Here is a 56,374-nt window from a genome sequence, read left to right as displayed (position 1 = left end):
ACAAACCCTGGTGGTCGGCGACCAGAGCTTCAATGCCCGTGCCGTGATGGAAGCAGCCGGTGTGCTCGAAGACCTGCCGTATACCCTCGAATGGAAGCAATTTACCGCCGGTTCGCCGGTGGCCGAGGCGCTGAATGTGGGCAGCCTGGACATCGGCTTGCTGGGCGATGCGCCGCCGTTGTTCCTCGGGGCATTGGGCGCGCCGATCAAGGTGATCGCGGTCAGCCGGCAGAACCTCGATGGCGTGGCCATCCTGGCACGCAAGGACTCGAACATTCACAGCCTCGAAGACTTGCGCGGCAAGCGCGCAGCGATCTGGAAGGGCTCGTGGAGCCAGCAGTTGCTGTTCAGCGCGCTGGACAAGGCTGCCGTGCCGCGTGATGCCCTGGAGCTGCGCTACCTCAGTGCCCTGGACGCCTCGCATGCCCTGGATGGTGGCTCGGTGGACGTAATCGCCACCTGGGAGCCTTATGTCACCCAACAGGAGCGCCAAGGGGCGCGGGTGCTGGCCACGGCCGAAGGGCTGATCCCGGCACAGAGCTTCGTGGTGGCCAACGCCAAGGCGGTAGAGGCCAAGCGGGCGCAGATCAGCGATTTTCTCCAGCGCCTGAAAAAGGCCCGTGACTGGACCTTGAGCGACCCGGCGCATACCGAAGCCTATGCCGATGCCTGGGCCAAGCGCACCCGCGCCGACCGCGATATTGCCCGTGCCTGGTTTGCCCGCGCGCGCACCGATGTGGCACCGCTGAACCCGCAGGTGATCGTGGATGCGCAGAAAACCGTGAACTTCTTTGCCGGGCTGGGGCTGATCAAGGGATACCCGGCGGCGAGCCTGTTCGATACCTCGTTCGCGCCAGCGTTCGAGCATTGATTTCACCTGTGCTTGCGAGGAATGACCATGACCACCCGCAAAATCAAACTCGGCGCCCTGACCATGGGCTGTGGCGGCCCCGGCCGGCACAACCTGTGGCTGGACCCGGAGCTACCGGCCGATGCCAGCGTCAATATCGACTGGTACATCGATATCGCCCGCCAGGCCGAGGCGGCGTTGTTCGACCTGATGTTCATCGTCGACAGCCAGTACATCACCCCCGGCTCACCGTCCCACTACCTCAACCGCCTGGAGCCGCTGACCCTGCTCTCGGCACTGGCGGTGACCACCCGCAATATCGGCCTGGTCGGCACCCTGACCACTTCCTACAACGAACCCTTCAACGTCGCCCGCCGCCTGGCCTCGCTGGACCTGATCAGCAAAGGCCGCGCCGGCTGGAACGTGGTGACCAGCGGTGACGCCGGCACTGCTGGCAACTATGGCCGAGACGAGCATTACGACTACGACACCCGTTACGCCCGGGCTCAGGAGCATGTAGCGGTGGTGCAGGGCCTGTGGCGGTCCTATGAGGACGGCGCGTTCCCGCGCAACCGCGCAACCGGGCAGTTTCTCGATCCTGGCCGTATGCACGCGCTGAACCACAAGGGCGAGCACTTCTCGGTCGTTGGGCCTTTGAATATCCAGCGTTCACCCCAAGGCCAGCCGGTGATCTTCCAGGCCGGCGACTCGCAGCAAGGCCGCGAGCTGGGGGCCGCCACGGCGGATGTCATCTTCACCCATGCCGCCAGCATCGAGCAGGGGCAGGCGTTTTACCGCGATGTGAAAGGCCGTGCGGCGCGGTTAGGCCGCGACCCGGAGCAATTGCTGGTTTTGCCCGGCGCCGAGGTCTACGTGGGCGACACCGACGAACACGCCCGCGAGATCGAGCGTCATTACCACCAGCAGGATCACAGCTTCGAACTGGCCCTCAAGGAGTTCGGGCGCAATTTTGGTTGGCATGACTTCAGCCAGTACGACCTTGACGCACCCTTCCCACAAGAAAGCCTGGAACAGGCGCGCAGCAGCTTTTTCACCAACGCCAAGCGCATCGCCGACCAGGCACGGGAGCAGGGCTTTAGCCTGCGACAGGCGGTGGAGTACGGGCGTAAGCTGCGCCCGGGCGCTTTCGTCGGCTCGGCTGAAACAGTTGCGGCAAAGATGGCCGAATGGTTCGAGGCGCGGGCGCTGGATGGCTTCAACATCTACATCGGCCACCCAGGGCAGTTCCGCCGGCTTACCCAGGAAGTAGTGCCCTTGCTGCAAGAACGCGGGGTATACCGCACTGCTTATGAAGGCACCACACTGCGCGAAAGCCTAGGCCTGGCGCTTCAGTGAATGCTCGAGGCCAGCTCGAAGATCGGCATGTACATGAGGATCACGATCAGGCCGATCAGCAAGCCGATGAAGGTCATCAGCAGGGGTTCGAACAGTTTGACGAACCATTCCACCCAGCGGCCGATTTCCTGGTCATGGAAGTCGGCGCAGCGTTCCAGCATCTCGCCCAGGTTGCCCGACTGCTCGCCGGCCCGCAGCAGGCGCAGCGATACCGGTGTAACCAGGTGCCCGGCCTCCAGTGCATCGGACAGGGGCAGCCCTTCGCCCACCCGCTGGCTGGCTTGCGCCAGGCCCTGCGCTGCTGCGCTGCCGAGCAGGCCGCGGGCCATCCCCATGGCGGTGAGGATGGGAATACCGCCTTGCAGCAGTATGCCCAGCGAGCGATAGAAGCGCGCCAGCTCGTACATCATCAGACGCTGGTGCAGTGCTGGCAGGCGCCGTAACTGGCAGGAGGCCCAATGCCGTACACGCGGATGACGCCGCAACAGCCAAAGCGCCGTGACCCCGCCGACGGTGCCCAGCGCCAGGGGCAATTGCTGGGCATGCAGGAACAGGCCGATCTGCATCAGCACCCGTGATAGCCAGGGCAGCTCGGTGCCCATGCCTTCGAATACCTGGCTGAAGCGCGGCACCACGTAGCCGAGCAGGAACAGCACCACGCCGCCTCCCACCAGCAACAGCAACAACGGGTAGACCGAGGCACCGACCAGTTTCTGCCGCACAAGGTCCAGGCGTTGGCGGTAGCTGATGTAGCGGGCGAGGGCGTCACCCAGCGCGCCGGTGCGCTCGCTGGACTGCACCAGCGCTACATACAGCGGCGGGAATACACGGGGTTGCTGGCCCAGGGCCTGGGACAGCGAGCGGCCTTCGTACAACTGGCGTACCAGTTCGGCCAGCACCTTGCGCGTTGCAGGCGAAGGGGCCTTTTCTGCCAGGCTTTCCAGTGCGTCGATCAGCGGCAGGCCGGCATTGAGCAGGGTCGACAATTCCTGGCTGAACAGCACCAGGTCAAACGCCGCTTCGCGGCGCCAGGCCATACCACGCAAGGAGCCGCCGCTGCCGCGCAGGCTGAGCACGCGCAGGCCCTGGTCTTCGGCCTGGCGGCGAGCCTGCTCGGCGTCTTCGGCGTCGATCTGCAACTGCACCACGCCCTGCCTGCCCAGGGCCTTGAGGCTGTAGCGCATGGTTGTTCTCCTCACTGCCAACTGGTGATTTCGGCGTTTTCCCCATCGCCACCCGGCTGGCCGTCCTTGCCCATCGACAGCAGGTCGTACTCACCGCCGTTCTCGCCGGGTTGCCGGTAGATGTAGGGGCGGCCCCACGGGTCTTGCGGCACAGCCTTCTGCAGGTAGGGGCCGGTCCAGCGCGTCTCGCCACTGGGGGCAACCACCAGTGCCTGCAAGCCTTGCTCACTGTTGGGGTAGTGGCCGACCTCCAGGCGGTACAGGTCCAGGGCTTTGCTCAGCCCCTCGATCTGCGCTCGCGCCACTTTGGCTTCGGAGCGGCCCAGTTGGCTGAAGTATTTGGGCGCGACAATGCCGGCCAGCAGGCCGAGCACCACCAGTACCACCAGGAGTTCAAGCAGGGTGAAGCCACGTTGCGGGTTGGTTCTGCGCTGCATGGTGAAGCCCTCCACTGCATGGGGACACGTGTTGGCAGGCACCATGCAACAGCCGTGCACGTCTGCCTCGGGGCCTTGCGCCATGCGGCACAGGAAGCGGCACAGTGCTTGCGTCGTGGTCATCGTCCACGGGTTTTCCGGGGCATTTTCCCCACATTGGGGGCCACGACGAAGAGGCGACCGACATGCGTGGACTCATCCTCGGTTTGATCTGGCTGGCGGCAGGTGCTGCCCAGGCCGATATGTACATCTCAATCGATGCCAAGGGTGGCTATGTACTGACCAACGTCCATCGACCAGGGCGCCACTATGAGAAGGTAATCGCCGAGCCGTTGGCCCAGGGCGGGCCGGCCAATGCGCAGATGATCACGGGTCGCCCTTACGCCGAGGTGGTGGCGACGGCGGCGCGCATTCACAATGTGCCGCCGGCGCTGCTGCATGCACTGATCAAGGCCGAGTCCGGGTACAACCCCAAGGCCCGATCGCGGGCGGGGGCGGTGGGGTTGATGCAATTGATGCCGGATACCGCCCGAGAAATGGGTGTGGAAGACCGCCTGGACCCGGAAGACAACGTGCAGGGCGGGGCACGCTACATCAAGCAGATGCTCACGCTGTTCGACAACGACATCACTTTGGCCGTGGCGGCCTACAACGCCGGACCGGATGCCGTATTGCGAAGGGGGGCCGTGCCGCCGTTCGCCGAGACACGGCGTTATGTGCCCACAGTACTGCGGGAATACCGCAAGTTGCAGGGGTTGGCAGCTGATTCGCCTTTGTAGTTAGCCTGCACAGTACGCACCTCCCAACTACCCTTCGGCAGATGCTATTAATTTAATACCATAGTTTCCCCAAGTCTGGGCTATAACCTTCTGAAGGTGCCCAGCAGTGGAGTCCACCATGGACCTCGCCCCTCGTTCCGACGCTCTTGACGTGCCCGCCGGTAGCGAACTGGCTGCCCCGCACAAGCCGTTCAATTTGCTGCGCTGGTACGCCTGGGTCAGCCTGGCCATCATCCTGTCGGTGGCCGCTGGGCTGGGGCTGATTTCAAGCCGTTTCATCATCGACGAGAGCGTCGAGCGCGATGCATTGCTAACCGCGCAGTTCATCACCTCCATCGCCGATGCCGAAGTGCGCCATGTGTCTATCCCCAATGTGCGCACCATGGGCGAACTGCTCGACCCGCGCACCGACCGCAGCAACTTGCCCGATGTCGACCCGGATGCCCGGCGCAAAGCGCGCGGTGAATTCCTTGACCATATCGCCCACCTGCCCGATATGCTGCTGGCCAATATCTACGCCCCGGACCGCACGGTGATCTGGTCCAGCAACCCGGCCCTTATCGGCAAGCTGATCGACGCCGACGACGACCTGGAGCGGGCATTCGAGTACAAGATGCGGGTCTCGGCCAGCTATCACAACTTCGAGCAGGCCCGCGCCGAGCAAAAGTTCATTACCCCCCCCGAGCAGCTGTTCATCGAAAACTACATACCGCTGTTCGATGCCGATGGCGAACAGGTCACGGCAATGGTCGAGATATACAAAGAGCCCCATGACCTGATCGTGCGCATCGAGCATGGCTTGATCCTGATCTGGTTGGCGATCACCGTCGGCGCCGCGCTGGTCTATGTTGGCCTGTACGGCATCATGCACCGCGCCGCAAAGTTGCTGGCGGTGCAGCAGAAACGGCTGATCAGCAGCGAAACCTACGTGGCACTGGGCGAAGTGTCTTCGGCGGTGGCCCACAGCCTGCGCAACCCGTTGGCCAGTATCCGCTCAAGTGCCGAACTGGCCCAGGCGTTCGATGAAGGCCCGGCGCAACGCCAGGTCAACGACATCATCAACCAGGTCGATCGTATGTCGCAGTGGATTCGCCAGATGCTGCAGTCACTGCGCCCGTTGAACGACGAGGCGGTGGCGGTGGATTTGCCCCAGGCATTGCAGGAAAGCCTGCAAACCTACGCCGTGCCGCTGGCACGCGATGGGGTCAGCCTGGACGTGCAACCGTTACCGGCAGTGCAGGTGTTGGGGCACCCGGCGCTACTGCGTCAGGTATTCAGCAGCCTGATTGCCAATGCCCTGGAGTCGATGGAGCAGGGCGGGCGGCTGCGTATCGAGGTGGTGCGCCAGAACCGGCGCTGCCTGACCCTGCGCTTGTCCGACAATGGCAAGGGCATGAACGAAGCGCAGCAGCGTATGGCCTTCCGGCCGTTTTTCACCACCAAGCAGGGTGGGCTGGGGGTGGGGCTGGTACTGGTGAAACGCATCATGGAACGTTTCGGCGGAACGGTTCGACTCAGCAGCAGCGAAGGTCATGGCACCCGGGTTTCGTTAAGTTTTCGCTTGGCTAATACGCTCTGAATTACATTAAGAATTTCTGGTAATTCATTGATTTATAAAAGAATACGCTTTTTGGGTGGAAATTACCCAAATGTGGGGAGAGTTTTCTCCATTTTGGTTAATAAATCGAATGTAAATTATTGAAATATAAGTAAAAGATTATTTCTTATTTCGCTGGCCAAGTTTTTGCTACGTGATCTGTGGAGCGCAACACGCGACAAATGGCAGCTGCGGCTGCCCAGGTGGATTGCAAATCGGTGACTACGGTCATTGGCCTTGATGCAATTCTGAACGGACGCCCTGCGCGGGAACCACGCGATGCAGATGCTGGAAAACGAAGCGCCCGACAAGGCCAATGCGACCGCCAGCGGTCTGGCCGTTCCTTTGCGTGAATTCAACCTGCTGCGCTGGTTTTCGGTCATCAGCCTGCTCATCATTGCCTCGGTGGCGGGTGGGCTGGGCTACGTTTCGACGCGCTTCGTGGTGCGCGACAGCGTGCAACGCGATGCCATGCTGACCGCGCAGTTCATTCAGGCCATGGCACAAGCCGAGGTGCGCCATTCGCAGCTACCGCCGGGTACCACCATGGGCGAGTTGCTGGACCCGCGCCTGGACTTGCAGCACCTGCAATTCACCCCGGCGCTGGCCGAAGCGACCCGGGTCGAGTTCCTTGACCATGTCGAGCACCTGCCGGACACCTTGCTGGCCAATGTCTATGCCCGCGACCGCACCATTGTCTGGTCCACCAATGTCGAGCTGATCGGCAAGCGGATAGAAGCCGATGGCGACCTCGACCGTGCATTCCGCTCGCGCAAGGCCGTGTCGGCCAGCTACCACAAGGCCGAGGATGATCGCGAAGAGCAGAAGTTTCAGCGTGAACCGCGCTACCTGTTCATCGAGAACTACATCCCGCTGTTCGACAGCCAGGGCGAGCAGGTGCTGGCCATGGTGGAAATCTACAAGGAGCCGCAGGACCTGATTCGGCGCATCCAGCGCGGCTATGTGCTGATCTGGGCGTCGACCCTGGTGGGCGGGGCGCTGATCTATTTCGGGCTGTTCTGGATCGTGCGCCGAGCGGCGCAGATGCTGCACCTGCAGCAAGACCGGCTGGTGGCCAGCGAAACCTACGTGGCGTTGGGCGAGATGTCCTCGGCGGTGGCCCACAGCTTGCGCAACCCGCTGGCCAATATCCGTTCCAGCGCCGAGCTGGCCCAGGAAATCGCCAACCCCGCAGCGCAGAAGAACATCACCGACATCATCAGCCAGGTGGACCGCATGTCGCGCTGGGTGCGTGACCTGCTGGTGTCGTTGCGCCCGGTCAGCGACGAGGCCGAGGCTGTGGACCTCGTAGCGGCCATCGAGGATACCCATCTGGCATTCGTCCAGCAGATCGCGCGCAATGGTGTGCGGTTCCATTTCGAAGGGCCTGACGCGCAGTGGGTGGCCAGCCAGCCGCTACAGCTCACGCAGATTCTCAATAGCCTGTTCTCCAATGCCCTGGAGGCCATGCCAGCGGGTGGCATGCTGACTGCGCAGGTCAATGTGCAGGAGGGCCAGCGTGCCGAGTTCGTGCTCACCGACACTGGCAAGGGCATGAGCCAACAACAGGAACGGATGGTGTTCAAGCCGTTCTTCACCACCAAGCAGGGTGGCCTCGGTGTAGGCCTGGCCCTGGTCAAGCGCATCATGGAACGTTTTGGCGGCTCGGTCAGCCTGAGCAGCCGCGAAGAGGAAGGAACCCGCGTCAGCCTTACATTCAATATCGCAGCGGGAGGGGACCATGGAGCACAGCATCCTGGTAGTCGAGGATGATGAAATCCTCGCCGACAACATTCGCACCTACCTCAGCCTCAAGGGCTACGAGGTTACCGTTTGCCACAGCGCGGAGCTGGCGCTGGAGCAGATCAAGCGGGCCCAGCCCGATGCGGTGCTGACCGACAACTCGCTGCCGGGCATGAGCGGGCATGACCTGCTGCGTACCCTGGTGGCACAGGTGGCGGACTTGAAAGTGATCATGATGACCGGCTACGGCAATGTCGAAGATGCCGTGCAGGCGATGAAGGAGGGCGCGTTCCATTACCTGACCAAGCCTGTGGTACTGGCCGAGCTCAAGCTGACCCTGGACAAGGCCCTGGCCGCCGAGCGCATGGAGCGCACGCTGTCGTTCTACCAGGAACGCGAGGCGCAGAAGTCCGGGCTGCAGGCGCTGATTGGCGAGTCGCCGGTGATGCTCACGCTCAAGCACACCCTGCGCCAGGTGCTCGATGCCGAACGGCGCATGGCCAGCGACGACCTGCCACCAGTGCTGGTCGAAGGCGAGACCGGCACCGGCAAGGAGCTGGTGGCCCGTGCCCTGCATTTTGACGGCTCGCGCAGCAAAGGGCCGTTCATCGAGTTCAATTGCGCCTCGATCCCTGCCAACCTGCTGGAGGCTGAACTGTTCGGCCACGAGAAGGGCGCGTTCACCGATGCCAAGGAGCGCCGGGTGGGCCTGGTAGAGGCTGCCGATGGCGGCACCTTGTTCCTTGACGAGATCGGCGAGATGGACCTGGTGCTGCAGGCCAAGCTGCTCAAGTTGCTGGAAGATCGAAGCATCCGACGGATTGGTGCAGTGAAGGAGCGCAAGGTCGACCTGCGGGTGATCAGCGCTACCAACTGTAACCTGGAGCAGATGGTGCAGCAGGGCAAGTTTCGCCGCGACCTGTTCTTCCGTCTGCGTATCATCGCCCTGAAGGTGCCGCGCCTGTATGCCCGTGGGCAGGACATTCTGTTACTGGCAAGGCATTTTCTGGCCCACCATGGCCGGCGGTATGGCAAGCCGAACCTGCGTTTTTCTGCCGAAGCAGAAAGCTTGATGCTTGGTTACAGCTGGCCCGGTAATGTGCGCGAATTGCGCAACATGCTGGAGCAGACCGTGTTGCTGGCGCCGAACGAGGTGGTGCAGGCGCATCAGCTGAACCTGTGCATGACGTTGATTGACGAGCCATTGGTGCAGCAGCCAGCGCCGGTGATGTTCGAAATGCCGCGACACGAGCCGGAGCCCGGTACCAGCCTGCCGGACATGGAACGTGACCTGGTGTGCAAGACCCTGGACCGCACTGACTGGAATGTGACCAAGTCAGCACGAATGCTTGGGCTGTCGCGGGACATGCTGCGTTACCGGATCGAGAAACTGGGATTGACCCGGCCTGACAAGCGTCAGTGGTAATCATGGCCATGCGAGGCACTGGTGAGAGCGGCCTTGTGCGGCGAAAGGGCCGCGCAAGGCCCAGATTTCAACCGGCCCGCGTCATCAGGGGTTACCTGTGCTCGTGCCGCTATTGCCCTGATGACCGGTCCCCTCCGAACCACTCCCATCCATACCCGGGAGGTCGCGGTTGTCGTTCTGCTTCGCCGGCGGGCTTTGCGGGTCGTTACCCTGAATGCGCGGGTCGGTATCCCGTGGCATGGGTTTCTCGATCGGGTTGAGGGTGCTGTCCACGCCCGGCCGTGGCGCCGGGTTGTGCGGGTCGTCGGGGTAAGTCGGGCCAGTGCCGGCGGCCAGGGCCAATGGCGAGGCGAGCAGGGCAATCAGCAGGATGCTTGAACGGGGCATGGCAGGCTCCTTTGCTTCGGGTGGGTCTCATGTTTTCCTTCGGCCCTACCCAAAGCATCCTAGTGCCATGGCCCCGATCAACGGTTACACCACCAGCGACAGCAACATGATGAAGATGATGCCGACGATGGACAGGATCGTCTCCATCATGCTCCAGGTCTTGAAGGTTTCTGCCACGGTCATGTTGAAGTATTGCTTCACCAGCCAGAAGCCGGCGTCGTTCACATGCGACAAAATCAGCGAGCCAGCACCGGTAGCCAGTACCAACAGCTCACGGTTCACCCCAGGTACCAGGTCGATCACCGGTGCGACGATACCTGCACCGGTGATGGTGGCGACGGTAGCGGAGCCTGTGGCGATGCGGATCACCGCGGCTACCAGCCAAGCCAGCATGATCGGTGAAATTTCTGCCTGCACGGCCATTTGCCCGATTACATTGCCCACGCCGGTGTCCACCAGCATCTGCTTGAACCCACCGCCAGCGCCTACGATCAGTACGATGGCGGCGGTCGGTGCCAGGCTCTGGTCGAGCATTTTCATGATCTGCTGGCGGTTGAAGCCGCGGGCTGAGCCGAAGGTATAGAAGGCCAGCAGCAGGGCGGCGAGCAGGGCGGTGATCGGGTGGCCGATCAGGTCCATCCACTGGCGCACGATGTGCTCGGCGGGTAGCACCACGTCGGCAAAGGTTTTCAGCAACATCAGCGCCACCGGCAGCAGTACGGTGATCAGGGTGATGCTGAAGCTTGGCAGGTTGCCCTGGTCGGACTCCTTGGCGATCTGGTCCATCAGCTCCTGCGACGGGTTACCCGGTATGTAGCGGGAAATGAAGTTACCGAACAGCGGACCGGCGATGATCGCGGTGGGCAACGCAACGATCAGGCCATAGAAGATGGTTTTGCCGATATCGGCGTGGAAAATGCCGATCGCCAGCAATGGGCCTGGGTGCGGCGGCACCAGGCCGTGCACAACCGACAGGCCGGCCAGTAGCGGAATGCCGATTTTCACCAGCGACACCCCGGAGCGCCTGGCGACGATGAACACCAGTGGGATCAGCAGCACGAAGCCGATTTCGAAGAACAGCGGGATGCCCACCAGGAACGCGGCGAACATCATCGCCCAATGCACGTTCTTCTTGCCGAAGGCGCGGATGAGGGTTTGCGCGATCTGGTCGGCGCCCCCGGAGTCGGCCATCAGCTTGCCGAGCATGGTGCCCAGGGCGAGCACGATACCGACAAAGCCGAGCACGCCGCCAAAGCCGTCCTGGAACGATTTCATGACCTTGGCCACGGGCATGCCGGAGGTCAAGCCAAGGAAGCCGGCCGCGAGGGTGAGGGCGACGAAGGGGTGGACCTTGAAGTGGGTGATCAGCAGGATCAGCCCGACGATGGTAACCAGCGCGTCGAGCAGCAGGAAGGTATCAGTAGCCAGTCCGAACATGGTGTGAAGGCCTCGGTCTTATCGTTGTTTTGGGCGTAGCTTTTTGGATCTTTTCCCGCATTCACGGGGCAGGGTAGCGCTGTCTTGGGTGAGACGGAAAAACCGCCAGGGTCAGGCGGTCTGCGCCAGGCCCGGCTCACCGCAGCGCTTTAGCCAGCGGTCCACCGCTTCGGCCAATGCTTCGATGGGTTGGGTGGCGTCCAGTGCCAGCGTCAGTGGCTCGCCGCGTGGCGACTCCAGGGCAGCGAACTGGCTGTCGATGAGGCTGGCCGGCATGAAGTGCCCGGGGCGGGCCAGCACGCGTTTTTCGGCCTCGGCAGGCGTCAGTTCGAGGAACACGAACACCAGCCCAGGCATGGCATCGCGCAGGGTGTCGCGGTAGCGGCGCTTGAGTGCCGAGCACGTCAGGATCGGGCGCTCACCCGCCTGGGTGGTGGTTTGCAGCTCTTCGCCAAGGCGCACCAGCCATCCGGCACGATCGCTGTCGTCCAGCGGGATGCCAGCGCTCATCTTGCGGATGTTTTCGGCAGGGTGGAAAGCGTCGCCTTCTATCAGGCGGCCGCCGCTTCTGGCAGCGATGGCGGCGCCGATGCAGCTCTTGCCGCAACCGGCCACGCCCATCACCACAATGGCGGACAGGGGAGAATTCATCAGTACCTCCTGCGGGGTGAGATAGCGCTGTCTCGCTGTTGACGAGCAGCCACCTCCCCGGTGTTATTGGTCTTGTCCTTACGCAGTATGGACGCCTGGCGGCACACGCGTGGTGGCTGCTACCAAAGATTACATTGCCTGCGTCCTGAGACAGCGCTACCTTAGTGGCCGTTCCCTATCCTTGCAAGTAGTAAAATTACAACATCCATGTCCCGCATCGGCTCCCGCACTACAGGTCGTCCCACCCTGGCTGAAGTTGCCAGGCTTTCCGGGGTTTCCCCGATTACCGCTTCGCGCGCGTTGCGCGGGGTCAGCACGGTTGCGCCAGAACTGGTGGAAAAGGTCGTCGCCGCAGCAGCGAACCTCGGCTATGTGGCCAACCCGGCGGCCCGGGCGCTGGCCTCGGCGCGCAGCCAGTCGGTGGTGGTGTTGATCCCGTCACTGTCAAACCAGCTGTTCATCGACACCCTGGAGGCCATCCACGAGGTCATGCGCCCGCGTGGGCTCGAGGTGCTGATCGGCAACTATCACTACGACCTTGCCGAAGAAGAGAACCTGATCCGCAATTACTTGGCGTACCAGCCCTGCGGCATGCTGCTGACCGGTTTCGAGCGTAGCGATGCCGCACGGCAGATGCTGGCTGCCAGCGGCGTGCCGTGCGTGCACATGATGGAGCTTAACGGTGAGCCAGGCGCGTTGTCGGTCGGTTTCTCGCAGCAGCAGGCCGGGCGCGCTGCGGCCCGGCACTTGATCGAGCGTGGGTGCAAGCGCCTGGGATTCATTGCTGCGCAGCTCGACCCTCGGGTGATGCAGCGTGCCGACGGCTTCCGCCAAGCGTTGGCCGAAGCCGGCCTGCAGGCCGCCGAGCTGGAAGTGTTGGCGCCGGAGCCTTCATCGATTGCCTTGGGCAGCGCGCTGTTCAGTCAGCTGATGCAACAGGCGCCGGATGTCGACGGTATCTTCTTCTGTAATGACGACTTGGCCCAGGGCGCGGTGCTACAGGCCTTGCGCCAAGGGGTGGAGGTGCCACGCCAGGTGGCGATGGTGGGGTTCAACGACCTGCCAGCTTCGGCGCACATGGTGCCGCGGCTGACCTCGATTCGCACACCACGGGCTGCCGTTGGTCGGGGCGCGGCGCAGGCGCTGTTGGCGTTGCTCGATGGCAAGCGGGTGACGCATGCACAGCAGGACCTGGGCTTCGAGCTGATGGTGCGGGAAAGCTCCTGATTCAAGAGCTGGCAAGGCGGCTCCGACGGGAACCCGCCAGCCTCTGAATCAACTGCCAAGTCATGAGAATGTAGTAATCACAAAGTGATAGCACTGTGCTTGCACGGCGCTAACGGCGATCTATGCTCAGGACACCGCGCAAAAAGGAGCCCGGCGTCATGTTCGATTTCCATCGCAAATCTGATTTGGTAGAAATCCAGCGCAGCCAACAGGCATTGGCCAATGCACAAGCCAAACTGGCGGCAATCAGCCGGTCGATGGCGATGATCGAGTTCGCCCCCGATGGCACCATCCTTGATGCCAACGAGCGTTTCTGTCAGGCCATGGGCTACAGCGTCGATGAACTGCGGGGCAAGCACCACCGGCTGTTCTGTGAGCCGGACTACGCCAAAAGCGCCGAGTACCAGCAACTGTGGCGCGAACTCGGGCAGGGCAAAGCCATCAGCGGTACTTTTGAGCGCATCGACAAGGCCGGCCGCGAGGTCTGGCTGGAAGCCAGCTACATGCCGGTACTGGATGAGCAGCGCCAAGTCACCAGCGTGATCAAGGTGGCATCCGACATCAGCCAGCGGGTGGTGCTGGAGCACGAAAGCGAAAGCCTGCTCAAGGCCATCAGCCGTTCCATGGCAGTGATCGAGTTCACCCCGCAAGGCCGGGTGATCAAGGCCAACCAGAACTTCCTCGACACCATGGGCTACCGCCTCGATGAAGTGGTTGGCCGCCACCATGGGCTGTTCTGCCTGGCGCATGAACGTGAGTCGGCCGAGTACCGTGGGTTCTGGGCTTCGCTGAACCGTGGCGAGTACCACTCGCACCGCTTCGAGCGCGTCAACAAGCAAGGCCAGACCGTGTACCTCGAAGCGTCCTACAACCCGATCTTCGACAGCAAGGGCCGCCTGTACAAAGTGGTCAAGTTCGCCAGCGACATCACCCACCAGGTCTGCACCCAGCAAAGCGCTGCAGACGCTGCCCATGCCAGTTCGGTGCAGACCGACGCCTGCGCGCGCAAGGGTACCGAAGTGGTGCAGCAGACGGTGCAGGTGATCGAGCAGATTTCCCAGGAACTGAACGACGCCGCGCGCAGCATCGATGCGGTGAGCAAGCAGTCGGATGTGATCGGGCAGATCGTGCTGACCATTCGCGGCATTGCCGATCAGACCAACCTGTTGGCCCTTAATGCAGCGATCGAGGCAGCCCGTGCCGGCGAGCACGGGCGCGGCTTTGCCGTGGTGGCGGACGAGGTGCGAAGCCTGGCCGCGCGAACCAGCAAGGCCACCCTGGAAATTGTCGATGTGGTTCGGCAGAACCACGACCTGTCGCTATTGGCCGTGGCCAGCATGCAGTCGAGCCTGAACCGCACCTGTCACGGCGTGGCATTGGCCAATGAGGCCGGTACGGTAATCATGGAAATTCAGCAAGGCTCGCGGCACGTCGTGGATGCCATCAGCCAGATCAGCTCGACGCTGCAATTGCATTGAGCGCATCGCGCATCTCGTCAAGCAATGCCTGCAGGCTGGTTTGCAGTTGCGCGCGCTGTTCGACAGTCGGTAAGCCCTGTGCGTGGGCGCGTTCGATGGCTTCGCAGTCGTTGACTACGGCGCGCACCCTGATCATCTTGGCGCCGCCCTTGATGCGATGGGCCAGGGTGTGCACAGCCTCATCAGGTGCGTCGTCAGCCAGTGCGCTCAAGGCGGCCAGGTCTTCTCCCACGCTGATCGACAGTTGTTCGAGCAAATGCCGCGTCAACTGTTCGTCGCCCTGGGTCAGGTGGCGCAATTCGGCCAGGTCGAACCCGGTGTGGCGTGGTGTCGGCGACTGCTGTTGAGGGTGGACTTGTGGGAGATGGTTCTTGAGTGCACGCAGGCCAATCGGTTTGAACAGGCATTCGTCCATGCCGCTGGCCAGGCAGCGGGCACGCTCCTCGGCCTGGGCGTTGGCGGTCACGCCAATAATCCGGCTTGCAGGCAGGTCGCGTTCACCCTCCAGGGCGCGAATGCGCCGGGTGAGTTCGTGGCCGTCCATGACCGGCATGCTGCAATCGGTAATCACCAGGTCGAAGCGCGCGGCCTGCCAGTGTGCCAGGGCGATTTCGCCATTCTCCGCCAAGGTCACGCGATGGCCCAAGGTATTCAGTTGTCGCTCCAGCAACAACAAGTTGGCAGGGTAGTCGTCGACCACCAGAATATTCAGCGGGCCACTGCTGCTCTCTTGTGCCGGCAGGTCTCGTTCGGCCTGTGTCGGTGCAGTGCAGGTGGGCAGTTGCAGGTTGACTTGGACCCGGGTACCGACGCCCTCGACGCTCTGCAGGGTCAAGGCGCCGCCCATCAATTCGACCAGGGTACGGCTGATGACCAACCCCAGGCCTGCACCCTGGCGGGTTCTTGGGCCCTCGGCCTGAACGAAGGCATTGAACAGCCGGGCCTGGTCGGCGGGGCTGATGCCGATGCCTGTGTCGCGCACATTCAGTGTGATGGCCAGCATGCCGTGGTCGGCAACGTTGGGCAACAGCAGGCTCGCCTGCACTTCACCACGGTTGGTGAACTTGATGGCGTTGCTGATAAGGTTGGACAGAATCTGCTTGAGCCGCAGCGGATCAGCCAGCACCCAGACCGGTTCTGCGGGCATTTCGCCGTGCAGATGCAGGCTTTTGGCCCGTGCATTGCCTTCGAACACCCGCAGCGTGGAGCGCACCAGCTCCACGAGGTCGGTGGGCACTGGCTGCAGGCTGATATGCCCGGATTCGATACGGGAAATGTCGAGGATATCGCCAATCAGCTCGAGCAGGCCAATGGCCGAATCGTGTGCGGTTTGCAAGGTCTGGGTGTCACACCGGCCGCCGCGGCTGTCCACCAACGCCATTTCCAGCAGACCGATCACGGCATTCATCGGGGTACGGATTTCATGGCTCATGGTGGCCAGGAAGGTGCTTTTGGTCTGGCTGGCCTGTTCGGCGTCATCCTTGGCCTGGCGCAGCTGTTCAAGCAGCCCGCGGCTCAGTGCCAGCTGTGCCTGCAGCGCGTGCTGAGCATCGGTACGCTGGTTGATCAGCTTGCGCAGGTAGCTGTTCCAGAACACCACCCCGGCCAGCAGCAGGGCCGACAGTACCAGCACCTGCAAGGCCAGGGTGCGGTAGTCGCGCCATGGGCTGTCACTGACCAGGGTGCTGGTGCGCCAGCGGTTGATCAGTTGGTCAAGCTCTTCGGGCGGAATGCTCAGCAGTGCCTTGTCGAGGATGGCTTGAAGCTGGGGCTGGTCGGCGGCGACGGCGAATGCGGCAATGGCCGGTTGGTCGTCGAGCACGCTGGCGATGCGCAAGCGGCCCTTGAACACGTGGCTGATGTAGTAGGCCGCATTGATTTGGTTGCTCAGTGCCGCGTCGGCGTTGCCATTGACCACCGCCTCCATCAGGCCGAGCGGGTTGTCCACTTCGATCAGGCTGGCCTGCGGGTAGCGTTGCTGCAACATGGCCCGCTGCGGTGAGCCGCGCACCAGGGCAATGCGCTGGCCGTTCGAGGCCATGGCCTGTACAGGCGATGCCTGGTCGCTGCGGGTGACCAGCACCCGTGGGCTGACCAGGTAGGGGCGGGTAAAGCGCAGTTGCTTCACGCGCTCCGCGCCATAGCCGAGGGCACCGATCATCAGTGCATCGCCTCGCTTCAGGCGTTCAACCATGGCGTAGGCCGACGTGCTTTCGATGGGGTTGAAGTGCAGCCCTGTACGCAACCCGATCTGCTTGAGTAGGTCGAGAGTAATGCCGCTGGGGTGATGCTGGGCGTCGTTGAAAGTCAGTGGCGCCAGCGAAGTATTGATCAACACGTTAACGGTGGGGTGCTCGGCGATCCAGGCTTGTTCTTCGGCACTGAGGGCGCTCAGGTGACGCTGCAGTAGCAGGCTGGTGTTGCCGCTGCTCCAGCGGCGCAGAATGTTCAGGCGCTCGCTTTCGCTGATGCGCGCCAGCGCCTTGTCGACCAGTTGCAGCAAGCGCGAGTGGTCGTTGGCCACGGCGAAGGCGAAGACCTCGGGGGGTACATGGGAAAAATGGTCGACTTTCAACGCGCCCTGAAAGCTTTTCCCGATACTGAAATCGGTGCTGAGGGCATCGCCCAGGTAGGCGTCTGCCTCACCCAGCTCGACCGCCGCAAGCCCAGCCAGCGTGGAACGGTACAGGCTCAACTGTGCCTTGGGGTAGAGGCTGCGAACGCTGCTGGCTGGCAAGTAGTGATCGACCATGGCCAGGCGCATGCCGGCGAGGTCGGGCGTGCTTTTCAAGCTGCGCCCTTCTCGGGTGACGATCACCGGCAGGTCGTCAGCGTAGGGGGTACTGAGGCTGAGCTGAGCATCTGCCGCCTCGAAGCCGTTGGAGCTGCCGAGCAGGTCGATGCGGCCATCACGCAAGGCGGTGATTGCCTCGTGGCGGCTGTCGAAGCGACGTACTTCGATGGCTATGCCAAGCTGTTCGCCGATGATGCCGGCGTAGTCGGCGCTCAGGCCCTCATAGTCTTGTTGGCTGACATTGATTTCAAACGGCGGGTAGTCGGGGCGCGAAGTGCCCAGTACCAGGCGTTGACGTTGTTGTAGCCAGTGGCGGTCGTCGGCGGACAGCGTTAGCGGGGCGGCGGCGCTGACCGAGCGGGCCAGCAGTTGGCGGGGTTCGCTGCTGGCCAGCAGCGCACTAGCGTTGGCCAGGCCGATGGCCAAAAGGGCGCTCGCCAGCAGCTGCTTCATGGTAGTCGGGTGCTCAAAGGACGCTGTTACGCTTGGCCAGGTCGACCATTTCAACCAGTGATTCAGTCTTGAGCTTTTCCATGATTCGGCCCCGGTAGGTGCTGATGGTCTTGGCGCTGAGGTTCATGCAGGTGCCGATATTCTTGTTGTTTTCACCGCGCGCCAGGCGCCGCAATACTTCCATTTCGCGGTTGGAGAGGCTGGCCAGGCGTACTGGCTCGCTTTCCAGCGAATTGCTGTTGACCGACATCTGTGGAAAGGTTGAATAGCCCTTGACCAGGGCCTTGAGGGCAAACAGCAGCGCTTCGTGGTCCTCTTCCTTGGTGACGAAGGCGCCGATCCCGGCATCCAGGCAGCGGCGCACATACAGGTCGGTGGCCTGGCCAGTCAGCACCATGATCTTCGGCGCCGGCTCCAGACACTGCAGGCGCTTGATGACTTCCATGCCGTCCAGGCCAGGCAGGCCGATATCGAGAATGACCACGTCCGGGCGCAGCCTGCGAGCCTCCTGAGCCACTTCACTGCCATCGCCAACTTCGCCGACTACATGGAAGCGCTCGCGTTCGAGCAGTAGGCGCAGCGACAGCCGGACGATGGGGTGGTCGTCGACGATCAGCACGGTTGTCATGTGGAAAACTCCTGTAGGGATGTGGTCCGCTTCCTGGATCACTCAGGAATACGTCTGCAAGTGGGGTTGTCGGAAGCGCTGCACGATACGACCATTCCCGAAGTTTGGTAATGCCGAGTATAGAAGTGTTGAGATTTCCCGTGCCTGCTGTTGAAAAACCCTACAAAAAACAAGAAAGACATCACTGCTGACAAGGCAGTGATGTCGGTTATTTGCGGTGGTTCAGGCGCAGGCAGCGTGCGATTTGTTTACGCGCAGGGTGGAAGCGGGGTTGTTGGTCAATGCCTGGCCGACCCGCGTCGGGCGGGCCACCAGCTGACCGGTGCAATTTGGGCAACGGCCTTGGAAGCGGGTTTCGGCACAGCTACGGCAGAATGTGCATTCGAAAGAGCAGATCATAACGTCGGGGTTGTCACCCCTCAGGTCGGTATCGCAGCACTCGCAGTTGGGGCGTAATTCCAGCATGGGCATGGCTCCTGTTCGCAGGCGGGAACCGGCAGTCTGCTATGCCCGAGGCAAGGCTGGCAATGTTCAGTCGCCAGGGCGATACAGGTGGGCGTGCCCGGCACGGTACAAGGCCGATTCGGCGAATGGCGTATCCCCCAGAACGTGGCCTACCAGGATCAGCGCCGTGCGCCGAAAGCCCTTGCTTGCCACGCGTTCGACGATATCGCCGAGGTTGCCGCGTACCCAGTCCTGGTCTGGCCAGGTGGCGCGATGCACCACCGCTACCGGGCAGTGTGCGCCGTAGTGCGGCAGCAGTTCATCGACAATGCGCGAAAGGTGTTTGACCCCCAGGTGAATCGCCAGCGTGCTGCCGTGGCGCGCCAGGTCGCCCAGTTGCTCGCCAGGCGGCATGGGCGAGCTGTCGCCATAGCGGGTGAGGATCACGGTCTGTGCCACTTGAGGCAAAGTCAGTTCGCAGCCGAGCAGGGCAGCGCTGGCCGCCGTGGCAGTCACTCCCGGGATGATCTGGTAATCGATGCCCAGTGCTTGCAGGTGGCGGATCTGCTCGCCGATGGCGCCGTACAAGCTGGGGTCGCCGCTATGTACGCGGGCTACATCCAGCCCCCGTTCGTGTGCGCTTTGCATGGCCGCGATAATCTGCTCCAGATGCAGTTCGGCGCTGTTGATCACGGCCTCGGCCTGATGGCCTTCGAGCACGGCAGCGGGCACCAGTGAGCCGGCATAAATGATCACCGGGCATTGGCGAATCAGCCGTTGGCCCTTGACCGTGATCAGTTCTGGGTCGCCAGGGCCGGCGCCGATGAAGTAGACGGTCATGGAAAGTCCTTGCAAGAAATAGGGTATGAAACGTCAGCCGGCCAGGGCGAGGGTCGCCGGGCCTAGTACCTTGCGTGGCAGCAGCAACCTAGCCGTGCCCAGTTGTTGGCTGGCCAGGGCCAGTGCCGCACTCTCGGCCACGCCCCAACAGCCGCTGTGGGCATAGGCTGTGGCTGAGCGGTGGCTGAGCAACGGCTCATAGGCTTGGAGTTGCGCGCTATGGTACAGCACCAAGGGCAAGGCCAGGCGTGCGGCCAGTTGCTGCAGGCCGGCTTCGTCGGCCTTGAGGTTGATGCTGGCAATGCCGCGCAGGTCGGAAAGCGCCAGGCCCTGGCTAGCCAGGGCTTGGTGCAGCAGGGTTTGCAGGGTATCCGCCGGGCAACCCCGGCGGCAGCCCAAGCCAGCGTAGAAAGCCGGCATCAGGCCTCGCTGGAGCGGCGGAACAGCCACGCACTGAGCAGGCCCAAGGCCACCCAGAAGGCAGCGTTGGTCAGCCAGGAGGCCATCTTGAACTGCGTCTCCAGTGCTTCGGGGGCCAGGCTTTCATGGACTTCAGGCTGTGGCGCACCGATCACATGGGGGATAACCAGCAGCACGGCGCCCAGCGCCTTCAGCAGCCAGTGGCGGGCGAACACCAGCAAGGCCAGGCCAAGGGCGGTGGCGCTGGCCGTGCCAATCCACCAGGCCTGGCGTTGCCCCAGGTCGGCGGCAGCAGTGCCGGGCAGTTCCGGTGGCAACCCCAACGTTGGGGCCAGACAGAACACGGCGAAACCGGCCAGGCCCCACAAGGCGCCAGTGCTGACGCGCTTCGGCTCGCGCAGGCCATACAGTGCGGCGAGGATCAGGGCAAAGCCCACCGCCACCACCAGGTTGCCACCGGTGGTGGACAGCACGCGCTGCCAGCCGTCTTCTGGTGACCAGGCTTCGGCGCTGTGTTCATGAGCGCCCTCATTGCCGCCATGTTCGTGTTGTGCGGCCGGGGCCGAGGACTCGTAGGTTTCCGCTTCGAGAATCAGCGGGGCGACCCAAAAGCTTTGCAGCAAGGTCAGCAACAGGGCCGCAAGCAACCCGCTGAAACCCGCAGTGCGGGCAATGCGCGTGATCATCAGGCGTACTCAGTGGCAGGGGAAGGCGGCGCTGTGGCGGGTGTCGTGGGCGGCGTTGTGCACGGCCTCGATGTGCGAGAAGCCGGCGAAGTACACCAGGCACAGGCCTAACAGGCTGGCGCCGACGGCGATGACTACGCGCTGGCTGAGGGTGACGGGTGTGGCAAGGCTGTGCTGCTTGGCGCTGGTGACGGGCATGACGCGTTCCTCTGCTTTTTAGTGAGCAACGGGCGAGCGCGGCAGCCCCGGGCGGGGTCGCCCAGGGGAATGCAACAGCGCCCGCCCACCGCGGGGTGTTCATGAACGCCAGGCCGGTCTCCGGGCTTGCGAGGAAGAGCAGGGCTCCTGGAACACGTCACCTTCCCATGCCGTACTACGAGGCACAGTGGTACAGACGCTTCACTCGCTTACCGTTGCGGGGGCAGCACCGGCATTGTCCGGCCCTGCTGGAGGGCCTGCGACGCACCGGTTTCCCGTTTCACCCCCTATGAGGGCACCTGAACGTGAGGCATAAGGAGAGCATGGGGCGGGCTTGGCGTCAATCTGTGGGTGCATCTGCCTTCCACCCATTTCAGGCTTGCGCGGGTTCCTGCCGGACGGCGCTATCCCTGCAGCAGTACCGTAGAAATCTACGCAGTTCGAACATCGCGGCCAGACTCACGCTGGGCCACCAGCGCGCGAATGCGCGGGATCAGGTCCTGCCCGTACTCGACCGCATCACGCAATTGGTCAAAACCGCGGAACAGGAAAGTGCTCACCCCAAGCTCGTAGTAAGCCAATGCGGCCTCTGCCACCTGCTCTGCAGTCCCCACCAGCGACGTAGAGTTACCGGCACCGCCACCCAGCGCGGCAATCTCGGTCCACAGCCGGGTGTCATGCACTTTGCGCTGGCTGGCCAGCTGCACCAGACGCTCGGAGCCGGCATTGCTCTTGCCGAAGTTCTTCTCGCGGCGGTTGCCCTGGTGGATGCCGATCCGCGCCTGGGCGTCGGCCAGAATGCGCTCGGCACGGCCCCAGGCCTCGGCCTCGGTAGCGCCCAGAATCGGCCGCAACGACAGGCTGAAGCGAATATGCTTTTCGCGTCCGTAGCGGGCGGCGGCCTTGCGCACTTTGGCGATGCGTTCGCGTACCTGTTCCAGCGGTTCGCCCCACATCATGTACACATCGGCGTGTTTGGCGGCCACTTCGACGGCCGCATCAGAGGCGCCAGAGAAATAGATCGGCAAATGCTGCACTGGCTTGACCAGGGTCAGGTTGTCTTCGACGCGGTAATGTGTGCCCTGGTGGTCGAACGGTTCATGGCGAGTCCAGGTGTCACGCAGTACCTGCAGGTATTCGTCTGTGCGCGCATAACGGGCATCCTTGTCCAGGAAGTCGCCATCGCGCTGCAGGTCGCCGCTGTCGCCGCCGGTAATGACGTTGATCGAGGCACGGCCACGGCTCAGCTGGTCAAGGGTGGCGAACTGGCGGGCGGCGAAGGTCGGGGCCTGGAAGCCAGGGCGGTGGGCTACCAGCAGGCCGATGCGCTCGGTGAGGGCGGCCACATAGCTGGCCAGAATCAACGAATCCGGCGCGCTGGTATTGACTGCCAGCAGCGCTTTGTCAAAGCCACCATACTCTTGGGCCTGGGAGAAGGCTTTGATGAACTCCAGGTCGACCAGCGGGCCGCGTGCTGCCTGTGACTCGCTGCTTTCCTGCGGGCCGATGAGGCCGATGAATTCGAGGCTCATGGAACAGAACTCCTTGTCGTGATGGGCTCAGGCAACCGCTGTCTGGGTGCGGCGCAGTGTGTTGCGGTTTTCCGGCACGTCGAGGCCGAAATGGTCTCGCAGGGTTGTACCGGCATACGTCTGGCGTACCAGGCCTCGCGCCTGCAGCAGCGGCACCACCTGCTCGGTGAAATACTGCAGGCCGTCGGGTAGCAGCGAGTTGATGATGAAACCGTCGGCCGCGCCGTTTTCGAACCAGTGCTGCAGGGCATCGCCAACCTGTTCCGGGGTACCGACGAAGTCCCGGCGTGGACGCGAGAAACGCAGCGCCAGCTCGCGCAAGGTCAGGCCTTCATCACGGGCCAGCTGCTTGAGTTGGTCCGAGGTGCCCTTGTGGCTGTCATTGCCCAGCGTGCCGAGGTCGGGGAAGGGCGCATCCAAGTCATGGTGGCTGAAGTCGTAGTCGTTGAACGGCCGGCCAAGCGCAACCAGGGCATCTTCGATGCTTACCAGGTCCACGGCTTGCTGATAACGCTGTTCGACCTCCTCGGCGTCGCGGCCGACGATCGGGCGTATGCCGGGCAGGATGAACAATGCATCCGGATCACGGCCATGGCGCGCGGCACGCTGCTTGAGGTCCTGATAGTAAGCGTGGGCATCGTCGAACGATTCCGGGTTGACGAAGATGGCGTCGGCGTTTTGCGCGGCGAAGTTGCGACCCTCTTCCGACACGCCTGCCTGGAAGATCAGTGGCTGGCCCTGGGGCGAGCGCTGGATGTTCAGCGGGCCCTTGACCTTGAAGAACTCACCCTGGTGGCCGAGGGTGTGCAGTTTGGCCGGGTCGAAGAACTGTCCGCTTTGCTTGTCGCGGGTAAAGGCGTCGTCTTCCCAGGAGTCCCACAGCCCTTTGACCACCTCTACGTGCTCGCGCGCAATTCGGTAACGCACGGCATGCGGCGGGTGTTCAGCCTTGCCGAAGTTGTCAGCAGTACCGGAAAGCCAGGAAGTCACCACGTTCCAGCCCGCGCGCCCACCGCTGATCAGGTCCAGCGAGGCGAACTGACGTGCTACCTGGAAGGGCTCGGTGTAGCTGACCGTGACCGTGGCCACCAGGCCGATGTGTTCGGTTACCGCAGCCAGCGCCGAGAGGATGGTCAGCGGCTCGAAACGGTTGAGGTAGTGAGGACTGGAGCGGGCGTGGATGTGCAGGCTGTCGGCAATGAAGGCGAAGTCGAACGTTGCCGCCTCCGCCAGTTTTGCCTGATGTTTGTAGAAACCGAAATTGACACTGGCATCGGCCAATGCATCGGGGTGGCGCCATTCGCCCCAGCCGTGGCCGACGCCATGGATCATGGCGCCCAGGCGGATCTGTCGTTTGCTCATCGGAATACCTGCGGGTTGTGCTGCAAATGGAGTCGATACGGCCTTGAAACTCAGCCGCGGCGGAGGTCGGTACAGGCCACAAGAACGCGGTCAGTTCTGGTAATCCAGTCCCTCCCGATCCAGCTGGCGTATCAGCGCATCCCAATGCCGCTGGATCCCTTCCCCCAGCCCATCGGAAAACCGCTTCGACTGCTCATGCACCTTGGCAATTGCTGCCGGCGCCGCGTACAGCAGTTGGTCGTTGCCCCCTGCCTGCGCCGCCACCTGGATGTTGCAGGCCCGCTCCAGCCCGTGCAGCTCGCGGAAGGCATGCTCGACGCTGATTCCCCCGGTCAGCAGGCCATGGTTGCGCAGGATCAGGATATTGCTGTCGCCCAGGTTGGCCACCAGCCGCTGCTGCTCGTCCAGGTCCAGGGCGACGCCTTCGTAGTCGTGGTACACCACGCGGCTGTAGTAGGCCAGGGCATGCTGCGAGATTGGCAGCAGGCCATCGCGTTGTGCCGACACTGCTGCGCCATCACGCGTGTGGGTGTGCAGCACGGCCTTGAGGTCGGGCCGCGCACGGTGAATGGCGCTGTGAATCACATAGCCGGCCTGGTTGATGCCCAGGCCCAGGGGATCATCGATGATCGTGCCATCTACATCGACCTTCACCAGGTTGGAGGCGGTGATCTCGTCGAACAGCAGGCCGAAGGCGTTGATCAGAAAGTGTTCGTCGGGCCCAGGCACGCGTGCCGAGAAGTGTGTGTAGATATGGTCGGTCCAGCGGAACAGGGCAGCCAGGCGATAGGCCGCAGCCAGCTTTACTCGCACCTCCCATTCTTCGGCGCTGACCCGTTGGCGCACGGTGTTTTCCTGGGGGGCGATGACAGACAATGCAGTCATGGTGTTCTCCAAAAAGTGTCGGTTCAGTAGCCGCGCTGGGTATCGACCAGGTTGTGCAGCGGTGCCTGTTCGCGGTAGCGGGCGAAGTTGTCGAGAAATGCGTCGAGCAAGGCCGGGTAGCCGTCCTCGGAAATCGCCGAGGTATGCGGCGACAGGAATACTCGCGGGTGCTGGTACAGCGGGTGCCCCGTCGGTAGCGGCTCCGGTTCGGTGACATCCAGGCTGGCGCGGCCGATCAGGCCACTGTCCAGGGCATCGAGCAGGGCTTGCTGGTTCAGCAGCCCGCCACGGGCGATGTTGATCAGGTGCAGGCCGGGCTTGGCCTGGGCCAGTACCTGGTGGTCGATCAGGCCACGGGTGGCAGGGGTGAGCGGGGCGGCGATGACCAGGTGATCGCTGCCGGCAAACAGCTGCTGCAGGTTGTCGACGCGCTGTACGCCCGGCACCTCGGCAATGGGTTGGCCTGGGCGATTCAGCGCCAGTACCTGCATGCCCAGGGCATTTGCCTTGCGCGCCAGGCTCTGGCCGATGCTGCCGAAGCCGAATATGCCCAGGGTACGGCCACGTACCGGGGCCAGCGGGGTCAGGCGCCAGTCGGCGTCTTTGACCCACAGGCCCGGTAGCTGCTTGGCGGCAGCGAGCACCAGAGCCAAGGCAAACTCGGCCACCTGCTCGGCATTGGCGCCGCGGCCACTGGTGACCGGCGGGCCCTGGAACACCCAGTCGGGGTAGAAGTCGATGCCCGAGGACACCACCTGCACCCAGCGCAATTGCCACGGCCAGCCGGCGGGCGGGGAATCCACTCGGTTACCGCGTACATTGACCGGGCGCAGGATGAAGACGTCGGCAGGGATGTCCAGCTGCAGCTGGGTAGGTGCGATATCGACCACCTCGTGGTCAGGCAAGTGATCGCGCAGGTACTGGTTGGCCTGGGCGTCCAGCTGGCTGGCGATGATCGAGTGGCTCATGCTGCCACCTGCGCCAAGGCAGCACGGCCGACCTGGCCGAGTACAACGTCATCTTGAGGGGTGTGGATGCGGCTGCACAGCACATCGCGGTAGTGCCGCTCCAATGGGTTGCGCCGCGACAGGCCAGGGTTGCCGGCAGCCTCGATGGCCAACTCCACCGCCTGGATGGCATTGCGGCTGACCAGGTGCTTGAGCTGCCCGGCATGGCGCGGGTCGGTCTGCCCGCTGACGGCGGCGTTCAGCAGGCTCTGGTTGGCGAACAGCAGCGTGTCGATGCGTCCGACCACGTCCTGGAAACGCGCCAGGCTGGCCAGCGGTGCCCCCAGGTTGGACGGCGCCCGCTGGTTCAGGAACTGCACCAGCCAGTCACGTGCGGCCTGGGCCACACCGTCGTACAGTGCAGGCAGCAACACTGCCATCCACAGCAGGCCGGTGCTGTCGAGTTCGGGGCGTGGTGCGCTGGCCGGGCTGACGCTGACGGCATGCTCCAACGGGATCAGCACCTCGTCGAACTGCACTTCATGGCTGCAGGTGGCACGCATGCCCAGGTGGTCCCAGTCTTCGACGATACGGATGCCAGGGGTGTCCTTGTGTACCAGGAAGCCGCCTACGAGGGGGTCCTGGTCGTCGCTGCGGGCCCACACCAGGTACCAGCTCAGGCCATGGCTGCCGGTGGAGTAGATTTTGCGCCCGGACAACCGCCAGCCCTCGGCGGTGCGCCGAGCGGTGGTCGCCGGCAAGCCACCGCGTGCCGGTGTGCCCAGTTCCGGCTCGACGCGAAAGGCGTTGATCAGCGCGCCGTTGGCCACCGCGTCGCGTGCCACTTGCAGGCGCAGGTGCTCGGGCCAGCGATCCTCGTCCTGTAGGCGCAAGTGCTGCAGGTACTGCATCACCAGGATCAATGCGGTGGACGGGCAGCCTTTGCCGACGGCGGTGATCACCAGGCGTGCGCTGGCCAGGTCGGCCCCGCCACCGCCCAGGGCGCGCGGCACGGTGAAACTCAGCAGGCCGTGGCGGTGCAGCAGGGTGAAGTTGTCGACGGGGAACTGGCCGCTGCGGTCGTAGCGCTCGGCATTGCTGGCCAGGGCCTGGGTGAGTTCGGCTAGTGCGCTGGCGGAAGGGGGGTGACTCATGGGTATTCATCCCTGGAACACGGTGGGTTTCTAAGACCGTATTCGTATGGGTGAAGGCTGTAAAAGTCTTTTTTGTTCTATGCTAATTATCAGTTGTATGAATTAAAGTTGTTAGTTGTTATGCAATACTGGTATTTAATCGGGCTGCATTGCAGCCCATCGGGAACATGAGGCGTCTCCTAGACAGTGAACTGCGCCACGTTTTTACACTCACCCACACAACTGTTGCCCGGCCACCCGGCCAAACAGCTCCACCGGCTCCTGCAGGTTGCCCAGGTAGCGCGGGTGGAACAGCCACAAATCCACCTGGGGCTTGAAGTCCGTTACATTGACCACATCCAGCGCGTCCCGATGGCGGCTGTTCTGCAACAACGGCTCAGGCACGAGGCCAAGCCCCTGCCCATTGGCCACCAGCCCCAATTGCAACTCGGTACCAAAGGTCTCCAGGTTGATCGACAAGCTCAGCCCCTGTTCACTCAGGGCGCGCTGCAGCCCCGCGCGGAAGCCGCAGCCATCGGGGTTGAGCACCCAGCCACGGGTGTAGCAGTCCTTGAGCTTGAGGCTGCGCTTGCCGGTGCTGCCTTTGGCTGCAACTACCCGCAGTGGCATGCGTGCGATCGACTGGCTGGCGATGCCCTCGGGGAAGATCTTGCCCGGCGGGAACAGCGCAGCGGCAGCGTCGAGTTCGCCATTTTCCATGCGCGCGATCAGGCTGCTGCCCCAGCCGCTGGTGACCTGGGTGCGCAGGTCCGGGTAGGTTTCGCGGATTTGCGCCAGGGCATCGAGCAGCACCACATCACCCAGGGTTTGCGGCACGCCCAGCCGCAGGGTCCCGGAAGGCGCTCCGTCGTTGGCCACCAGCTCGCGCAGCGAGTCGATCTCGCGCAAAATGGCTTTGCACTGTTCGTACACGCGCAGGCCCATGGGGGTCGGTTTGAGAGGCTTGGTGTTGCGGTCGAGCAGGGTGGCGCCCAGGTCTTCCTCGAAGTTCTGTACGCGGCGGGTGATGGCCGGTTGAGTCAGCTGCAGGGCCTCGGCGGCGAGGTTGGTCGACTGGCAGCGGATGACCGCCACGAAGGCGTCCATGTCATCGATTTTCATATTCGGCGCTCACATATTGGGGCGGTGGGACATACCTTGGAAGAATAATCCTCATTGGCAGGATTGTCACAGCACCGTCCGTGTAACCCGCGTGATCAACCTTGGGCGAATGCCGCCAGCTTCTCCCCATCCAAGCGGTAGCGCACCCACTCATCCTGCGCCTCGGCCCCCAGCTTCTGATAGAAACCGATCGCAGGCTCGTTCCAGTCCAGCACGCTCCATTCCAGGCGCCCGCACTGGTTCGCCACCGCCTCGCGGGCAATGTGCTGAAGCAGTTGCCGCCCGGCGCCATCGCCACGTTGCTCGGGTGTCACATACAAGTCTTCCAGGTAAATGCCATTGCGCCCGAGCCAGGTCGAGTAGCTGTAGAAATACACGGCAAAACCAATCGCCCGGCCATCACGCTCGCAAATCAGGCTGTGCACTGTGCTGCCCTCATCGAACAGGCTGTGCTCGATATCCGCCAAGGTGGCGACCACCTCGTGGCGTGCGCGCTCGTAATCGGCAAGTTCAGTGATGAAGGCCAGGATCTGCTCGGCATCGGTGCGAACGGCAGGGCGAATGATGAGGCTCATGGTGACGGCTTCCTTGATCCGGGTTAGCGGTACAGTGGTGTGTATCTAAATAATTTAATGTAACTGTATCGGTCGCAGGGTAGGGCGACTCCGGTAGTGTGACAGTACCTAAGAAGAAAGTGGAATGCCCGCCATGCTTGCCTCTGCCGACCTGCTGACTGCCTTCGTGCTATTTGCTTTCGTGTCTTCCATCACCCCTGGGCCCAACAACACGATGTTGCTGGCGTCGGGGGTGAACTTCGGCGTGCGCCGCTCGATCCCCCATGCCCTGGGCATCAGCGTCGGGTTCATGGTCATGGTGCTGGCCGTAGGCCTTGGCCTGGGCGAGGTGTTCAAGGCCTGGCCGCCGTTGTACACGGTGCTGCGCTATACAGGCGCGGCCTACTTGCTGTACCTGGCCTGGAAGATTGCCACCTCCGGGCCGGTCGGGACGGCCTCTTCCAGTGCCCGCAAACCGCTGGGCTTCTGGGGCGCGGCGGCGTTCCAGTGGGTCAATCCCAAGGCCTGGGTGATGGCGGTAGGGGCGATTACCACCTACACGCCGGCGCAAGGCTATGTGACCAACGTGATCGTCATCGCCGCCTTGTTTGCATTGGTCAACCTGCCCAGCGTCGGTGTGTGGGTGATGTTCGGCAGCGCGTTGCGCAACTTGTTGCAGAACCCGCGCTGGCTGATGCTGTTCAATGTCCTGATGGCCGTGTTGCTGGTGATTTCACTGTACCCACTGCTGTTTGTAGAATCAGCGTTTTCCTAGCCTCGCGAGTACAGCCAACTGATGGAGTTGATCCCCTGGTCCCACGAATGTGCCGAAGGCTTCACCCTGCGTGGCTGGCGTACCCCGGCCAGCGGCAAGCCGTTGCTGCATTTCCTGCACGGCAATGGCTTCTGTTGCCTGGCCTACCAGCCGTTGTTGATGCGCTTGAGTGAGCATTTCGACCTGTGGCTTTGCGATGTCCAAGGGCATGGTGACAGTGACCACGGTGGGGTGTTTCGTGGTTGGAACCGTACCGCTGCGCTAGCCGTTGAAGCGTTTGAGGAAGGGCGTGGCGAGTACGGCGACGTACCTCGATTTGCTGTAGGGCACAGCTTCGGTGGCGTACTTACCGGGCTGATCCTGGCCAGCGAGCCGCAACTGTTTGCACGTGCCGTGCTGCTCGACCCGGTGCTGTTCAGCCGACGCATGATTGGCGTGATGGGGGCGGCAGCCCTGGTTGGTCTGCATCAGCGCCATGCGCTTGCGCGCAAGGCTGCCAGCCGCCGCAGCCACTGGCCCGATCGCGAAGCCGCGCTGGCTTCGCTGCAGGGGCGTGGCATTTTCAAAGGCTGGACCGATGCGGCGTTGCAGGCCTATGTCGAGCATGCCATCGGCGATTGTGGCGAGGCAGTGGTGCTCAAGTGCCGGCCCAGCCGTGAAGTGGAAATTTTCAGTTCGTTCCCCAAGCGCATGTGGGCAAGCCTGGCGGCGATCAATACCCCCACGCGGGTGATGTATGGCGAACGTACCTACCCCTTCGTACCGCACTCCGTACAGCGGCTGCTGGCAATCAACCCGCAGGTGACCGGCCACCAGGTACCCGGTGGGCACTGCTTCATGCAAGAGGACCCCGAGCTTTGTTCCAGCGAAGTGAAAAGGTTCCTACTGGAGGGGCTTGCGGGATAACTTTTCCACGCAGTAGCGGAGAAATGTCATCAGTAAGGTGATGCTTTTTTGAGCCTGCAACGATGATTACCACGACCTTTTCACAACACCCTTGTTTGCAAAAGCACTTCGATCATTCTTGGCAGGCAAACAATTCGCTGCGCCAGGCCATGCAGTACGCCCTCGCTCCGCTGGTCAGGCAAGCCCCCGTTTCTGTTGTTGTCGTGGGGTCTTACGGGCGGTGCGAGGTCTCGCGTATTTCGGACATCGATTTTTTCATCGTGCATGACGGCAGCATGTCTGAGGCCCGGCTGCTCGACGTACTGCATCAAGTCAAAAACCTGGTTCGACCGCTCAGCTGGCCGGGTGAGAGCGATGAGTCCAAGTTTGGTCAGGGCGCGCTTTCACTCTATTCGGAGTTGAGCAACCACATTGGATGGAAGCAGGAAAGCAATACGGCGCTCACCCGACGAATGCTGCTCCTGCTGGAAGGCCGCCCACTGTTTGGCGATGAGAGTTTCACTCGGTGGCGAACTGAGTTGCTGTGCCGGTATGTGGCAAGCGACCAAGGAACAGGGTTGCCCAGGTTCATGCTTAATGATGTGGTTCGGTATTACCGCAGCATGATGGCGAACTTCGAGGAAAAGCGGGCTGAAGGCAAGGCTTGGGGCGTGCGCAACATCAAGCTGAAGTTCTCTCGCAAGCTGCTTTACCTGGGAGGGATCGTGGTGATTGCCGAGGCCCATGGTCTACCGGCCAGTGAAAAGATTAAACGCCTCGACCATTGGCTTTCATTCACACCGCTACAACGCGTTGCGATGCTGGGACAGTCAAACCCCCATACTGGGCAGTTGCTAGAGCAGTATGCCTTGTTCCTGGACTTGATATCTTCACTGGAAAATCGTCGTCGCTTGGACTCACTGAGCCCAGAATACGCACGGACAGATCCTCTCTATCGAGAAATTTCCATCGTAGGCAAGGCATTTTCCGAGGGGCTTGAGCAATGGCTCGCAGCCCAGTATCCAGGCCACCCAATCCTGCACGCAATGCTTTTCTGAACAGGCTCAGTGTCCTATTGGTGGAACGATGTATGCCATATGAGCCAGCTACCGCCGCATTGGCATCATTGATAAGGTTATCCCAGCCAAGAGAGGAGCCTTCTCATGAAAAAGATTCTGGGTATCCACCGCAGCCCCCACGCCCATTGGGTGGGTGATGGTTTTCCGGTGCGCAGCCTGTTCACCTACGACAACCTGGCCAGCCGGATCAGCCCGTTCCTGCTGCTGGACTACGCCGGCCCGCATGATTTCACCCCCACCACTGCACGGCGTGGGGTGGGCCAGCACCCGCACCGTGGTTTCGAGACCGTGACCATCGTCTACCAGGGTGAACTGGAGCACCGTGATTCCACCGGTGCTGGCGGCTTGATCGGCCCAGGTGACGTACAGTGGATGACGGCTGCCAATGGCATCATCCATGAAGAGTTCCATTCTCCGGCCTTCGCCCGCAGTGGCGGCACGCTGGAAATGGTCCAGCTGTGGGTCAACCTGCCGGCGCGGGACAAACGCGCGGCGGCTGGGTACCAGACCCTGCTGGCCAGCGACATCCCGGTGGTCACGCTGGACGGTGACGCCGGCAGCTTGCGGGTGGTTGCGGGCGACTACCGTGGGCACCTGGGGCCAGCTCGGACCTTTACCGCGATGGATGTGTGGGACCTGCGGTTGAATGCTGGCGCGGCCTTGCAACTGCCGGTCGCTGCCGGCCGCAACGCGGCGCTGGTGGTGCTGCGTGGTAACGTGCGAATCAACGGCGAGCGCGAGGCAGGCCCGGCCAGCCTGGTGTTGCTTGACCGGGAGGGTGAGGATGTCAGTGTCGAGGCGTTGGAAGGTGCCAGTGTGCTACTGCTCAGCGGTGAGCCGATCGATGAGCCGATCGTCGGCTATGGCCCGTTCGTGATGAACAGCCAGGCGGAGATCGCCGAATCTTTCGATGACTTCCATGCCGGGCGGTTTGGGCAGATGCAGGATGAGCGGGAAGGGGCTCGGCACTGAGCCTTGCCTGAAAAAGCCGGGGTTGCAAAGCAGCCCCGGCATGCTTGTACATGGCTTGACCCTCAAGGTTTTCTGGCATGATCCACCCATGCCCACCCTCACTCGACAGCACGCCGTGCGCCGATCATTGCCCACCCCCGGCCACCACACCCTGTGGCTGCGCTACCGTGCCCCCTATCATTGGCCCTCGACCCTGGGCTTCCTAGCCGCCCGCTGTATCCCCGGCATCGAAACCTGCCACGACGGCACCTACAGCCGCACCCTGATCGTTGCTGGCCACCACGCCGTCCTGCACGCGACGCCAATGACCAACCAACACCTGCGCGTTCGCCTTGAAGGCGCGCCTTCACACGCGCTGCCCGGCCTGATCGCCAGGCTGAGGCGGGTTTTCGACCTTGACGCCGACCCTGCACGCATCAGCGCCGAGCTGTCTTGCGACCCTTTGATGGCAAGCCTGCTCAAGGCGCGCCCGGGGCTGCGTGTGCCGCAAGGCTGGGACGCCTGCGAGCAAGCCATGCGTACCGTACTTGGCCAGCAAATCAGCGTGGCCGGCGCCATGACCCTGGCGGGCCGGCTGGTGCAACGCCACGGCGCCCCGCTGCGTCTGTCGGCACCGGGCTTGAGCCACGTGTTCCCGGCTCTACCGACATTGGCAAATGCACAGTTCGAAAACATGGGCATGCCGAGCGCGCGCGCCACCACCCTCGCCACCCTGGCCAACGCCTTGCTGGCCGACCCCGGCTTGCTGCGTCGCGGGCAAGTGCTGGATGAGCTATTGCGCAACCTGTGCCGGCTAAAGGGTATCGGGCCGTGGAGCGCCCACTACCTGGCGCTGCGTCAGGCCGGCGCCGCTGATGCCTTGCCGCTGGGTGACGTAGCCTTGATCAAGGCGTTGCGGTTGCTTGAGGGCGACGAGGCGCAACTGGCCGAAAGGGCACTGGACTGGCGCCCGTGGCGGGCTTATGCGGCGCAGCACTTGTGGGCCTCGCTGGGGCCGGCAGGGACCACTCGTCGTTAAGTCGGTCATTGCATTCGAACGCACGGCCTATGCGCAGGATCTTCCACTAAGGTGCTAGAGGATTCCCCGCATCATCATTGCCCCGGCGCATGGACGCCTGCCCGGGCATGCGCAATATCAATTGGCGCCCCGCCCGACAAAGGCGTAATTCCACACAACAGGCCATCGCACAGAGAGGGTCGTACCATGTCGTTGATAGGAGTTTCGATGCTAGAAATGCGGCAGATGATCGAGCAGGCGTGCCTGCCGGATCGCTGTGAAGTCAGCTGCCTGGATGGCGCCCACCTGACCATCCGCCTGGGTCAGGGCCAGAGTCTCGATCAAAGTGTGACCCTTAGCGGGGTCTCGCTGCACAACCTGAACAGTTGCCGTGACCTGGTCAACCTGGTGGGGCAGCTTCATGCGCTACGTGACAACCACCCGGCGCCTCTCAGGTCGATGGCCTGAGGGCGCCCGCCGTGCCCCGGTCAGCCCAAGCTGGCCGGGCGTACGTACTCTGGCATCAGGCCGTTGAACCAGAACAGGATCATCGCCACCAGCATGCTCACCAGCAGCAACAACCCTACACCCCAGACACAGGTTGCAAACAGCATCGCCTGTTCCTTCTTCAGCCGCAGGAATGTCTGCAACCCGCCATAGAGCAACACGCTGGCATAGGCAGAGGCAGCCAGCAGCGCGGCGAAAGCCAGCCAGCGAATAGGCACCAGGCCGACCACCCCGGCAAAGAACCACGGCGTGGCGCAGTAGGCGGCAAAACCAATGCACTGGTTCAGGCTGGGCTGTGCATCGAACCCGCGCGACATCCAGCGGATCATCACCCCCATCAGCATCACCCCCACGACGGTGGTGGCATACAGCAGCCCCGCCAGTTGCGCGGCGCTGCCCATGCTCAGGCGCACTCGCTCCTCAGCCGCCAGGCTCCAGCCGAAGGTGGTGGTGCCGACAAACAGGCACACCGCAGGGACCAGTGCCAGGGCCAACAGGCGCGGCAGGTATTGCTGTGGGTGGTCTTCCTCGGCACGGCGGATATCCAGCCAGGCGTCGGCGGGGTGGGTGAATAGCTTGAGCAACGGGCTGTTCATGGCGTTCTCCAGCAGGCATGGGCCTTTTAGCTATGGAGACACGCTGCGGCCAGGCGGTTCAGCCGGGTTGGCCGCCGTTGATCGGCTTACTGCAATTCCAGCAGCAAGTTCAGGCCGCCGTCACCGCATTTGCCCTGGTCGCGGACCACACCACGGTAACTTCGCCCATCCCAGACGAAGGCCACGCTATGCGCACGGTCCACCTTGTCAGGCAGCGGTGGGCAAATGTGCAGGCGCAGCCCAGGGCGGCCTTGCAGGTTGAGGGCGGCGAGCTGGCATTGGCATTCCACGCTCTGCGCCACCGGGCCGAACAGGGTGTCGCGTACGTAATCGAGCTGCAGCGAGGCATTGGGTGCACGGCCAGGCATCTTCATGGGTGCGTGGCTCCGTTGCACAGGCTTGAAGGATTGAGCGGGTAGGGCATGGCGAGCTCCAGACTGAAGAGAGAGCGGCTTAACGTTTGAAGCTTGCCTGGCCAAGATGTTCAATGTGTTTCATGTACGTTCATCTTGTTCGACGTCGATGAGGGAGGGCAGACCCTTCAGGCACCCGCCTTGCGCAAAGTCAGGTTGATACGCCGCTCACCCAGACGCGGGTGCGTGCCGGGCTTGATCGGTAGCACACCATGGAAGCGCAAGCGGTCTATGCCCCCCCAAACCAACACATCGCCGTGGCTCAGCGGGATGCGCTGGGTTTTGTCGGCGCGCTGCAGACCGCCGAACAGGAACACCGCCGGCAAGCCCAGTGACACCGACACGATCGGTTGGCCGAAATCCTGCTCATCGCGGTCTTGGTGCAGGCTCAGGCGGGTGCCCGGCAAGTAGTGGTTGACCAGGCAGGCATCTGGCACGAAACCCTCGAACCCAGCCAAGGCTGCAGCTCGGGCAGCCAGGGCGAGCAAAACCGGGGGCAGGGCGGGCCAGGGCTTGCCGCTGAGTGGGTCGCTGGGGCTGTAGCGGTAGCCGCCTTCGTCACTCACCCAGCCCAGCGAGCCGCAATTGGTCAGGCCTACCGCCATGCGCAGGCCCCCCGGGGTGTGCATGTGCCGGAACGGCGCGGCACGCAGCACTGGGCGCAGGGCGTCGAGCAGCGCCTCGGTTTCGGCCAGGGCGAAGCCAGGCAGCAGCACGGTGTGGCTGGCCAGGCGTTGCGGCTGGGGGCCGAACAGGTCGAGGTCGGACTGGATCATGAGGGGCTGCATATGTGTGATGTGTAGCCAGTGTATCCCGATGGATGCAATTGCTGTAGGACCGGCCTTGTGCTGCGAAGAGGCCGGCATAGCTCCCCAGGCGGAGCGAAAGTATGCCAAGGGTTGGGGTATCAAAAAAGGAACCGCGGCACCAGGGAGAGGAGCACCGCGGTTCAAGGGGGAGAGGTTTACTTCTGGGTCACAGTGGCCAGGTTCGCGCTGCCCAGCTGGGTGATGGTGGCGGTTTGGGCGATACCGCTCTGGTCGACGAACGCCTTGTTGCCCTGGCCTCCCTGGGTCACGTAGGCGACGTTGATGCTGTCAGTCTGTTTGATGGTGGCTTCGTTGCCGCTACCGTACAGCTGGTTGGTGTAGCTTTGGTTGGCGTAGCCGGACTGGTCGAGGGTGATGGAGTTGCCGGTGCCCTGGCTGTTGCCGTAGGCATAGTTGTCGGTACCGCGTTGGTCGGCGATCAGGATGTTGTCGGTGCCGTTCTGCTCGAAGTACAGCTCGTTGTTGACGTCATCCTGCTTGGTCTGCATCTGGTTGCCTTTACCCGTCTGGGTCAGCGTGGCCATTTGGTCAGCGCCCTTCTGGGTCAGGTTGACGCCGTTGCCATTGCCCGTCTGGTTGATGGTGGCGTTCTGGTTGGTGCCGAACTGGCCGCCCATCTTGGCGCCTTTCCAGTTGCTGGCGGTGATGCTGTTGCCATTGCCTTTGGTATTGATGGTCAGGTTGAGGTTTTCACCATTTTGGTAGGTGAAGTGCAGGTTGTTGTTGCCGGTCTGGGTGATGGTGGCGGTCGCGTTGTTGGTCTCGAACTGATCCGACCAGCTGGCGTTGGCATTGCCTTGCTGCGACAGGCTGACCTTGTTGCCGGTACCGAAGCTCTGGTCGATATAGCCTTCGTTCGCCTGGCCGGTCTGGGTCACGGAGGCCTGGCTACCGATCTGGTTGTCCTGCCACACCTCCACCGAGTTGCCGCCACCGTACTGGCCAATGCCGATGGTGCCACCGGTGCCTTCACGCTGGTCGCCATAGGCCCAGTTGTCGTGGCCATCCTGGTAGACCTGAATGTCGCCATCGACATGGTTCAGGTGCTCGGCGGCGGCGTAGTTGTCCTGGCCGGTCTGGTTGACGGTGCTGCGGTTGTTGAGGCCACCGAAGGTTTGCTCGATGAAGGCCTCGTTGCGCTGGCCAGATTGCCAGGTGGTAGCTTTGCTGCCTTCCTGGCTGTCCTGCCATACCGTGGATTTGTTGCCGACGCCTTGCTGGGTTTGCAGCGACTCGTTGTTCAGCCCAACCGACTGGCTGGCGAAGGCGTCGTTGTAGCTGCCTGAAGCCTGCTGTTTGATCTGGCTGCCATTTTCAAACAACTGCTCGGCGTAGCCGGCATTGTACTGGCCAGTGGCGCTCTGCTGGATATCGCTGGTGCTTTCGGTCTGCACCGCCAGGTGGTTGTGGCCCTTGCCGGTCTGGTTCTGGGTGGCCGAGGCAAAGGAAGCCTGGGTCTGGGTGACTTCGGCGATGTTTTCCTTGCCGTCCTGAGTCTGGGACGAGGTGCTGTCAGCAGCCATGGCCTGACCTGCGAGGGCCAGGACGATAGCGGCACTTAACGGAGCGAGCTTGTACATGGTGGTGCCTCCAGGTCTATCGGTATTGGGTGATCTGAACATGCTGGCCATTGCCGGCCTGGGTCACGGAGCTGTTGAGGCCCGAGCCGGACTGCACGATGCTGGCGCTGTTGTCGTTGCCGATCTGCTCGATGGCAGCGCTGTTGCTGCTGCCGCTTTGGCGGATCGACGCGCTGTTGCCATTTCCCTGTTGGCTGATGCTGGCCATCAGGTCATTACCTTCTTGCAGGATGTACGCTTCTTGCGCACCACCGGCCTGGACGATGCGGCCCAACAGGGCCTGACCGTTCTGGTCGAGGGCGGCGCGGTTGCCCGACCCTTGCTGTTCGATCACCGCAGCCTGACCGGCACCGACCGGTAGCAGGCGGATGATCACCGGGTCACCTAGGTCGTTGCCGGGCGCAAGGTCGGCATTGTCCATCAGGTCATCGGCCCAGCTGGCCTGGCCCGCCAGGGCCAGGCTGAACAGCAGTGGATACAGGCGTTTCATGGCGTTTCCCCCGCCTTTACTGCACAACCACGTTGACGGTGCGGGTGGTACCCGGGCTGGTGGTGATGGTTGCCGTCGGCGCGGCGGTCGGGATGATCGTGGTGCTGTTGCTCACTGCCAGACGCCAGCGGCCGTTCACCGGCACCGTGGCGGTACCCAGCGTCTGTACGCCGGTGGTGGTGGTGACCCGGACGGTGACAACGTTGCCCGTGGTCACCGACGAGGTACCGCTGATATCCCAGTTGTACCGGTTGTTGGAGCGCGCCGTGACGGTGGCTGCCGTGACCGCGAAGGTTTCGGCGGCAGGCCGTGGCGATACGTTGACGGTGACCGTGCCTGGGGTAGACAGCGCCCCCAGCGAGTCACGGGCCTGGTAGGTGAAGGTGGTGGTGAAGGCCGTGGTCACCGTGGCCGGTGGGGTGTAGGTGACCGTGGTGCCGTCGGTGCTGACTGTGCCTCGGCCGGCAGCCGGTTGGGTGACGCCAGCAACGGCCAGCGGTACGTTGCCTTCTGGATCGGTGTCGTTGGCCAGCACGTTGATGGTCAATGGCACGCCCAGGGTGGCAACGGTTTCCGGGTTGGCAGTCGGTGCCTGGTTAGGCGCGACGTTGATGGTGACCGTGGCCGGTTCCGACTTCAGCCCCTTGGCGTCCACCGCCCGGTAACTGAAGGTGGCCACCAGCGGTTGCGTGGCCCCGGCTGGCGGGGTGTAGGTAACCGAGGTGGTACCGTTGAGCACCACGCCGCCAAGGCCGGTTCCAGGCTGGGTCAGGTCGCTGATGGTCAGCGGAACGTTGCCGTCCGGGTCGCTGTCGTTTTGCAGCAGGTTCAGGGTAATCGGCACACCGACACTGGTGCTGCCAACGTCGGCCTGGGCCAGCGGTGGCTGGTTGGCCGCCTCGACCGGTGCGTTGCCGACCACGATCACCGGTTCCACGTCGCTACCCCCATGGGCAGACTTGACCGTAACGGTGGCTGGCGGTTGCGCCACATCGTTGACCGTGAGGCTTTGCAGCGTGCCCGATTTGGACAGGCGGCCATAGCCTTGGGCGAGCATGTCGGGGATGGTGACCTCGTCACTCGACCTGGCCTCGATCAGCAGGCGCTTGTTGGCCCAGTCATAGCGCGCGGTGCTGACCTTGACCACGTCGGTGAGCTTGCTTGACAGCGCGGTCGGCTGGGTGCCGGCGGCACTGTTGCTGGCGGTGACCACCACTACCGCCGGCGGCACGGCCTGGCTGAGCTGCTGGCTGAAGAACAGGCCATTGTTGTCCGCCGTCAGGTTGAACTGGCAGGGCGAAGGCGGCGTGCCGATAAGCGCCAGGCCATTGCGCATGCACAGGCTGGCCTCTTTCGGGGCCTTGGCGAACACTTCCACGCGGGTGCCGCTGCCGTTGCGCGAGTAGGTGGCGCGCTCCAGGGTGACCGGGGTTTGCGCGCGTTGGTCCAGCACCTTGCCCGAGACAGTGAACAACGCAGTCTCGATGCGACCGGGCGGGCCGTCGATGCGGATGAAGTTGGTATTGAACGGGCTGCCCACCACGGCTTCTGGGCGGTTCGGGTCACCAATGAAGGTTTCGGTGGCGCCGGTGTCCGGGTTGACTTCGGTGTAAGGCCCGCCAACCCCTCGCAGCCATGGCCCGAGTGCGCCGTTGAGCGCCCCGGTGAAGTTCCCCGGCGCACCGATACCGATGTCGCGGGTAATGTTGATCGCTCGCCGACCGGGCGAGGTGACGTTGACGGTTTCGACACCGTAAGGGTGCGTAATGGTGTACACACCTGCGCGGGGTACCGATACACGAATACGGATGCGGGCGAAGCTCTGCTGGTCGCCGTCCACCGGGTTTTCGGCGGCAAAGGCCGCTTCCAGGCCTGCGACATAGGCATCCAGTTCATAGCCGCTGTTACCCACGGCAGGGATGGTGGCCTCGGCCAGGAACCAGAACATCTCAGGCGGCCAGTTGTCCGGGAACACCAGCGGCAGCGCATCGTCGTAGATGCCGGGTTCCGGCAGCAGGGTGCACATGTAGGACGGTGCGGCCGGGGTGCCGGGTACGCGGGTACTGGTGGCACGTGACTGGCACAGCTCCAGGGACTGGTTCAGGCCGTCCTTGTACCACATCGGGTAGCCACCGGTGGCGAAGGTGTAGGGCCCTGGGTCCACTTCAGACAACGCGGCAAAGGCAGCGCTGGTAACGGTGAGGGAAAAACCGGCGGCGAACAGCGCACGGCGCGACCAAGTGTTCATGCTGCCTCCTTGAAGGCTGAGCCTTTGTCTGTTCATGGCACCAGCACCACGTCTTCGGTATCGCTACCCCCATTGGCGCTGGTGACCTGCACCTTGGCCGGCGGGATGGGTGAGACGGTCATGCTCAACGTCTTCACCGCGCCGTTGCCGCCAAGGTTGCCGATCAACGTACCGTTGCCGGTATGGGCGGTGAGCACGGGTGGGGTGGTTTCGTCGCTGGTGCTGGCCACCAAGGTCAGCTCGCCGGTGGACAGCCGGTACTGGGCCTGGGTGATGGTGACCAGGTCGGTCAGCGGCACGTTATGGGTGGTCAGGCTGCTGGTCGGAATCGCCACGCTGTTGTCGGCGGTGAGTGTCAGGAGGGTGCCGGCCGCCGGGTTCAGCGCCGATTGGGCGTACCAGGCGCCGGTGCCGTTGGCCTCGGTGAGGCTCAGGTTGGGGGTCTGGCTGGTCAGGGTTACGCTGGCAGGCGGCGGCGGGGCCATCACGAAGATGTCCTGCTGGGCACGCAGGTCGCCATTCTCGGTATGCCGCGAGTAGGTGCTGCGCTGTGGCATCAGCGGGGTAGGCAGGGCGACAGTCGAGAGCTTGCCGGAGATTGCGAAAAGTTCGGTACGCAGGTCGATGCCGCCAGGGCCTTCGATGCGGACGAAGTTGGTGTTGAACGGGCTGCCGGTTACCCGTTCTTCCAGGTTCGGGTCGCCGATGAAGCGTTCGTTACCTTCGGTGTAGGGGCCGTTGACACTGCGCAGGAACGGCCCGACATCGCCCTTCAGCGCACCGGTGAAGTCGCCTGCGCCGGCAATGCCGATGTCGCGGGTCATGTTGATCGCACGGCGCCCTGCGGCGGGGACATCGAACACTTCAACGCCGTAGGGGTGGGTGACCACGTAGGTGCCGGCGGTAGGGACATCAACCCGGATACGCACCCGGGCGAAGCTGACCTGGTCACCCTCCACCGGCTCTTCGGCGGCGAATGCCGCTTCGATTGCCGTGCCGTAGCTGAGGTTGATGCCGCGGGCGGCGTCGGCGATGGCGGCGTCGGCAGTGAACCAGAATGCCTCGTCAGGGAAGTTGGTGGGGAAGACGATGGGTTGGGTATCGTCGAACACACCGGGGGTCGGGAGCAGCGTGCACATGTACGACGGTGCGCCGGGCGCGCCGGCGACCCGAGAGCTGACGGCCTTGGTCAGGCACAGGTCGAGGGTTCGACCGTGACTGTCCTGGTACCAGGCGGGGAAGCCGCCGTTGGCGGGGACGTAGGCGCCTGGATCGACAGCGTTCAGGGCAGCCTGCGCCGGAAGCTGGAGCATGCCGGCGAAAATCGCCACTGCCAGCGGGTGGGGTATCGGTCGGTGCATGAGTCAATTCCTCCTGCAAACGGGCCCATGGACTTGGGGCGTCTGGGAGGAGATCGGCAAGAGCTGTGCCAACAGTTGAATATTGCGTTGCAGGCCTTGTGGCGCAGGGGGTGGAGGTTTTCAGCAGGAGGGTTCACAAGCGGCCGGCGGTGGGCAGCGTTCCCCCAAGGTTGGGGATTGGGGGCAAGTAATTCCAACCCAGTTTTCGCACCCCCGCCATGCCAAGGCGAGCACCGGACCTGTGTGAGCAGCACAAGGCTGCTCCAGGGCTAGCTTGGGTGATGGTGCAAACCAGCCGCTGCCACAGGTACTACGCGAAGTCTGCAGTCTGGGTACTAACGGCTTCAGGACTGTGTTCAGGCGCCTGCAACGCGATGCGTCCATAGAAAAACAATGCCGTTGCCCAGGTTGTCAGCCAGACAAAGATCCCAGCCCAGAAGGTATGGGACATATAGTGCCAACCCTGCAGCACCCGGGTAGTGCCGTACACGAACCCGATCAACAAAATAGCCACCAGCAACTTGCGTGCATGCGCCCAGCGGTGACGAAGTGCAACGAAATACAGCGCCAACAAGGTAAACCCGCTGGAAGCATGGCCACCCGGCCAGCAACGGCCATCGCCGGCCTTGCTCCACAAGGAAAAGTTTTCGAACCATTCGACCCGGGCGTGTGAGCCGCCATACAGCGTGGTTTCCACGGGGCAATACACGCTGGTGTGGCTTTTCAGGTAATGAATCACGGTTGTGCTCAGCGCAAACGCCACCACAATAAACAGCAAGTCGCGGCGGTGTTGGGTGGTAAAACGCAGCACCGGGGCGATTCGGGCCTTTTCCAACACCCGGGTCAGGCCCCCTTGAGGGCGGTTGGCCAGGCGCGGCCAGATGAACGACAGCAGGCTGCCGATGACGGCCAGCTCACCCGTCCAGTCCGGCAGGATGCGCGGCCATTTGTGCGTGGCTTTCTCGAACCACTGGTTGTGCAGCAGCGGGAACTGCCCAGTGGCCGGGTCGAGCAGCAGGTTGCTAATCCAGCGATCGAGCTCCGTGAGGTCGAATGCCATGAACACGATGGCGGCCAGCAACAGCGGCAGCAGCAGGTTGTTGCGATAGAAGGTGGCGCGGGAGGGCATGTTCAGAGTTCCTTGGCTTCAACGAGTTTGCGCCATTCACTGGCTGCTATCTGGCCCAGCATTTTCGCCTTGCCATCGCTGCCCTGGGTAATGAACAGGGCGCTGGCATAGCTGTTGGACATCGCGCTTGAGGGCACTTCAAGCGCCTGTTCCAGCCGCTCCATGCAGCCGCTGTGGCTGACCAGCACGAGGTTGTGGCCGTTTCGCTTGAGCGCCAGGGCGTTTTCGGCAAAGTCGCCGTCACACTGATTAAGCCAGTCTTGCGTGGCAATGGTTTTACCGAACATGGCGTGTGCGGTCTGCCGGGTGCGCACCTCCGGGCTGGCCCAGACATCGGCTGCGCTCAGGCCGAGGTGTTGCAGGCCGAGGCCTACATTGGCCGCCACCTGGCTGCCCGCGACCGTGATACCGCTGGGGTCACCCAGGCAGGCACCGCTGGAGCGGTCGCAGCGTTCAGCATGGCGCAGCACCACAATCACCGAGCCTTTCGCCCAGGCGGCCTCGAGCCCGCTGCGTTGCAGGTGATGCGGGTTGCCCAGGTTTGGGATGGCCATGTGGGCATGCGCCCAGGCTGCTGCCGCGCCCAGCACGAACAGCATGCACAGGACTGCCAATTGCGCCGCACCCCAAGGCAGTCGGTATACCTGCGCAAGCCGTGAGGCGGGGGATTTGTCGATAACGCCTTGCAGCATATTGCCACTCCAGTCAGCTCGCTCCATACGAGAGCGTCGGCACTGTAGGCGGTGGAATGTCGGCAGAGAGTGAGGCAGGTGTGAAAAAAGCCTTATCGGACAGCCGTACGGGGGTGGCTTGAGCTGTGATAAGTCAAGTATGAAACCGGTTTCAAAACATTTCTGAACGCGCTAGATTATTCGGCTGTCTTCTTGATGGCCTATCAAGATCACCCCCTAAAGAAATCAGATGGCGCTTTCCAAGGCCGCCGCACAGCCGAATGAGGACTTCCAATGCCTGAGCATGCCCCAGACAACCCGCGCAGGGATTTTCTGCGCAAGACCTTGACCCTGATCCCTGTCGTTACCGTGGCCAGCACAGGGCTGGGCGTGGGCGCCAGCCAGCTGCTTGCGGCACCGCAAGCGCATCAGCAACCCAACGTGCCGGCCATGCCACCCGCGGGCGACTATCAGCCGACGTTCTTCAGCGCCGAAGAGTGGGCTTTTGTCCAAGCTGCCGTGTCGCGCATCATCCCGGCCGATGAACTTGGCCCCGGCGCACTCGAAGCCGGCGCCGCCGAATTCATCGACCGGCAGATGAACACTCCCTATGCGACGGGTGCACAGTGGTACATGCAAGGCCCGTTCAACGCCGACGCGGCGCCCGAGCTGGGCTATCAGCTACAGCTCAGCCCACAACAGATCTACCGCCTGGGCATCGCTGCCGTGGACGGCTGGTGCAAAACCAACGGCGGGCAGCCTTTTGCTGCGCAAGATAGCGCTACCCGAGACCGTATTCTCAGCAAGGTCGAGGCAGGCGAGCTGGTGTTCGATACCGTTCCGGCCAAGGTGTTCTTCAGCTTGCTGGTGCAAAACACCCGTGAAGGGTTCTTCTGCGACCCGATCCATGGTGGCAACAAAGGCATGGTCGGCTGGACCCAGATCGGTTTCCCCGGCGCCCGCGCCGACTTCATGGACTGGGTCGAGCGCAACGAGCCTTACCCGTTTCCGGCTGTATCGATTCGCGGCGAGAGGGCTTGAAGCATGGCGACTGTGTTGAACAAAGTGGATGCCGTGATCGTCGGCTTCGGCTGGGCCGGCGCGATCATGGCCAAGGAGCTGACTGAAGCGGGTCTGCACGTGGTAGCCCTGGAGCGTGGGCCTATGCAGGACACCTACCCGGAAGGCAGCTACCCGCAGGTGATCGATGAGCTGACCTACAGCGTGCGCAAGAAGCTGTTCGTCGATGTATCGAAAGAAACCGTCACTGTCCGCCATAGCGTGAACGATGTGGCGCTGCCCAACCGCCAGCTCGGTGCCTTCCTGCCAGGTAAGGGCGTTGGCGGTGCAGGCCTGCACTGGTCGGGCGTGCACTTTCGGGTCGACCCGGTCGAGTTGCGCCTGCGCAGCCACTACGAAGAGCGCTACGGGCGCACGTTCATCCCCGAGGGCATGACCATCCAGGACTTCGGCGTCAGTTACGAAGAACTGGAGCCGTATTTCGACTTTGCCGAAAAGGTTTTCGGCACTTCAGGCCAGGCGTGGACCGTCAAAGGCAAGGTGGTCGGTGAAGGGAAGGGCGGCAACCCCTATGCACCGGACCGTTCCAACCCGTTCCCACTGCCTGCGCAGAAGAACGTTGTATCGGCCAGGTTGTTCGAAAAGGCCGCCACGGGCCTGGGCTACAAACCCTACAACTTGCCCTCGGCAAACACCTCCGGCCCCTACACCAACCCCTACGGTGCGCAAATGGGGCCGTGCAACTTCTGTGGTTTTTGCAGCGGCTACGTGTGCTACATGTACTCCAAGGCCTCGCCCAACGTGAACATTCTGCCGGCGCTGCGCCAGGTGCCCAACTTCGAGTTGCGGCCCAATGCCCACGTGCTGCGGGTGAACCTGGACGATAGCAAGCGCAAGGCTACCGGTGTGACCTATATCGATGCCCAGGGGCGCGAGGTAGAGCAGCCAGCGGAGCTGGTGATCCTGGCGGCGTTCCAGTTCAACAACGTTCGCCTGATGCTGCTTTCCGGCATTGGCAAGCCTTACGACCCGGTGAAGAACGAAGGTGTGGTCGGGCGTAACTTCGCCTACCAGAACATGGGGACGGTCAAGGCGTTCTTCGACAAGAGCACCTACACCAACAACTTTATCGGCGCGGGTGGCAATGGCATTGCCATTGACGACTTCAATGCCGACAACTTCGACCATGGCCCGCACGGCTTTGTCGGCGGCTCGCCGATGTGGGTGAACCAGGCCGGCAGCCGGCCGATTGCCGGCATCTCCAACCCGCCGGGCACGCCGGCCTGGGGCAGTGCCTGGAAGAAAGCCACAGCGGACTACTACACCCACCAGGTGTCGATGGACGCCCACGGCGCTCACCAGTCCTACCGTGGCAACTACCTGGACCTCGACCCCACGTACCGCGACGCCTACGGCCAGCCGCTGTTGCGCATGACCTTCGACTGGCAGGAGAACGACATCAAGATGAACCAGTTCATGGTCGGCAAGCTGAGCAAGATCGCCCAGGCGATGAACCCCAAGGCCATTGCCGTGCTGGGCAAGCAGGTGAAGGATCACTTCAACACCGCCAGTTACCAGACCACCCACCTTAACGGTGGCGCGATCATGGGCACCGACCCGAAAACCAGTGCACTGAACCGCTACCTGCAAAGCTGGGATGTGCACAACGTGTTCGTCCCGGGCGCTTCGGCGTTCCCGCAGGGGTTGGGGTACAACCCGACCGGGCTGGTGGCCGCGCTGACCTATTGGTCGGCCCGCGCCATCCGCGAGCAGTACCTGAAAAACCCCGGCCCGCTGGTTCAGGCCTGAGGAGCGATGAGCATGAAGACAATGTTGATCGCAACCCTGCTGCTGGGTGCCGGTACGGCTGCGCAGGCGGCCACCCATGACGATGCGCAGGTGCGCCAAGGTGCATACCTGGCCCGCGCCGGTGATTGTGTGGCCTGCCACACCGCCAAGGGCGGCAAGCCTTTTGCCGGTGGCTTGCCGATGGAAACGCCAATCGGCACGGTGTATTCCACCAACATCACCCCGGCAGCCAGCGGCATTGGCCAGTACAGCTTCGAGGACTTCGACCAGGCGGTGCGCAAGGGTATCGGCAAGGACGGTAGCACCCTGTACCCGGCCATGCCGTATCCGTCATATGCACGGGTCAGCGAGCAGGACATGCAGGCGCTGTACGCCTACTTCATGAAGGGCGTGGAGCCGGTCGAGCAGCCGAACAAGGCCACCGACATTCCCTGGCCACTGAGCATGCGTTGGCCGCTGGCAATCTGGCGTGGCCTGTTCGCACCAGAGGCCAAGCCTTGGCAGGCCTCGGCGGCAGCCGACCCGGTGGTCAACCGTGGTGCGTACCTGGTCGAAGGGCTTGGGCATTGTGGCGCCTGCCATACGCCACGAGCGCTGACCATGCAGGAAAAAGCGCTGAGCCCTGCGGATGGCGAGCAGTTTCTGGCCGGCAGCGCTCCGCTGGACGGCTGGATTGCCAAGAACCTGCGTGGCGATCACCAGGACGGGCTGGGCAGCTGGAGCGAGGCGCAGCTGGTGCAGTTCCTCAAGACTGGGCGCAGCGATCGCAGCGCCGTGTTCGGCGGCATGAGCGACGTGGTCGAGCACAGCATGCAGCACATGACGGATGCCGACCTGACCGCGATCGCCCGCTACCTGAAGACCTTGCCGCCGAGCAACCCCGACGACCAGCCGCACGTCTACGACAAGCAGGTGGCGCAGGCGCTGTGGAACGGTGATGACAGCAAGCCTGGGGCGGCGGTGTACATCGACAATTGCGCGGCCTGCCACCGCACCGATGGCCAGGGCTACACCCGAGTGTTCCCAGCGCTGGCCGGTAACCCCGTGGTGCAAACCACGGATGCCACATCGTTGATCCATGTGGTGTTGGCGGGGGGCACGGTACCGGCAACGCATACCGCGCCATCGAACTTCACCATGCCAGCGTTCGGTTGGCGCCTGAGTGACCAGGAGGTTGCCGAGGTGGTGAATTTCATTCGCAGCAGCTGGGGTAACCAGGGCGGCGCCGTTACGGCCAGTGATGTGAAGTCGCTTCGCTGACCTCTTACGTGCATCCTGATGCATTGGGGGGCGGGGTTAACCCGCTCCCTTATTCTGCGTCTTAAAATTACTGTTATATCAGTATCTTAAGTAGCTTATATAATCTCGAATACCATATCGGCTTCAACATTACTGACTAACGGTATGTTGACGAATTGCCACAGATTTGCTGTATTGAAACCGGTTTCATCGCAATCACAATAATCACAAGGACAACCCATGACCGACGCGCCTGCCCATGCCCGCGAACGGGTCACCATCAGCGAAGTAGCGCGTGTCGCTGGCGTTTCCAAAGCCACCGTCTCCCGTTACATCGGTGGCGATCGTCAATTGCTGGCCGACGCTACCGCCAAGCGCCTGGAAGAGGTCATCGAGCGCCTCGGCTACCGCCCCAACCAGATGGCCCGCGGCCTCAAGCGCGGCCAGACGCGACTGATCGGCATGCTGGTAGCCGATATTCTCAACCCCTATTCAGTGGCCGTGATGCATGGTGTGGAAACCGCCTGCCGTCAGCACGGTTACAGCCTGGTGGTGTGCAACACCAACCGTGACGACGAGCAGGAACGTCACCACTTGGAGGCCCTGCAGAGCTACAACGTCGAAGGGTTGGTCGTGAACACCCTGGGTCATCACCCCGGTGAACTGCTCAACCTGCAGCGTGACATCCCCATGGTGTTGGTCGACCGCCAGTTGCCCGAACTGAACGTGGACCTGGTCGGCCTGGACAATGCCGACGCGGTCGAGCAGGCCCTCGACCACCTGCAGGCCCAAGGCTACCGCGATATCCTGGCAGTCAGTGAACCCCTCGATGGCACCAGCTCACGCCTGGAGCGGGTGCAGGCGTTCGGCGCGTCGGTTAGCCGCCGGCCCGGCATGCGTCAGCAAGTACTGGAAACCAGCACGGGGCTGCAGGGCCAGCTGGCTTCGTTTCTCGCCCGCCATAGCCATGGCCCACAAGCCATCTTCACCTTCAACGGCGTAGCGACCTTGGCGGTAACCCGGGCCTTGCAAGAGGCCGGGTGCAACTTGTTTGCCGACGTCGGGTTGATCGCCCTCGACGACCTGGACTGGTACCCCTTGGTTGGCAAAGGCATCACTGCACTGGCCCAGCCTACCGAACGCATCGGTGAGGCGGCTTTCGAAAGCCTGCTCGGCCGCCTTCGCGGCGACAGCGGGGCAGCGCGGCGCATCGACTTCAAGGCCGACCTGATCGTCCGCGGCTCAACCCAACTCCAGTAAGCAACGGCAGGCCTGTGTCCGCCGCTGCCGATCAAAAATGAAACCGGTTTCATAAGGATAAAAACAATGCACCCGAACCCCGTTTCCATCAGCCTTTCCAGCTACGGTGCCGACTTTGTGCGGCAACGTGGCCAAGAGCAGTTCCTGGACTTGCTGGCAGCCGCTGGCGTTAGCCGAGTGGAATTGCGCGAAGAACTGTTCGCCAGTGCACCTGACGCATCCGCCCTGGGTGCGGTCATTGCCGCATTGCACCTGGAGTGCCTGTATTCGACACCCCTTGAACTGTGGACCACGCAAGGCATGCCCGATCCACTCCTGGTCCACAAGCTGGAAATCGCCCGAGCGCTTGGCGCGGTGGCGCTGAAGGTTTCACTGGGCCATTTCAATGAGCGCTGCGATATGGCAGCCCTGGCGGCAGTGCTGCCGGCACATGGGCCGCTGCTGCTGGTTGAAAACGATCAGACCACCCAAGGAGGCAGGATCGAACCCCTGGTGGAGTTTTTCCAGAATGCCGAGCAGTTACGGCTGCGCCTGGGGATGACGTTCGATATCGGTAACTGGCAGTGGCAGGGTGAGGCTGCGGGGCAAGCCGCACGGCAACTTGGCCGTTGGGTGCAGTACGTGCACTGCAAGGCTGTGCAGCGCCGGGCCGATGGCCGCCTGGTAGCCATACCGCCCAAAGCGGCGGACCTACACGAGTGGGCAACGCTGCTGGCCGAGTTCGCGCCTGGCGTGGTACGCGCCGTCGAGTACCCCTTGGTTGGCGAAGACCTGCTGGCGCTGACCCGCGCCCAGGTGCGTAGCCTGTCTGCGCTGGGCGCGGAGCAGGAGGTGGCCCATGCATGAGCATGACGTGCTGTGTTTCGGCGAGACCATGGCCATGTTCGTTGCCGAGCAAACCGGCGACCTGGCCAGTGTCGAGCAGTTTGGCAAACGCATCGCCGGTGCGGACAGCAACGTGGCCATCGGCCTGGCGCGGCTGGGTTTCAACGTGCGCTGGCTGAGCCGGGTAGGTGACGATTCGCTGGGCCGTTTCGTGCTCGACAGCTTGCGCCGCGAAGGCCTGGACTGTTCTGGCGTGGAGGTGGATGCCAGCTACCCCACCGGTTTTCAGCTCAAGGCCCGCTGCGATGATGGCAGCGACCCGTCGGTGGAGTACTTCCGCCGTGGCTCGGCAGCCCGTCGGCTGTCGCCAGCGCTGATTCATTCAGACGTGCTGCAAGCACGCCATCTGCACGCCACCGGCATTCCGCCGGCGCTGTCGGACAGTTGCCGGGCGCTGTCCCACGCGCTGCTGGACGCCATGCGCGCAGCGGGGCGCAGTATTTCGTTCGACCCCAACCTGCGCCCCTCGCTGTGGCCTGATCAAAGCAGCATGGTGCGCGAAATCAATGCCCTGGCGACCAAGGCCGACTGGGTTCTACCGGGCCTGGAGGAGGGGCGGTTGCTGACTGGCCAGCAAACACCGGCGGACATCGCCGCGTTCTACCTTGACCAAGGGGTTGAGCTGGTCGTCATCAAACTGGGCGAGGCCGGCGCCTACTTTCGCAGCGCCAAGGGCGAAGGGCAGGTAGCGGCGGTGCCGGTCAGCCATGTGGTGGATACCGTTGGTGCCGGCGATGCCTTTGCCGTCGGCGTGCTGAGTGCGCTGCTGGAGGGCCGTGCAGTGGCTGAGGCCGTGGCGCGTGGTAACTGGTGCGGCAGCCGTGCCGTGCAATCGCGGGGCGACATGGAAGGGTTGCCGCTGCGCCACGAGCTGGAGGCCCACAACCTGCGCAGAAGCGCTTGACCCAACCAACCCCGAATCACCTGTTGCAACAAAAACAACAAGCTCAGGAGAAACAAACCATGCAAAGCCCAAGCCTGGCACCTCGCCGTTGGTGGTACATCATCCCAATCGTGTTCTTCACTTATAGCCTGGCGTACCTGGACCGCGCCAATTACGGTTTCGCCGCCGCCTCTGGCATGGCCGACGACCTGCAAATCACTCCCGTGCTGTCTTCGCTGCTGGGTGCGCTGTTCTTTCTCGGTTACTTCTTCTTCCAGGTACCCGGTGCCATCTACGCCGAAAAGCGCAGTGTGAAGAAGCTGATCTTCGTCTGCCTGATCCTTTGGGGCGGCCTTGCCACGCTTACCGGCATGGTCAGCAACGTCTACATGCTGATCGGAATCCGCTTCCTGCTTGGGGTGGTGGAGGCGGCGGTCATGCCGGCAATGCTGGTGTACCTGTGCCATTGGTTCACCCGTGCCGAGCGCTCGCGTGCCAATACCTTTCTGATGCTCGGCAACCCGGTGACCATCTTGTGGATGTCGGTGGTGTCGGGGTACCTGATCAAACATTACGACTGGCGCTGGATGTTCATCATCGAAGGCCTGCCAGCTGTGATCTGGGCGTTCTTCTGGTGGCGCCTGGTGGATGACCGCCCGGCCCAGGTCAACTGGCTGAGCGCACAGGAAAAGGCCGCCCTTGCGCAAGCACTGGCCGCCGAGCAGCAGGGCATCAAGCCAGTGAAAAACTACCGCGAGGCGTTCCGCTCGCCGCAGGTGATCATCCTGGCGCTGCAGTACTTCTGCTGGAGTATTGGCGTGTATGGCTTCGTGCTGTGGCTGCCGTCGATTCTCAAGCAAGCGGCGAACGTCGATATCGTGCAGGCCGGCTGGCTGGCCTCGGTGCCGTACCTGGCAGCGGTGCTGGCGATGGTGGGCGTGTCCTGGGCGTCCGACCGCCTGCAAAAACGCAAGCGTTTCGTCTGGCCGCCACTGCTGATTGCCGCCGTGGCGTTCTATGGCTCGTATGCCTTGGGCACTGAGCACTTCTGGCTGTCGTATACGTTGCTGGTGGTCGCCGGCGCCTGCATGTACGCACCCTATGGCCCGTTCTTCGCGATCGTGCCCGAGATCCTGCCGGCCAACGTCGCAGGCGGTGCCATGGCGCTGATCAACAGCATGGGCGCGCTGGGCTCGTTCGGTGGCTCGTGGCTGGTGGGCTACCTCAATGGTGCAACAGGTGGGCCTGGCGCCTCTTACCTGTTCATGTGCGGTGCGCTGCTGAGCGCAGTGGCGCTTACCGCTGCACTCAATACTTCCCAAATGTCTGGCCGGGCAAAGCGCGATAGCGCGCAACTGGCCGTGAAGCCTTAGGACACTTGTAATGAAGAAGCGAATTGTTCTGTATAAACGCCTGCCCGCTGACTTGATGGCACGCCTGCAAGCGCGCGTTGAGGTGACCTGGGTAGATACGGCCCAGCCCGATGGCCTGGCCCGCTTGCGCGATGCGTTGCCGGGCGCGCACGGGTTGCTCGGGGCCAGTGTGCGCCTGGATGCCAGCCTGCTTGACCTGGCGCCACAGCTGGAAGTGGTGTCCAGCGTTTCGGTGGGCGTGGACAACTACGATGTTGCCGAACTCAGCCGCCGTGGTGTGAAGCTGACAAACACGCCCGACGTGTTGACCGAAACCACCGCCGACACCGGCTTTGCCCTGCTCCTGGCCACCGCCAGGCGGGTGGTGGAGCTGGCGAACTGGGTGCGTGATGGCCATTGGCAGGCCAACCTGGGGCCTGCACATTTTGGCAGTGATGTGCACGGCAAGACGCTGGGCATCGTCGGCATGGGTCGCATCGGCGAGGCCTTGGCCCGGCGCGCATCCGCCGGCTTTGGCATGCGTGTGCTGTACCACAGCCAGCGCCCCAAGCCCGAGGTGGAGGCACGCTATGGCGCAAGCAAATGCAGCCTGGATGCCTTGTTGCAGCAGGCGGATTTCGTTTGCCTGACGGTGCCGCTGAACGCCAGCACCGAAGGCCTGATTGGCACACGGGAACTGGCGTTGATGAAGCCCGAAGCAATCCTGGTGAACATCTCGCGTGGGCGTGTGGTGGATGAACAAGCGCTGATCGAAGCGCTGCGGAACCGGCGCATTCGCGGCGCGGGGCTTGATGTGTTCGTGCAGGAGCCGCTGGCGACAGACTCGCCGCTATTGCAGCTCGATAACGTCGTAGCGACCCCGCATATCGGCTCAGCGACCGAGGAAACCCGCCAGGCCATGGCGCGTTGCGCGGTGGACAACCTGCTCAGCGCGCTGGCCGGTGAGCGGCCGTTGAACCTGGTCAACGGCTAGCGCGAACCCTGGTACTTGCACAAGGCCGCTCACACAAGTGAAGGCCCCGCAAGTCAAGTCATCGGCAGTTACCCGCCTTGCGGTAGCCCGCTGCCTGCGCTTCACCTTCGGTGGCGAACGTAACCTGGTTCTTCGCCGCCACCTGGTTGTAGCCCGGGCAGCCAACCGACAGGTGATAGACATGGCTGTTGCGGTTGCCTAGCACAGCCCCGACCGACTCGGCGCTGGCCAGGCTCGGTTTGGCCTCTGCCTTGGCGGCTTTCACTGGCACCGCTTGCACCACGCCGCTGCCAACCGGCTTGTAGTCGGCCGTCCACTTGCGTTCCCCGCTTACGAACGGGTTGGCATGCCCCATGATCGCGGCAATACGCCGGTCGCGTTCTTTCTCCCAGGCCGACACCGGGTGTTGCTTGTCCCAGGCCATCAGCAGCTGTTGCTGCTGGCGCGACATGCTCAGCTGGTAGCGGTCGAACATGTAGAACGTGGTGCGGGCCACCAGGCCTTTGACTTCATCACGCGGTTCGGCGGCGCGCTGGACGAAATCGACCTTGGTGCTGCATTGGCCGTATTCACCTGCATTGCCAGCCACCATGCCGTAGTTGAAGTTGCTGCGGTCACCGTTGACCTCGCCCACGGCCGGGTACAGGTTGAACAGGTCGGCCTCCATGGCGCGGAATACCGGGTCGTTGTCCACGCAATGTTCGCGGCCACCGTTCTTCCAGCACTGGCGCTGGTTGCCGAAGGTGTAGGCGGGCACGATGTGCTCCCACTCGGTACGCTCGGCGCGGTTCTGCTGCTTGCGCGTCTGGTAACCGCACGAGGCGGCATCGATACGCCCGCCGGACTTGCCCACCCAGGTCCACTTGCAACCGCAGTACAGGTCGCCCATGGCACTGCTGGCTTGGTCCAGGTACACCTTCTGCTTGGCCACCACCTTGGCTTCGGTGAAGGTTGCCGGCGGGTTGGCCAGGGCGGGCAGGGTAAAGGAAAACAATAAGGTTACGGCGTAAAGCAGTGATTTCATGGAGAAAACATATTTCAGATTGGGGCGCGCATTGTAATGCTTTCCCCGTTGCAGGCCAGCTCGCGAAGCCATACCAGTGGTCGGCCAGGGTGTTCGCTGGCCATGAGGCTGAAGGTGGCTGAGTCGAGCATGTCGCGCACCTGGGTGCTCATGCGCAACAGGCGCTCGATGAAACCGGCTGTGACGGTGCCGTAGTCTTCCAGGGAAACACCGCTTTGGTTGTGCTGGATTGCCAAGTGGTAGTGGCTCACCCCGGCACCGTCGCCACTGCCGCCCAGGACCACGGTGAAACGTGGGCCGAGCAGGCTGGCCAGGCGCTGTTGGACCAGGTCGAGCAGTGCCAGCGGTATTTCATCGTGCCGCAGTGTGGTGGGGAAGCAAGGGGTGAAGGGAGGCATGAGTGTGTCCTGCTGGGCGGGGTTCGAGTGCAGGTCAGCTTAGGCAATGTGACTGTCAACTTGGGTTAAGCGAGGGTAAAAGCGGGTAATGCTCCAGAGCGCTTCGCGGTCCCTGTAGGACCGCGCATGACGCTTGCCTTGCCGGCTTCAGAATGTCTGCCCCAGGGAGAACTGGAAAATCTGGGTCTCGGCGTTATCCGGCTTTTTCAACGGCGCCGCCAGGCTGAAGCTCAGCGGCCCCATCGGGCTGTACCAGGTCACGCCAACCCCCAGCGACACGGCCATCTGCGCCAGGTCGACGCTGCCACAGCCTTGGGTGGTGGACAGGTAGCAGGTGTCGGCATACACATTGCCCGCATCGACGAACAATGAGCTGCGCAGCTGGCTCTGGTCCTTCACGAACGGCAACGGGAAAATGTACTCGGCACCGCCGGTGATCAGGATATTGCCCCCCAGCACATCGGTGTCTCGGTCGGAGTAGTAAGCCTGGCCTGACCTTGCATAAGCACCGGTGGCCGGGGTGTTGCGTGGGCCGAGGGTGCCGTCCTTGAACCCACGCACCGAACCCTGGCCACCTGCGGTGTAGCTTTCATAGAACGGCAAGCCGTCGGTGGAGCCGTAGCCATTGCCATAGCCCAGGCTGGTGTGCAGGCGCAGTGCGGTGTTGTTGGTCACCGGCAAGTAGGCCTGGCCGTTGTAGTCCAGCTTGTAGAATGACAGGTCGCTGCCTGGGGTGGTGGCCATCAGCGTCAGGCTCTGCGAGTGGCCACGGGTGGCCAGTACGCCTTTATTGAGGGTGGATTCCGACCAGCCGATCGAGGCCTTGAGGTTGTTGAAACTCTTGCCCTCGCGGGAAATGAAGTCGTAGATCTCGTCGGCGCTGTAGGTGCCCGGCGAAATGTCGTCGTGCTGCAGGGTGAGGCCGTAGCTCAGGCGCGAGGTTTCGCTGATCGGGTAGCCAAAGCTGACCCCGGCGCCGTAGCTGTTGATCGCATAATACGAAACGCCATCGTCGTAGTAATCGCTGTAGTCGGTGCTGTTGTAGAACAGGTTGTAGCCCAGGCTGACCCCGTCGGCGGTGAAGTAGGGGTCGGTGAAACCGAAGTTGTACTTGGTCTGGTATTCGCTGCGCGTCAGGCCGATGGCCACCTTGTTACCGGTACCGAGGAAGTTGCTCTGGCTGATCGAACCACCGAGGATCAGGCCGGCGCTCTGGGCGAAACCGACGCTGGCGGTGATCGAGCCGGAGGCCTGCTCTTCGACGCTGTAGTTGACGTCGACCTGGTCGTCGGTGCCCGGCACCGGTGGGGTCTCGACGTTGACTTCCTTGAAGAAGCCCAGGCGCTCCAGACGGGTCTTGGACTGGTCGATCAGGTAGGTCGACGCCCACCCGCCTTCCATCTGGCGCATTTCGCGGCGCAGCACTTCGTCTTCGGTCTTGGTGTTGCCGCGGTAGTTGATGCGGTTGACGTAGGCACGCTTGCCCGGGTCGACCACGAACATGATGTCGACCGTGTGGTCCTGGTCGTTCGGCTGTGGCACGCCGTTGACGTTGGCGAAGGTGTAGCCTTCGTTACCCAGGCGGCGGGTGATCAGCTCGGAGGTGGTGGTCATCACCTTGCGCGAGAATACCTGGCCTGGCTGCACCAGCAGCAGCGACTTGACCTGGTCTTCCGGCACCTTGAGGTCACCGGACAGCTTCACGTCGCGAACGGTGTACTTCTCGCCTTCGTTGATGTTGACGGTGATGTAGACGTGCTTCTTGTCCGGCGTGATGGACACCTGGGTGGAGGCGATGTCCATGTTGATGTAGCCGCGGTCCAGGTAGTAGGAACGCAGGCGCTCCAGGTCACCGGAGAGTTTTTCACGGGCGTACTTGTCATCGTTCTTGAAGAACGACAGCCAGTTGGTGGTCTTCAGCTCGAACAGCTGCCCCAGGGTTTCATCATCGAACACGTTGTTGCCAACGATGTTGATGTGCTGGATGGCGGCGACGGTGCCTTCGTTGATCTTGATCTTCAGCGCCACACGGTTGCGCGGCTGCGGCACCACTTCGGCGTCGACCTCGGCCGAGTAGCGGCCCTGGGCCACGTACTGGCGTTGCAGCTCGTTACGCACACCTTCGAGGGTGGCACGCTGGAAGATTTCGCCCTCGGCCAGGCCCGATTGCTTCAGGCCCTTCATCAGGTCTTCGGTGCTGATCGCCTTGTTGCCTTCGATCTCGATGCTCGACACCGACGGGCGCTCGACCACGTTGATGATCAGCACATTGCCATCGCGGTTCAACTGGATGTCCTGGAAGAACCCGGTCTTGAACAGGGAACGGGTCGAGTCCACCAGGCGGCGGTCATCGGCCTGGTCGCCGACGTTCAGCGGCAGGGCACCGAACACACTGCCGGCGGAAACCCGCTGCAGGCCGTTGACGCG

At 62.9% G+C, this 56,374-nt stretch carries 53 protein-coding genes, 1 pseudogene and 1 riboswitch (1 of these 55 cut by a window edge); of the genes and pseudogenes, 23 read left to right on the top strand and 31 right to left on the bottom strand.

Features of this window, described 5'->3' with window-relative positions; translation table 11 throughout:
• Both DM807_RS08855 and DM807_RS08850 read left to right on the top strand, forming a co-directional pair.
• Positions 1-871 carry the 3' portion of an aliphatic sulfonate ABC transporter substrate-binding protein gene (locus DM807_RS08855; RefSeq protein WP_179027279.1) on the top strand. 65 nt of this gene lie to the left of the window's left edge, so the window shows 871 of its 936 coding nt (coding positions 66-936); the start codon falls outside the window, past its left edge; it ends in the stop codon at positions 869-871.
• A gap of 27 nt (positions 872-898) precedes the next feature.
• Positions 899-2,206 (top strand): LLM class flavin-dependent oxidoreductase, encoded by a 1,308-nt coding sequence (locus tag DM807_RS08850; protein ID WP_060494569.1) that lies wholly within the window; start codon positions 899-901, stop codon positions 2,204-2,206.
• Here the strand turns inward: DM807_RS08850 and DM807_RS08845 are convergent.
• Together DM807_RS08845 and gspG are read right to left on the bottom strand one after the other, a co-directional pair.
• Complete coding sequence (locus DM807_RS08845; RefSeq protein ID WP_012272157.1) at positions 2,200-3,390, bottom strand: type II secretion system F family protein; 1,191 nt, start codon at positions 3,388-3,390, stop codon at positions 2,200-2,202. The genes DM807_RS08850 and DM807_RS08845 overlap by 7 nt on opposite strands.
• Before the next feature lie 11 nt (positions 3,391-3,401).
• Complete coding sequence (gspG, locus tag DM807_RS08840) at positions 3,402-3,827, bottom strand: type II secretion system major pseudopilin GspG (RefSeq protein ID WP_012272158.1); 426 nt, start codon at positions 3,825-3,827, stop codon at positions 3,402-3,404.
• A gap of 185 nt (positions 3,828-4,012) precedes the next feature.
• Here gspG and DM807_RS08835 point away from each other — a divergent pair, with 185 nt between their 5' ends.
• The 4 genes from DM807_RS08835 to DM807_RS08820 all read left to right on the top strand — a co-directional run bounded on the left by DM807_RS08835 (position 4,013) and on the right by DM807_RS08820 (position 9,372).
• The gene (locus DM807_RS08835; protein ID WP_041166486.1) at positions 4,013-4,606 is read left to right on the top strand and encodes a lytic transglycosylase domain-containing protein; all 594 of its coding nucleotides are present in this window, start codon (positions 4,013-4,015) and stop codon (positions 4,604-4,606) included.
• Positions 4,607-4,724: 118 nt separating this feature from the next.
• Positions 4,725-6,185, top strand: a complete 1,461-nt coding sequence (locus DM807_RS08830; RefSeq protein ID WP_012272160.1) for a sensor histidine kinase — start codon at positions 4,725-4,727, stop codon at positions 6,183-6,185.
• Positions 6,186-6,482: 297 nt separating this feature from the next.
• Positions 6,483-7,976: a sensor histidine kinase gene (locus DM807_RS08825; RefSeq protein WP_179027278.1), complete on the top strand. Its 1,494-nt coding sequence runs from the start codon at positions 6,483-6,485 to the stop codon at positions 7,974-7,976.
• A complete protein-coding gene (locus DM807_RS08820; RefSeq protein ID WP_012272162.1) occupies positions 7,945-9,372 on the top strand; it encodes a sigma-54-dependent transcriptional regulator in 1,428 nt (475 codons plus the stop codon). Before DM807_RS08825 ends, DM807_RS08820 begins: the two co-directional genes overlap by 32 nt.
• A gap of 84 nt (positions 9,373-9,456) precedes the next feature.
• On the opposite strand, the gene DM807_RS08815 is transcribed toward DM807_RS08820, so the two are convergent.
• The 3 genes from DM807_RS08815 to DM807_RS08805 form a co-directional block, all read right to left on the bottom strand.
• On the bottom strand, positions 9,457-9,759 hold the full coding sequence (locus tag DM807_RS08815) for a hypothetical protein (protein WP_012272163.1): 303 nt from the start codon (positions 9,757-9,759) through the stop codon (positions 9,457-9,459).
• A gap of 84 nt (positions 9,760-9,843) precedes the next feature.
• Positions 9,844-11,196, bottom strand: coding sequence for a GntP family permease (locus tag DM807_RS08810; RefSeq protein WP_003253832.1), 1,353 nt, complete (start codon positions 11,194-11,196; stop codon positions 9,844-9,846).
• A 111-nt stretch (positions 11,197-11,307) separates the two neighbouring features.
• Complete coding sequence (locus tag DM807_RS08805) at positions 11,308-11,847, bottom strand: gluconokinase (RefSeq protein ID WP_012272164.1); 540 nt, start codon at positions 11,845-11,847, stop codon at positions 11,308-11,310.
• Between the two features lie 207 nt (positions 11,848-12,054).
• Here DM807_RS08805 and gntR point away from each other — a divergent pair, with 207 nt between their 5' ends.
• From gntR to DM807_RS28075, 3 genes and pseudogenes are all read left to right on the top strand, one after another.
• Positions 12,055-13,074, top strand: coding sequence for an HTH-type transcriptional regulator GntR (gene gntR, locus DM807_RS08800; RefSeq protein ID WP_179027277.1), 1,020 nt, complete (start codon positions 12,055-12,057; stop codon positions 13,072-13,074).
• 122 nt (positions 13,075-13,196) lie between these two features.
• A pseudogene (locus DM807_RS28080) lies at positions 13,197-14,015 on the top strand (PAS domain-containing protein); the annotation flags it as partial.
• Between the two features lie 42 nt (positions 14,016-14,057).
• The gene (locus DM807_RS28075) at positions 14,058-14,552 is read left to right on the top strand and encodes a methyl-accepting chemotaxis protein (protein WP_425326924.1); all 495 of its coding nucleotides are present in this window, start codon (positions 14,058-14,060) and stop codon (positions 14,550-14,552) included.
• Here the strand turns inward: DM807_RS28075 and DM807_RS08790 are convergent.
• The 14 genes from DM807_RS08790 to DM807_RS08725 form a co-directional block, all read right to left on the bottom strand.
• On the bottom strand, positions 14,527-17,799 hold the full coding sequence (locus DM807_RS08790) for a transporter substrate-binding domain-containing protein (RefSeq protein WP_179027275.1): 3,273 nt from the start codon (positions 17,797-17,799) through the stop codon (positions 14,527-14,529). The genes DM807_RS28075 and DM807_RS08790 overlap by 26 nt on opposite strands.
• A gap of 13 nt (positions 17,800-17,812) precedes the next feature.
• Positions 17,813-18,427 carry a response regulator transcription factor gene (locus DM807_RS08785; protein ID WP_012272168.1) on the bottom strand — a complete coding sequence of 205 codons (615 nt, stop codon included), beginning with the start codon at positions 18,425-18,427 and terminating at the stop codon, positions 17,813-17,815.
• Positions 18,428-18,649: 222 nt separating this feature from the next.
• Complete coding sequence (locus tag DM807_RS08780) at positions 18,650-18,892, bottom strand: DUF1272 domain-containing protein (protein WP_012272169.1); 243 nt, start codon at positions 18,890-18,892, stop codon at positions 18,650-18,652.
• A 66-nt stretch (positions 18,893-18,958) separates the two neighbouring features.
• The gene (gene cobM / locus DM807_RS08775) at positions 18,959-19,711 is read right to left on the bottom strand and encodes a precorrin-4 C(11)-methyltransferase (protein ID WP_012272170.1); all 753 of its coding nucleotides are present in this window, start codon (positions 19,709-19,711) and stop codon (positions 18,959-18,961) included.
• Positions 19,712-19,744: 33 nt separating this feature from the next.
• Entirely contained in the window at positions 19,745-20,131 is a 387-nt protein-coding gene (locus DM807_RS08770) for a cobalamin biosynthesis protein (protein ID WP_012272171.1), read from the bottom strand.
• Entirely contained in the window at positions 20,131-20,817 is a 687-nt protein-coding gene (locus DM807_RS08765; protein WP_012272172.1) for a CbtA family protein, read from the bottom strand. The genes DM807_RS08770 and DM807_RS08765 overlap by 1 nt, the downstream gene beginning before the upstream one ends.
• 9 nt (positions 20,818-20,826) lie before the next feature.
• Positions 20,827-21,015 (bottom strand): CbtB domain-containing protein, encoded by a 189-nt coding sequence (locus tag DM807_RS08760; RefSeq protein WP_012272173.1) that lies wholly within the window; start codon positions 21,013-21,015, stop codon positions 20,827-20,829.
• A gap of 94 nt (positions 21,016-21,109) precedes the next feature.
• Positions 21,110-21,333, bottom strand: a riboswitch (cobalamin riboswitch).
• Positions 21,334-21,446: 113 nt separating this feature from the next.
• Positions 21,447-22,547, bottom strand: a complete 1,101-nt coding sequence (locus DM807_RS08755; RefSeq protein WP_069943118.1) for an LLM class flavin-dependent oxidoreductase — start codon at positions 22,545-22,547, stop codon at positions 21,447-21,449.
• A 27-nt stretch (positions 22,548-22,574) separates the two neighbouring features.
• Entirely contained in the window at positions 22,575-23,909 is a 1,335-nt protein-coding gene (locus DM807_RS08750) for an LLM class flavin-dependent oxidoreductase (RefSeq protein WP_012272175.1), read from the bottom strand.
• Positions 23,910-23,999: 90 nt separating this feature from the next.
• The gene (locus DM807_RS08745; RefSeq protein ID WP_012272176.1) at positions 24,000-24,794 is read right to left on the bottom strand and encodes a class II aldolase/adducin family protein; all 795 of its coding nucleotides are present in this window, start codon (positions 24,792-24,794) and stop codon (positions 24,000-24,002) included.
• 23 nt (positions 24,795-24,817) lie between these two features.
• Positions 24,818-25,762: a D-isomer specific 2-hydroxyacid dehydrogenase family protein gene (locus DM807_RS08740; RefSeq protein ID WP_012272177.1), complete on the bottom strand. Its 945-nt coding sequence runs from the start codon at positions 25,760-25,762 to the stop codon at positions 24,818-24,820.
• Positions 25,759-26,895, bottom strand: a complete 1,137-nt coding sequence (locus DM807_RS08735; RefSeq protein ID WP_179027274.1) for an acyl-CoA dehydrogenase family protein — start codon at positions 26,893-26,895, stop codon at positions 25,759-25,761. The genes DM807_RS08740 and DM807_RS08735 overlap by 4 nt, the downstream gene beginning before the upstream one ends.
• A gap of 210 nt (positions 26,896-27,105) precedes the next feature.
• On the bottom strand, positions 27,106-27,996 hold the full coding sequence (locus DM807_RS08730; RefSeq protein WP_012272179.1) for a LysR family transcriptional regulator: 891 nt from the start codon (positions 27,994-27,996) through the stop codon (positions 27,106-27,108).
• A gap of 95 nt (positions 27,997-28,091) precedes the next feature.
• Positions 28,092-28,571: a GNAT family N-acetyltransferase gene (locus tag DM807_RS08725; protein ID WP_012272180.1), complete on the bottom strand. Its 480-nt coding sequence runs from the start codon at positions 28,569-28,571 to the stop codon at positions 28,092-28,094.
• A 124-nt stretch (positions 28,572-28,695) separates the two neighbouring features.
• Between DM807_RS08725 and DM807_RS08720 the strand changes: the two genes are divergently transcribed.
• From DM807_RS08720 to DM807_RS08695, 6 genes are all read left to right on the top strand, one after another.
• Entirely contained in the window at positions 28,696-29,325 is a 630-nt protein-coding gene (locus tag DM807_RS08720) for a LysE family translocator (RefSeq protein WP_176729475.1), read from the top strand.
• 21 nt (positions 29,326-29,346) lie between these two features.
• A complete protein-coding gene (locus DM807_RS08715; protein ID WP_012272182.1) occupies positions 29,347-30,231 on the top strand; it encodes an alpha/beta fold hydrolase in 885 nt (294 codons plus the stop codon).
• A gap of 62 nt (positions 30,232-30,293) precedes the next feature.
• Positions 30,294-31,268, top strand: coding sequence for a nucleotidyltransferase domain-containing protein (locus DM807_RS08710; protein WP_012272183.1), 975 nt, complete (start codon positions 30,294-30,296; stop codon positions 31,266-31,268).
• Between the two features lie 105 nt (positions 31,269-31,373).
• Positions 31,374-32,261 carry a pirin family protein gene (locus DM807_RS08705; RefSeq protein ID WP_060494089.1) on the top strand — a complete coding sequence of 296 codons (888 nt, stop codon included), beginning with the start codon at positions 31,374-31,376 and terminating at the stop codon, positions 32,259-32,261.
• A gap of 88 nt (positions 32,262-32,349) precedes the next feature.
• Positions 32,350-33,279 (top strand): DNA-3-methyladenine glycosylase family protein, encoded by a 930-nt coding sequence (locus DM807_RS08700; RefSeq protein WP_179027273.1) that lies wholly within the window; start codon positions 32,350-32,352, stop codon positions 33,277-33,279.
• A 186-nt stretch (positions 33,280-33,465) separates the two neighbouring features.
• The gene (locus DM807_RS08695; RefSeq protein WP_060494088.1) at positions 33,466-33,726 is read left to right on the top strand and encodes a DUF1652 domain-containing protein; all 261 of its coding nucleotides are present in this window, start codon (positions 33,466-33,468) and stop codon (positions 33,724-33,726) included.
• A 20-nt stretch (positions 33,727-33,746) separates the two neighbouring features.
• Here the strand turns inward: DM807_RS08695 and DM807_RS08690 are convergent, their stop codons facing one another.
• From DM807_RS08690 to pmrG, 9 genes are all read right to left on the bottom strand, one after another.
• Positions 33,747-34,361, bottom strand: coding sequence for a Yip1 family protein (locus tag DM807_RS08690; protein ID WP_012272187.1), 615 nt, complete (start codon positions 34,359-34,361; stop codon positions 33,747-33,749).
• 86 nt (positions 34,362-34,447) lie between these two features.
• Positions 34,448-34,735 carry a hypothetical protein gene (locus tag DM807_RS08685; protein ID WP_012272188.1) on the bottom strand — a complete coding sequence of 96 codons (288 nt, stop codon included), beginning with the start codon at positions 34,733-34,735 and terminating at the stop codon, positions 34,448-34,450.
• 167 nt (positions 34,736-34,902) lie between these two features.
• Positions 34,903-35,550 (bottom strand): DNA oxidative demethylase AlkB, encoded by a 648-nt coding sequence (alkB, locus tag DM807_RS08680; protein ID WP_041166487.1) that lies wholly within the window; start codon positions 35,548-35,550, stop codon positions 34,903-34,905.
• Positions 35,551-35,738: 188 nt separating this feature from the next.
• Positions 35,739-37,184, bottom strand: coding sequence for a curlin (locus DM807_RS08675; RefSeq protein WP_012272190.1), 1,446 nt, complete (start codon positions 37,182-37,184; stop codon positions 35,739-35,741).
• Between the two features lie 16 nt (positions 37,185-37,200).
• Complete coding sequence (locus DM807_RS08670; RefSeq protein ID WP_012272191.1) at positions 37,201-37,674, bottom strand: curlin; 474 nt, start codon at positions 37,672-37,674, stop codon at positions 37,201-37,203.
• Between the two features lie 16 nt (positions 37,675-37,690).
• Complete coding sequence (locus DM807_RS08665; RefSeq protein WP_012272192.1) at positions 37,691-39,922, bottom strand: Ig-like domain-containing protein; 2,232 nt, start codon at positions 39,920-39,922, stop codon at positions 37,691-37,693.
• A 32-nt stretch (positions 39,923-39,954) separates the two neighbouring features.
• Positions 39,955-41,283 carry a hypothetical protein gene (locus DM807_RS08660; RefSeq protein WP_012272193.1) on the bottom strand — a complete coding sequence of 443 codons (1,329 nt, stop codon included), beginning with the start codon at positions 41,281-41,283 and terminating at the stop codon, positions 39,955-39,957.
• Between the two features lie 310 nt (positions 41,284-41,593).
• Entirely contained in the window at positions 41,594-42,412 is an 819-nt protein-coding gene (locus tag DM807_RS08655) for a phosphatase PAP2 family protein (RefSeq protein WP_060494085.1), read from the bottom strand.
• 2 nt (positions 42,413-42,414) lie between these two features.
• Positions 42,415-43,104, bottom strand: coding sequence for a lipopolysaccharide core heptose(II)-phosphate phosphatase PmrG (pmrG, locus tag DM807_RS08650; protein ID WP_012272200.1), 690 nt, complete (start codon positions 43,102-43,104; stop codon positions 42,415-42,417).
• 273 nt (positions 43,105-43,377) lie between these two features.
• On the opposite strand from pmrG, the gene DM807_RS08645 reads away from it, so the two are divergent.
• From DM807_RS08645 to DM807_RS08610, 8 genes are all read left to right on the top strand, one after another.
• The gene (locus DM807_RS08645) at positions 43,378-44,124 is read left to right on the top strand and encodes a gluconate 2-dehydrogenase subunit 3 family protein (RefSeq protein ID WP_179027272.1); all 747 of its coding nucleotides are present in this window, start codon (positions 43,378-43,380) and stop codon (positions 44,122-44,124) included.
• 3 nt (positions 44,125-44,127) lie between these two features.
• A complete protein-coding gene (locus DM807_RS08640; RefSeq protein ID WP_012272202.1) occupies positions 44,128-45,912 on the top strand; it encodes a GMC family oxidoreductase in 1,785 nt (594 codons plus the stop codon).
• A 12-nt stretch (positions 45,913-45,924) separates the two neighbouring features.
• Positions 45,925-47,172 carry a cytochrome c gene (locus DM807_RS08635; RefSeq protein WP_060494083.1) on the top strand — a complete coding sequence of 416 codons (1,248 nt, stop codon included), beginning with the start codon at positions 45,925-45,927 and terminating at the stop codon, positions 47,170-47,172.
• Between the two features lie 219 nt (positions 47,173-47,391).
• Positions 47,392-48,411: a transcriptional regulator PtxS gene (gene ptxS, locus DM807_RS08630; protein ID WP_179027271.1), complete on the top strand. Its 1,020-nt coding sequence runs from the start codon at positions 47,392-47,394 to the stop codon at positions 48,409-48,411.
• A 66-nt stretch (positions 48,412-48,477) separates the two neighbouring features.
• On the top strand, positions 48,478-49,257 hold the full coding sequence (locus DM807_RS08625; RefSeq protein WP_179027270.1) for a sugar phosphate isomerase/epimerase family protein: 780 nt from the start codon (positions 48,478-48,480) through the stop codon (positions 49,255-49,257).
• On the top strand, positions 49,250-50,200 hold the full coding sequence (locus tag DM807_RS08620; RefSeq protein ID WP_060514757.1) for a sugar kinase: 951 nt from the start codon (positions 49,250-49,252) through the stop codon (positions 50,198-50,200). Before DM807_RS08625 ends, DM807_RS08620 begins: the two co-directional genes overlap by 8 nt.
• A gap of 59 nt (positions 50,201-50,259) precedes the next feature.
• Positions 50,260-51,552, top strand: a complete 1,293-nt coding sequence (locus DM807_RS08615; RefSeq protein WP_179027269.1) for an MFS transporter — start codon at positions 50,260-50,262, stop codon at positions 51,550-51,552.
• A gap of 10 nt (positions 51,553-51,562) precedes the next feature.
• Entirely contained in the window at positions 51,563-52,525 is a 963-nt protein-coding gene (locus DM807_RS08610) for a 2-hydroxyacid dehydrogenase (protein ID WP_012272208.1), read from the top strand.
• 58 nt (positions 52,526-52,583) lie between these two features.
• Here DM807_RS08610 and DM807_RS08605 read toward each other — a convergent pair whose 3' ends face one another.
• From DM807_RS08605 to bamA, 3 genes are all read right to left on the bottom strand, one after another.
• Positions 52,584-53,549 carry an endonuclease gene (locus DM807_RS08605; protein WP_012272209.1) on the bottom strand — a complete coding sequence of 322 codons (966 nt, stop codon included), beginning with the start codon at positions 53,547-53,549 and terminating at the stop codon, positions 52,584-52,586.
• A gap of 14 nt (positions 53,550-53,563) precedes the next feature.
• Complete coding sequence (locus DM807_RS08600) at positions 53,564-53,947, bottom strand: hypothetical protein (protein ID WP_060514755.1); 384 nt, start codon at positions 53,945-53,947, stop codon at positions 53,564-53,566.
• Between the two features lie 147 nt (positions 53,948-54,094).
• The coding region (gene bamA / locus DM807_RS08595) for an outer membrane protein assembly factor BamA (RefSeq protein WP_179027268.1) at positions 54,095-56,374 on the bottom strand (2,280 nt) is incomplete at its 5' end.

It is taken from the genome of Pseudomonas hunanensis (assembly GCF_013393325.1).
Lineage (GTDB): Bacteria > Pseudomonadota > Gammaproteobacteria > Pseudomonadales > Pseudomonadaceae > Aquipseudomonas > Aquipseudomonas putida_P.
Note: the sequence above shows the minus strand (reverse complement) of the source record. Positions and strands in the feature narration are given on the sequence as shown.

Coding starts and splice junctions, on each gene's coding strand:
- DM807_RS08820 (WP_012272162.1), top strand. CDS start 7,945: ATGGAGCACAGCATCCTGGTAGTCGAGGATGATGAAATCCTCGCCGAC.
- DM807_RS08645 (WP_179027272.1), top strand. CDS start 43,378: ATGCCTGAGCATGCCCCAGACAACCCGCGCAGGGATTTTCTGCGCAAG.
- DM807_RS08730 (WP_012272179.1), bottom strand. CDS start 27,996: ATGAAAATCGATGACATGGACGCCTTCGTGGCGGTCATCCGCTGCCAG.
- DM807_RS08845 (WP_012272157.1), bottom strand. CDS start 3,390: ATGCGCTACAGCCTCAAGGCCCTGGGCAGGCAGGGCGTGGTGCAGTTG.
- DM807_RS08670 (WP_012272191.1), bottom strand. CDS start 37,674: ATGAAACGCCTGTATCCACTGCTGTTCAGCCTGGCCCTGGCGGGCCAG.
- DM807_RS08690 (WP_012272187.1), bottom strand. CDS start 34,361: ATGAACAGCCCGTTGCTCAAGCTATTCACCCACCCCGCCGACGCCTGG.
- DM807_RS08750 (WP_012272175.1), bottom strand. CDS start 23,909: ATGAGCAAACGACAGATCCGCCTGGGCGCCATGATCCATGGCGTCGGC.
- DM807_RS08600 (WP_060514755.1), bottom strand. CDS start 53,947: ATGCCTCCCTTCACCCCTTGCTTCCCCACCACACTGCGGCACGATGAA.
- DM807_RS08760 (WP_012272173.1), bottom strand. CDS start 21,015: ATGCCCGTCACCAGCGCCAAGCAGCACAGCCTTGCCACACCCGTCACC.
- pmrG (WP_012272200.1), bottom strand. CDS start 43,104: ATGCTGCAAGGCGTTATCGACAAATCCCCCGCCTCACGGCTTGCGCAG.
- DM807_RS08615 (WP_179027269.1), top strand. CDS start 50,260: ATGCAAAGCCCAAGCCTGGCACCTCGCCGTTGGTGGTACATCATCCCA.
- DM807_RS08780 (WP_012272169.1), bottom strand. CDS start 18,892: ATGCTGGAATTACGCCCCAACTGCGAGTGCTGCGATACCGACCTGAGG.
- DM807_RS08805 (WP_012272164.1), bottom strand. CDS start 11,847: ATGAATTCTCCCCTGTCCGCCATTGTGGTGATGGGCGTGGCCGGTTGC.
- DM807_RS08705 (WP_060494089.1), top strand. CDS start 31,374: ATGAAAAAGATTCTGGGTATCCACCGCAGCCCCCACGCCCATTGGGTG.
- DM807_RS08825 (WP_179027278.1), top strand. CDS start 6,483: ATGCAGATGCTGGAAAACGAAGCGCCCGACAAGGCCAATGCGACCGCC.
- DM807_RS08620 (WP_060514757.1), top strand. CDS start 49,250: ATGCATGAGCATGACGTGCTGTGTTTCGGCGAGACCATGGCCATGTTC.
- gspG (WP_012272158.1), bottom strand. CDS start 3,827: ATGCAGCGCAGAACCAACCCGCAACGTGGCTTCACCCTGCTTGAACTC.
- DM807_RS08790 (WP_179027275.1), bottom strand. CDS start 17,799: ATGAAGCAGCTGCTGGCGAGCGCCCTTTTGGCCATCGGCCTGGCCAAC.
- DM807_RS08770 (WP_012272171.1), bottom strand. CDS start 20,131: ATGCCGGCTTTCTACGCTGGCTTGGGCTGCCGCCGGGGTTGCCCGGCG.
- DM807_RS08785 (WP_012272168.1), bottom strand. CDS start 18,427: ATGACAACCGTGCTGATCGTCGACGACCACCCCATCGTCCGGCTGTCG.
- DM807_RS08850 (WP_060494569.1), top strand. CDS start 899: ATGACCACCCGCAAAATCAAACTCGGCGCCCTGACCATGGGCTGTGGC.
- DM807_RS08755 (WP_069943118.1), bottom strand. CDS start 22,547: ATGAGCCTCGAATTCATCGGCCTCATCGGCCCGCAGGAAAGCAGCGAG.
- DM807_RS08685 (WP_012272188.1), bottom strand. CDS start 34,735: ATGAAGATGCCTGGCCGTGCACCCAATGCCTCGCTGCAGCTCGATTAC.
- gntR (WP_179027277.1), top strand. CDS start 12,055: ATGTCCCGCATCGGCTCCCGCACTACAGGTCGTCCCACCCTGGCTGAA.
- DM807_RS08735 (WP_179027274.1), bottom strand. CDS start 26,895: ATGAGTCACCCCCCTTCCGCCAGCGCACTAGCCGAACTCACCCAGGCC.
- DM807_RS08605 (WP_012272209.1), bottom strand. CDS start 53,549: ATGAAATCACTGCTTTACGCCGTAACCTTATTGTTTTCCTTTACCCTG.
- DM807_RS08715 (WP_012272182.1), top strand. CDS start 29,347: ATGGAGTTGATCCCCTGGTCCCACGAATGTGCCGAAGGCTTCACCCTG.
- DM807_RS08835 (WP_041166486.1), top strand. CDS start 4,013: ATGCGTGGACTCATCCTCGGTTTGATCTGGCTGGCGGCAGGTGCTGCC.
- DM807_RS08610 (WP_012272208.1), top strand. CDS start 51,563: ATGAAGAAGCGAATTGTTCTGTATAAACGCCTGCCCGCTGACTTGATG.
- DM807_RS08710 (WP_012272183.1), top strand. CDS start 30,294: ATGATTACCACGACCTTTTCACAACACCCTTGTTTGCAAAAGCACTTC.
- DM807_RS08815 (WP_012272163.1), bottom strand. CDS start 9,759: ATGCCCCGTTCAAGCATCCTGCTGATTGCCCTGCTCGCCTCGCCATTG.
- DM807_RS08640 (WP_012272202.1), top strand. CDS start 44,128: ATGGCGACTGTGTTGAACAAAGTGGATGCCGTGATCGTCGGCTTCGGC.
- DM807_RS08720 (WP_176729475.1), top strand. CDS start 28,696: ATGCCCGCCATGCTTGCCTCTGCCGACCTGCTGACTGCCTTCGTGCTA.
- DM807_RS08745 (WP_012272176.1), bottom strand. CDS start 24,794: ATGACTGCATTGTCTGTCATCGCCCCCCAGGAAAACACCGTGCGCCAA.
- ptxS (WP_179027271.1), top strand. CDS start 47,392: ATGACCGACGCGCCTGCCCATGCCCGCGAACGGGTCACCATCAGCGAA.
- DM807_RS08740 (WP_012272177.1), bottom strand. CDS start 25,762: ATGAGCCACTCGATCATCGCCAGCCAGCTGGACGCCCAGGCCAACCAG.
- DM807_RS08635 (WP_060494083.1), top strand. CDS start 45,925: ATGAAGACAATGTTGATCGCAACCCTGCTGCTGGGTGCCGGTACGGCT.
- cobM (WP_012272170.1), bottom strand. CDS start 19,711: ATGACCGTCTACTTCATCGGCGCCGGCCCTGGCGACCCAGAACTGATC.
- DM807_RS08695 (WP_060494088.1), top strand. CDS start 33,466: ATGTCGTTGATAGGAGTTTCGATGCTAGAAATGCGGCAGATGATCGAG.
- DM807_RS08660 (WP_012272193.1), bottom strand. CDS start 41,283: ATGCACCGACCGATACCCCACCCGCTGGCAGTGGCGATTTTCGCCGGC.
- DM807_RS08655 (WP_060494085.1), bottom strand. CDS start 42,412: ATGCCCTCCCGCGCCACCTTCTATCGCAACAACCTGCTGCTGCCGCTG.
- DM807_RS08625 (WP_179027270.1), top strand. CDS start 48,478: ATGCACCCGAACCCCGTTTCCATCAGCCTTTCCAGCTACGGTGCCGAC.
- DM807_RS08810 (WP_003253832.1), bottom strand. CDS start 11,196: ATGTTCGGACTGGCTACTGATACCTTCCTGCTGCTCGACGCGCTGGTT.
- DM807_RS08675 (WP_012272190.1), bottom strand. CDS start 37,184: ATGTACAAGCTCGCTCCGTTAAGTGCCGCTATCGTCCTGGCCCTCGCA.
- DM807_RS08700 (WP_179027273.1), top strand. CDS start 32,350: ATGCCCACCCTCACTCGACAGCACGCCGTGCGCCGATCATTGCCCACC.
- DM807_RS08830 (WP_012272160.1), top strand. CDS start 4,725: ATGGACCTCGCCCCTCGTTCCGACGCTCTTGACGTGCCCGCCGGTAGC.
- DM807_RS08725 (WP_012272180.1), bottom strand. CDS start 28,571: ATGAGCCTCATCATTCGCCCTGCCGTTCGCACCGATGCCGAGCAGATC.
- alkB (WP_041166487.1), bottom strand. CDS start 35,550: ATGATCCAGTCCGACCTCGACCTGTTCGGCCCCCAGCCGCAACGCCTG.
- DM807_RS08665 (WP_012272192.1), bottom strand. CDS start 39,922: ATGAACACTTGGTCGCGCCGTGCGCTGTTCGCCGCCGGTTTTTCCCTC.
- DM807_RS08765 (WP_012272172.1), bottom strand. CDS start 20,817: ATGATCACGCGCATTGCCCGCACTGCGGGTTTCAGCGGGTTGCTTGCG.